This window comes from Puniceicoccus vermicola, from assembly GCF_014230055.1.
GTDB lineage: Bacteria > Verrucomicrobiota > Verrucomicrobiia > Opitutales > Puniceicoccaceae > Puniceicoccus > Puniceicoccus vermicola.
Genome location: NZ_JACHVA010000126.1, coordinates 170,381 through 217,309 on the forward strand (window position 1 = coordinate 170,381; position 46,929 = coordinate 217,309).

At 52.7% G+C, this 46,929-nt stretch carries 38 protein-coding genes and 1 other RNA gene (1 of these 39 running past the window's edge); 15 read left to right on the top strand and 24 right to left on the bottom strand.

Annotation, left to right across the window (positions count from 1 at the left end; genetic code table 11):
* Both H5P30_RS16650 and H5P30_RS16655 read right to left on the bottom strand, forming a co-directional pair.
* Nucleotides 1-138, bottom strand: partial view of a hypothetical protein gene (locus H5P30_RS16650; protein ID WP_185694043.1) — the start only. Its footprint begins 609 nt before the window's first position; only the first 138 of its 747 coding nucleotides appear in the window; its start codon is at nucleotides 136-138; its stop codon lies beyond the left edge, outside the window.
* Between the two features lie 38 nt (nucleotides 139-176).
* Nucleotides 177-911, bottom strand: coding sequence for a type II secretion system protein (locus H5P30_RS16655; RefSeq protein WP_185694044.1), 735 nt, complete (start codon nucleotides 909-911; stop codon nucleotides 177-179).
* A gap of 171 nt (nucleotides 912-1,082) precedes the next feature.
* On the opposite strand from H5P30_RS16655, the gene H5P30_RS16660 reads away from it, so the two are divergent.
* On the top strand, nucleotides 1,083-2,201 hold the full coding sequence (locus tag H5P30_RS16660) for a LacI family DNA-binding transcriptional regulator (protein ID WP_221774393.1): 1,119 nt from the start codon (nucleotides 1,083-1,085) through the stop codon (nucleotides 2,199-2,201).
* A gap of 69 nt (nucleotides 2,202-2,270) precedes the next feature.
* On the opposite strand, the gene H5P30_RS16665 is transcribed toward H5P30_RS16660, so the two are convergent.
* The 7 genes from H5P30_RS16665 to H5P30_RS16695 form a co-directional block, all read right to left on the bottom strand.
* Nucleotides 2,271-3,215, bottom strand: coding sequence for a hypothetical protein (locus H5P30_RS16665; RefSeq protein WP_185694045.1), 945 nt, complete (start codon nucleotides 3,213-3,215; stop codon nucleotides 2,271-2,273).
* A 5-nt stretch (nucleotides 3,216-3,220) separates the two neighbouring features.
* The gene (locus H5P30_RS16670; RefSeq protein ID WP_185694046.1) at nucleotides 3,221-4,912 is read right to left on the bottom strand and encodes a hypothetical protein; all 1,692 of its coding nucleotides are present in this window, start codon (nucleotides 4,910-4,912) and stop codon (nucleotides 3,221-3,223) included.
* A gap of 126 nt (nucleotides 4,913-5,038) precedes the next feature.
* On the bottom strand, nucleotides 5,039-5,512 hold the full coding sequence (locus H5P30_RS16675) for a hypothetical protein (protein WP_185694047.1): 474 nt from the start codon (nucleotides 5,510-5,512) through the stop codon (nucleotides 5,039-5,041).
* Between the two features lie 109 nt (nucleotides 5,513-5,621).
* On the bottom strand, nucleotides 5,622-6,374 hold the full coding sequence (locus tag H5P30_RS16680; RefSeq protein ID WP_185694048.1) for a DNRLRE domain-containing protein: 753 nt from the start codon (nucleotides 6,372-6,374) through the stop codon (nucleotides 5,622-5,624).
* A gap of 338 nt (nucleotides 6,375-6,712) precedes the next feature.
* Nucleotides 6,713-7,735: a LacI family DNA-binding transcriptional regulator gene (locus H5P30_RS16685; protein WP_185694049.1), complete on the bottom strand. Its 1,023-nt coding sequence runs from the start codon at nucleotides 7,733-7,735 to the stop codon at nucleotides 6,713-6,715.
* 105 nt (nucleotides 7,736-7,840) lie between these two features.
* Nucleotides 7,841-9,991, bottom strand: coding sequence for a glycoside hydrolase family 16 protein (locus tag H5P30_RS16690; RefSeq protein ID WP_185694050.1), 2,151 nt, complete (start codon nucleotides 9,989-9,991; stop codon nucleotides 7,841-7,843).
* 94 nt (nucleotides 9,992-10,085) lie between these two features.
* On the bottom strand, nucleotides 10,086-10,754 hold the full coding sequence (locus H5P30_RS16695; protein WP_185694051.1) for a type II secretion system protein: 669 nt from the start codon (nucleotides 10,752-10,754) through the stop codon (nucleotides 10,086-10,088).
* Nucleotides 10,755-11,072: 318 nt separating this feature from the next.
* On the opposite strand from H5P30_RS16695, the gene H5P30_RS16700 reads away from it, so the two are divergent.
* Together H5P30_RS16700 and H5P30_RS16705 are read left to right on the top strand one after the other, a co-directional pair.
* Nucleotides 11,073-12,083, top strand: a complete 1,011-nt coding sequence (locus tag H5P30_RS16700; RefSeq protein WP_185694052.1) for a LacI family DNA-binding transcriptional regulator — start codon at nucleotides 11,073-11,075, stop codon at nucleotides 12,081-12,083.
* 35 nt (nucleotides 12,084-12,118) lie between these two features.
* On the top strand, nucleotides 12,119-13,141 hold the full coding sequence (locus H5P30_RS16705; RefSeq protein ID WP_185694053.1) for a glycoside hydrolase family protein: 1,023 nt from the start codon (nucleotides 12,119-12,121) through the stop codon (nucleotides 13,139-13,141).
* A gap of 39 nt (nucleotides 13,142-13,180) precedes the next feature.
* Here the strand turns inward: H5P30_RS16705 and H5P30_RS16710 are convergent, their stop codons facing one another.
* The 7 genes from H5P30_RS16710 to H5P30_RS16740 form a co-directional block, all read right to left on the bottom strand.
* Complete coding sequence (locus H5P30_RS16710) at nucleotides 13,181-14,698, bottom strand: sialate O-acetylesterase (protein ID WP_185694054.1); 1,518 nt, start codon at nucleotides 14,696-14,698, stop codon at nucleotides 13,181-13,183.
* 63 nt (nucleotides 14,699-14,761) lie between these two features.
* Nucleotides 14,762-16,657, bottom strand: a complete 1,896-nt coding sequence (locus H5P30_RS16715; protein ID WP_185694055.1) for a heparinase II/III domain-containing protein — start codon at nucleotides 16,655-16,657, stop codon at nucleotides 14,762-14,764.
* 33 nt (nucleotides 16,658-16,690) lie between these two features.
* Complete coding sequence (locus H5P30_RS16720; RefSeq protein WP_185694056.1) at nucleotides 16,691-17,500, bottom strand: DUF2334 domain-containing protein; 810 nt, start codon at nucleotides 17,498-17,500, stop codon at nucleotides 16,691-16,693.
* Between the two features lie 8 nt (nucleotides 17,501-17,508).
* Nucleotides 17,509-19,401 carry a GH39 family glycosyl hydrolase gene (locus H5P30_RS16725; protein WP_185694057.1) on the bottom strand — a complete coding sequence of 631 codons (1,893 nt, stop codon included), beginning with the start codon at nucleotides 19,399-19,401 and terminating at the stop codon, nucleotides 17,509-17,511.
* Nucleotides 19,388-19,876: a hypothetical protein gene (locus H5P30_RS16730; RefSeq protein WP_185694058.1), complete on the bottom strand. Its 489-nt coding sequence runs from the start codon at nucleotides 19,874-19,876 to the stop codon at nucleotides 19,388-19,390. Before H5P30_RS16730 ends, H5P30_RS16725 begins: the two co-directional genes overlap by 14 nt.
* A gap of 43 nt (nucleotides 19,877-19,919) precedes the next feature.
* Complete coding sequence (locus H5P30_RS16735) at nucleotides 19,920-20,597, bottom strand: prepilin-type N-terminal cleavage/methylation domain-containing protein (protein ID WP_185694059.1); 678 nt, start codon at nucleotides 20,595-20,597, stop codon at nucleotides 19,920-19,922.
* 28 nt (nucleotides 20,598-20,625) lie between these two features.
* Nucleotides 20,626-21,552, bottom strand: a complete 927-nt coding sequence (locus H5P30_RS16740; protein ID WP_185694060.1) for a PEP-CTERM sorting domain-containing protein — start codon at nucleotides 21,550-21,552, stop codon at nucleotides 20,626-20,628.
* A gap of 156 nt (nucleotides 21,553-21,708) precedes the next feature.
* Between H5P30_RS16740 and H5P30_RS16745 the strand changes: the two genes are divergently transcribed.
* Together H5P30_RS16745 and H5P30_RS16750 are read left to right on the top strand one after the other, a co-directional pair.
* Nucleotides 21,709-22,809 (top strand): LacI family DNA-binding transcriptional regulator, encoded by a 1,101-nt coding sequence (locus H5P30_RS16745; protein WP_185694061.1) that lies wholly within the window; start codon nucleotides 21,709-21,711, stop codon nucleotides 22,807-22,809.
* 148 nt (nucleotides 22,810-22,957) lie between these two features.
* Nucleotides 22,958-24,283 carry an endo-1,4-beta-xylanase gene (locus tag H5P30_RS16750; RefSeq protein WP_185694062.1) on the top strand — a complete coding sequence of 442 codons (1,326 nt, stop codon included), beginning with the start codon at nucleotides 22,958-22,960 and terminating at the stop codon, nucleotides 24,281-24,283.
* Between the two features lie 274 nt (nucleotides 24,284-24,557).
* Here H5P30_RS16750 and H5P30_RS16755 read toward each other — a convergent pair whose 3' ends face one another.
* On the bottom strand, nucleotides 24,558-24,812 hold the full coding sequence (locus H5P30_RS16755; RefSeq protein ID WP_185694063.1) for a GIY-YIG nuclease family protein: 255 nt from the start codon (nucleotides 24,810-24,812) through the stop codon (nucleotides 24,558-24,560).
* Nucleotides 24,813-24,920: 108 nt separating this feature from the next.
* Nucleotides 24,921-25,301, bottom strand: a transfer-messenger RNA (tmRNA) gene (gene ssrA, locus H5P30_RS16760).
* 687 nt (nucleotides 25,302-25,988) lie between these two features.
* Between ssrA and H5P30_RS16765 the strand changes: the two genes are divergently transcribed.
* Both H5P30_RS16765 and H5P30_RS16770 read left to right on the top strand, forming a co-directional pair.
* Complete coding sequence (locus tag H5P30_RS16765) at nucleotides 25,989-27,362, top strand: MATE family efflux transporter (protein ID WP_185694064.1); 1,374 nt, start codon at nucleotides 25,989-25,991, stop codon at nucleotides 27,360-27,362.
* A gap of 165 nt (nucleotides 27,363-27,527) precedes the next feature.
* Entirely contained in the window at nucleotides 27,528-30,434 is a 2,907-nt protein-coding gene (locus H5P30_RS16770; RefSeq protein ID WP_185694065.1) for a DUF748 domain-containing protein, read from the top strand.
* Nucleotides 30,435-30,695: 261 nt separating this feature from the next.
* Here the strand turns inward: H5P30_RS16770 and H5P30_RS16775 are convergent, their stop codons facing one another.
* Complete coding sequence (locus H5P30_RS16775; RefSeq protein WP_185694066.1) at nucleotides 30,696-31,736, bottom strand: LacI family DNA-binding transcriptional regulator; 1,041 nt, start codon at nucleotides 31,734-31,736, stop codon at nucleotides 30,696-30,698.
* 64 nt (nucleotides 31,737-31,800) lie between these two features.
* On the opposite strand from H5P30_RS16775, the gene H5P30_RS16780 reads away from it, so the two are divergent.
* The 6 genes from H5P30_RS16780 (at nucleotide 31,801) to H5P30_RS16805 (ending at nucleotide 41,098) form a co-directional block, all read left to right on the top strand.
* On the top strand, nucleotides 31,801-33,210 hold the full coding sequence (locus tag H5P30_RS16780; protein ID WP_185694067.1) for a sulfatase family protein: 1,410 nt from the start codon (nucleotides 31,801-31,803) through the stop codon (nucleotides 33,208-33,210).
* 20 nt (nucleotides 33,211-33,230) lie between these two features.
* Nucleotides 33,231-34,013 (top strand): hypothetical protein, encoded by a 783-nt coding sequence (locus H5P30_RS16785; RefSeq protein WP_185694068.1) that lies wholly within the window; start codon nucleotides 33,231-33,233, stop codon nucleotides 34,011-34,013.
* A gap of 18 nt (nucleotides 34,014-34,031) precedes the next feature.
* Nucleotides 34,032-34,796 (top strand): prepilin-type N-terminal cleavage/methylation domain-containing protein, encoded by a 765-nt coding sequence (locus H5P30_RS16790; RefSeq protein WP_185694069.1) that lies wholly within the window; start codon nucleotides 34,032-34,034, stop codon nucleotides 34,794-34,796.
* 280 nt (nucleotides 34,797-35,076) lie between these two features.
* The gene (locus H5P30_RS16795; RefSeq protein WP_185694070.1) at nucleotides 35,077-38,406 is read left to right on the top strand and encodes a CIA30 family protein; all 3,330 of its coding nucleotides are present in this window, start codon (nucleotides 35,077-35,079) and stop codon (nucleotides 38,404-38,406) included.
* Between the two features lie 81 nt (nucleotides 38,407-38,487).
* A complete protein-coding gene (locus H5P30_RS16800; RefSeq protein WP_185694071.1) occupies nucleotides 38,488-40,038 on the top strand; it encodes a sulfatase family protein in 1,551 nt (516 codons plus the stop codon).
* A 274-nt stretch (nucleotides 40,039-40,312) separates the two neighbouring features.
* Complete coding sequence (locus H5P30_RS16805) at nucleotides 40,313-41,098, top strand: glycoside hydrolase family protein (protein WP_185694072.1); 786 nt, start codon at nucleotides 40,313-40,315, stop codon at nucleotides 41,096-41,098.
* An 85-nt stretch (nucleotides 41,099-41,183) separates the two neighbouring features.
* Here H5P30_RS16805 and H5P30_RS16810 read toward each other — a convergent pair whose 3' ends face one another.
* The 4 genes from H5P30_RS16810 to H5P30_RS16825 form a co-directional block, all read right to left on the bottom strand.
* The gene (locus tag H5P30_RS16810) at nucleotides 41,184-41,534 is read right to left on the bottom strand and encodes a Spx/MgsR family RNA polymerase-binding regulatory protein (RefSeq protein ID WP_185694073.1); all 351 of its coding nucleotides are present in this window, start codon (nucleotides 41,532-41,534) and stop codon (nucleotides 41,184-41,186) included.
* Between the two features lie 227 nt (nucleotides 41,535-41,761).
* Nucleotides 41,762-42,235, bottom strand: coding sequence for a hypothetical protein (locus tag H5P30_RS16815; protein WP_185694074.1), 474 nt, complete (start codon nucleotides 42,233-42,235; stop codon nucleotides 41,762-41,764).
* 284 nt (nucleotides 42,236-42,519) lie between these two features.
* The gene (locus H5P30_RS16820) at nucleotides 42,520-43,341 is read right to left on the bottom strand and encodes an NAD-dependent epimerase/dehydratase family protein (RefSeq protein ID WP_185694075.1); all 822 of its coding nucleotides are present in this window, start codon (nucleotides 43,339-43,341) and stop codon (nucleotides 42,520-42,522) included.
* Nucleotides 43,342-43,362: 21 nt separating this feature from the next.
* Nucleotides 43,363-44,367, bottom strand: coding sequence for a zinc-dependent alcohol dehydrogenase (locus tag H5P30_RS16825; RefSeq protein WP_185694076.1), 1,005 nt, complete (start codon nucleotides 44,365-44,367; stop codon nucleotides 43,363-43,365).
* A gap of 99 nt (nucleotides 44,368-44,466) precedes the next feature.
* Between H5P30_RS16825 and H5P30_RS16830 the strand changes: the two genes are divergently transcribed.
* Together H5P30_RS16830 and H5P30_RS16835 are read left to right on the top strand one after the other, a co-directional pair.
* Nucleotides 44,467-45,381: an AraC family transcriptional regulator gene (locus H5P30_RS16830; protein WP_185694077.1), complete on the top strand. Its 915-nt coding sequence runs from the start codon at nucleotides 44,467-44,469 to the stop codon at nucleotides 45,379-45,381.
* Nucleotides 45,382-45,427: 46 nt separating this feature from the next.
* Nucleotides 45,428-46,012, top strand: coding sequence for a LacI family DNA-binding transcriptional regulator (locus tag H5P30_RS16835; RefSeq protein WP_185694078.1), 585 nt, complete (start codon nucleotides 45,428-45,430; stop codon nucleotides 46,010-46,012).
* Here H5P30_RS16835 and H5P30_RS16840 read toward each other — a convergent pair.
* Nucleotides 46,005-46,929, bottom strand: a 925-nt coding sequence (locus tag H5P30_RS16840; RefSeq protein WP_185690928.1) for an IS3 family transposase, incomplete at its 5' end; no start/stop codon positions are given. The two genes, H5P30_RS16835 and H5P30_RS16840, sit on opposite strands and share 8 nt — an antisense overlap.

The following is a 46,929-nucleotide window of genomic DNA, read 5'->3' on the forward strand; positions in this document are numbered from 1 at the left end:
GATGCCGGGTGCCTCTTCAGTGGCTTCGAGATTCGAGCTGAAGTCCCATTGGGCCAAAATTTGGGCATGAGCAATGGGCGCTGAAAGAGCCAGCGTGGCGATCAAGGCTGAGGTGTAGATGCAGGATGTCGTTTTCATTCTATCTTATTCTCTTGGTTTGGGTTGTGGTGGATAACTTAATTGGTGATTGGTTTGGGCCAGTAGTAGGCTCCGTCGTTGGTGTAGGGTTCGAGCTGGTCGAAGGGTACCCATCGGACAGAGCCGTCGACGAAGGCTGCATTCATGCCTTCGATCGTTCCAGAGGTTGAGCGACCTTCCATATGGCCAAAGGTTCGGCTTCCGGTCGTGTAGGTCAGGCACCCCCACATGGCGCAATGACCGGGGGCATCCAGAATGTTACTGAACAGGTCGCTGTATTCCTCTTTCACATTGCCGGAGGGAGCCCCTGAGCTGGAGCCCTGGAAGTATTGATAGCTGACAAAATCGTTGGGTTCTGCGGAGGCTCGTTGTGCTTCGGGGTCGTAGGTGCCTTGAGGATCATCGCTGAGAGCGCCCGGACAGTACATGGAGTCAAAGCGATTCCCGAGGTAGGGGGCTAGAGTCTCATTATACGCGGCGACCTGGTAATAATGGGGGGCGTGCGCATAGCTGGGGCTCCCGTCGTTTAGAACTCTCGGGTAAGGGGCTTTCCCTTTGTGATCATTCGCGTAAGTCTGGGTGGCAAATGCGAGCTGCCGGAGATTGCTGGCGCATTTGCTTTTCGTGGCAGACACCCGGTAGGAATGAATCGCTGGAATTGTGATGGCGATGAGAATGGAGATGATTGCCAGGACCGAAAGAAGTTCGATCAGGGTGAAGGCGTGCTGGGGGGATAAACGCTTGGTGGGATCTGGTGCGAGGTGCGGGCGCATAAAAGAGGGGGCTGGGGGATTTATTGATTTAGTAAAAAGTTAATAAGGTTAGTAAACTAAGGGTCAAGCTTTAAGAAGCCATCGGTGATGATAATTATGCAAGTCAAAGGTTCTGAAAAGGGAGTAGATTCCTCTTGAAGTTTACTAAACAAATTGGGTATGCTCGTTTTTATGCCACAATCCTTGGAAAAGAAAAGCACCCGAGTGACGATGAGTCAGATCGCCGACCTCGCGGGGGTGTCGAAGACGTCGGTGTCCTTTGTCTTGAATCGAAAGGGTGCTGTGGGGGAGGAGGCTACGGCTCGGATACTGGCCGCTGCAAAAGAATTGGGATACGCCAAGCCAACGCGAGCGAGTTCTGATCTAGTGAAGCCGGATCCCGGCGGCTCATCGGCGAAGCCTCATTGGAACCAAACCATTGCCTTGATCTGGGTGAATACGACGGAAGCTTGGCGTCATTCTCATCTGTCGCATCTGCTAATCCATTCGATTGGTCGGCGCTTCGAGGAGTTTGAGAGTCGTCTCAAAACGATTTTCTACAACGAGAGCGAGGGAGATGCCTTTCCCGATCTCTCGGAGGTTGGAGCTTTGTTCGTGGCGGGGTCTCCGAATGCAGGATTTTGGGAGAAGTTACCTGCGGACCTTCCCCGATTGAACCTCCTCTGCAAACCTTTTTCGACCAATTGTAGTTTTCTGGACATCGATTCTTTGCATACCGGATACGAATTGACCCAGCACCTCTTGGACAAGGGGCACCGGCGAATTGGATTCGTCAGCAATAGTCGAAGTCACCGGATTTTCAATCTGCGGTACTTGGGGTATTATCGCGCGTTGGATGAATTGGAGATCGCTCCCCTTCCGGATTGGGTCGTGCGCCTCTCGCAGCCATCGGGGCCTGTCCAGGAGACGACCCGTCCTGCGCGCGACATTGAGCCTGGCGTGGAAAGGATGTTGGCGTTGCCGCCGGAAGATAGGCCCACCGCCATTGTCGCGGCCAATGATTGGAACGCCGCGGCGGTCTATCAATTTGCGAATCGGATTGGTTTACGCATTCCCGAGGATCTCAGTGTGGTGGGGTGCGACAATGATCCGGGTATCTGCGACTTCCTTATTCCTCCGTTGACCACTTTCGCGATTCCTTACACGGAAATGGCTCACGATGCTGTCGATTGGATGTGCTCTCTCATGAAGGGGCAGCCCCTTCATTCGCAGCCGGGGCTGATGCAATTCCGCGGCAAGCTCATTGAAAGATCGTCCGTCCGGAGGATGGATGGGGAGGATAAGGATTGAAGTGGGGGGCGGCAATTCGCTTGGCCTCAATGGCTGAGCGGGAGGTTTTCTCCTCAGGCGTGAGCGCAATCAGTTTTCTACGTAAATGGTAATTTCCTCTGTGCCCGAAGGGAGTATCATCTCTTCGAAGCCTTTCTCGGGTTTTCGGGCGATGGCGGAGGCCGAAAAGGCCTTGAGGTATACCGAGTAGCGGATCGATTGATCCTCGGTTTTCGGGTGAGGATAACGGAAATAGAGTTTGTTGTCTCGCTTTCGGTTGAAAATGAAGAGGCGGGCGTCGGGATAGGTTTCTTGGTGGTAAAGATAGATTCCTACCGAATGGGTCGGATCGAACGCGAGGAGTCCGGTAACGTTTTTCTTCAGTGTCATGGATTTGTCCTCTACGAAACCGCCCGACTCTACGAAGGAATCCTCGTAGAATGCATAATACAAATCGGTGGATTTCGGGAGCATGTGCATGAAGGGATAAACGAATACGATCTTTGCCAAGTCTCCGCTTCCACCGACTTCGGTGACTCGTTGTTCAATTCCCCCGGCGGAAATGATTGTGGTGGAGTCTATCGAAAGGAGGTGGCCGCTGTATTCCGACACGAAGTTGCTTTTCTTGTTCACGAGCACGCGATTCCCTTCCTCGAGGGAAAGCCCCGGCTCGAGGGGCGGCTCTTCGAGGAGTTGATCGTCTTGGAACACGCGAACGGTAAACTCCTGAATTTCCTCGGGCCTGTGTCCGGAACCGAGGAACGGATCTCCTTCCTTCCCGTGTCTTTCCTTCAACACGGTTCCGAGATAATAACCGCCGGAGCTATCGTTGATGCATCGGTCTTGATAGTAGACCGACCTCATCGTCCAGGATGCGGTTCGGTCAAATGAGGTCCGATAGTCGCCGACGCTGATTGTCAGCGTCTCTCCATCCTTACTCGAGACTCGTGCCAAGGCGTTCTCACTGGCGCTCAATGATAGGGTTGGAACGACTAAGGCAGCAAAGGGAATCCAGAGAGTTTTCAGGAAAGACATGGAGGTCAGTTGTCGGAGGTTTTCGATTCTGCGGCTTCCGAGGAAGAAATGATCTTGGATTTGAGATTTTTCGCGCAGAAGGGACCGGGATCTTTGAATTCGTTCCGGGACAATTGGGCATTTGGGCAGTTCAGCAAAACGATCGAAGCATCCATATATAGGTCGTCGGAATGGGTATTTTGTCTGTCTTGTCGAACTTGGTTGCTGCCCACGATCGTGTTGTTTCGGATGACGAGATCGGTGACGTTGGTGAGAAGCATTGCGGCCAACGGAGGGTATTCGATGAGATTGTCTTCGATCAGAATCTCTTGGTGGATCGACCGAGGCATTTCACTGAAAGGTTCTGCGGTGACTTTAATGGGAGCCTTGGCACCGCGCCCTTTCTGCCCTCCGAGGAAATGGTTCCCGGCGATGCGAAGGTTTTGAATCGGCACCCCGAGAGTCCAGTCGGATTCAATCGAAAGTTCCAGCCCTCCCGTGTAGTCGAAGGTTTTGTCAAGGATGAGCCCGTCTTGGCCGGAGGCTCGCATTGCGTGCGCCCAGCCGTTCCGGAAGTAGCATCCTTGGATGCGGTATCCCTTGCCCCCGTAGCGGTCCGAAAACACGTTTGATCCTGCCTTTACCGGTCCCAGGTCCTCGTCGAGAAGAATTCGCCATGGAGTGATTCCTTTCTTCTTGCCCATCCAGCTGACGGGATGAAACTCGGGAATCGCATATCCGTTTGGATTTTGAACCGGGGTCACTTCGAGAACTCGGGAGGATCCTAGAAACGCAAAGTCGTCGAGACCATAGACGGAGACGGTCGCTCCCGGTTCGATGCTGAGAGGGATCGTCGCGTTTCTTGTCGTGACGATCAGTTCGTTTCCTCGAGGTTGCTCGAGGGCGATGGCGTTGAAAGCCGTGATCGCGACCGAGTCATCCATTGCCGCTTCGATCTCGCAATCGATCAGCTCCGGACCCACGCGGCAATACCGAAGCATCATCCCATCCATGTTGCTCGAAATCAGTCGCCGAGTGTTCGGACGTCGCATCAATCGGTAGCGGAGGAGAGTCACTTTTTCCGACACTCTGCGGATGTAGAATCCCTGTTTTCCGCTCGCGTATACGGTGACATCTTCGATTCGGGTTCTCCCAGTGTCTCTCAACTCAAGGGGGGCGAGCCCTCCGTAGCGAGGAGTTACGACGATTAAGTCTCCGACCCTGATTCCGTATCCGGGCAGGTGGCGCGCATTCGTCGGTACGATCAGGTTGACGGTGGCGACGCGGCTGGCCGGATCGAATTTCCGAACCTGATTTGCTTTTTTCGGATGGCTCCTGCCATCGTCGGCACCCGCAATCCACAGCGGACTCAAGGGAAGCCCTTTGGAGTCGTCGTTGTTGAAAACATGTATCCGTCCCAGACCCTCGATCGGATTCGAAGAATACCTCTCCCAAGCCTCGTCAAATCCGGGGGAGAGTTCGAAGCTGACCGATGCATTCGAGCCGGTTTGAACTTCGGTCACTTTTCCCTGAACATAGGGAAGAGGATCGTAGTCGACCGTGAAGTTTTTGAGGGTAAGGTCACGGCAATCGGAAACCCGAAAAAGAACGATTTCCGGATCGGTGATCCAAAAGGTGGATCCGTTCCCGTTTATTTCGATTCCTTCCAAGTCGTCGAGCAGGAAAAGAGCGTTCTCATCGGGGGTAGAAGACACCATCGCGGAATCGACTCGATAGTCGCCGTAGGGAATGTGGATTTCAGTCTTCCCGGCCTCCAAGTCCCGCCGAAGCGTCTGAATCAGATCCCAGGTGTTCTGCTTTTGCGCCGCCTTATCCTCTTCGCTCTAAGAGGCTATCTCAGGGGGATAGGCGTGATTGGAATCCTCTGGAGAAATGAACTGAATGGAACGTCCTTTATGCCGCCAGTGAATCGTTCCCAGATCTTTTCGTGCCCGCCCGTCGGAAACGGCTAAGCGGTAGAAACCATAGGAGGTCTCGTGATTTCCGCGCAGATGAAACTGGAGTCCCCCGGGGCGGGGCGGCTCCTCGGGATCGCGGATCACCGAGATGGTTTCGTCGCTGCCGATCTTTCGCGCGGAGACGACGAGGGCGTCGTTTTGTGAGGCTGGTTCGATCTCCCCTTGCAGCCGAAAGGATGCAGTGCCAATTCCTTCCTGCTGGTATTCGCTGACGGTAAGTTCGGAAAGGCGGTCTGGAAGAGCAGGGGGAGATGCCTCTTCTCTTGCCTGGATCACCGATCCGGTCGGCGAGAATGTGAGAAGAACGGCGGCGATGAAAAGAGGTGTCCTCGGGATCATTGAATCAATTCTCCTGGTTTTAGCGAGTTTCGCTGTGCAGACGACACAGTCGGATTGAGGCACCGCAGTTGACCTGCGAGGTTCCTTCTTTGGGGATGGTGCGGTTTTGCTATCGGCGACGACGTAGTACGGAAGAGGCAACGATCACAATCCCCATCAGAAGCCCGGAGGTAGAGGGTTCGGGGATCGGGTTCACGTCGTAGCTGATTCGAGGATACTGAGTGTCCAGTTCTGTGTCGTCGGAGCGCCAGAAACGGATGCCGGGATCTCCGGTTGATCCGTTCGAAGTGATGATCAGCGTTACGATTCCATCCGTGTCATTGGCGTATGAGTCATTGAGGAATGTATCCAAAACTTCGCCGCTGATCGAGAATGGTTGATCGCCAGTGACCGTGCTCGAATCGATCGTGAAGCTGCCCAGGTCAACCGTTCCGGAAGAAATCACGCCAGTGCGGCTGCCGGTGTCGTTTTTTGGGGCGTTGTTCCAAGTGACCGTGCTCTCAGACCAATCATCATCGTTGTCTGTAATTCCGTAAACACTGAAGTCGATGTTCCCCGTTGCACCTCCCAGGAGGACGTCAGAGTTGTTTCCTGCGATTGTCGTGAGTCCGAAGCTCGTATTGGCAAACTCCTCACCGCTTCCCAGGAGTCCGTTGAGGTTGAATTTTAAATAGATTTTTCGGTCGTTATTGGCTCCTCTTGCGGCGATTTGCAACTGGTTGATGGAATCGTAGTTTATATCAGCATTGTCGCCACTTTTGACGAAGCTCCCCTGCGAGCTGGAAATCGTATCGGCGTAAGTCGGAGAGAGGAGTAAGGAGAGACCGAGACAGAAATAGGAGGGGGCAGTGATGTGTTTCATAGACAAGCTTTTGGAGGGTTCTCTTGAGGTTGATGGAAGGAGGGTTCCTTTCATCGATAAACCTATCGGAGATCCGGGATGCTTCAATGAGGCGTCTGTCTTACACGTAAAAAAATGGACGAACCGGACCGGGTCGAGGAGGGGGCGGATCGTCGGATCTCGCAGATCGTTTGGTCGGGAAGGGGAGCCGTTTGCTCGAATGGCTCGTTTGTGGAATCCTCCACCACTTCTCTCCCACAACGTGGGGTTCACTTCGGGGACCCCCGCCTTCGTAGAAGCATCGAGCGCTGCGCCGATGACCTGCGTATCGGTGGGATGGCGAAACGTAGAGGGCCGGATCAGCCGGGACTTTGGATCGTTTGCCCGTCCACCCATTTCCCTTTGGTATGGAGTGCATAGGGCAAGCGTGGCAGTCCGTATTCGTTTAAGCACAACTTATCGAGGAGCAATTGGACTGCGGTTTCGGAACGGGATTCGAAGTCTTGGTCGATGCCGCTGTAGTTCTCTTCGAGAAAGCCGCAATCCAAGTGAATGATGGAGAGATCGCGAGGCACCGAGTAACCCAGCTCGGACAGCAGGGATATCGTCTCTTTGTGGCAGGTGATGAGGCAGTCAAATTCGTTCTTTCGTAGCCACTTCTCGAGTGCCGTTTTCTCGAGATAGGGGTGGTCGAAGATTCGCCGTTTTACGAAGGTGAGATTCTTGCGAAAGCTGTTCCCGAGAAAACTGTCGAGCCAGCGATTTCTCGTGTTGATATGGCCTTTTTGGGAAACGAGCAGGCCCGGCGATCGAAAGCCGTGTTCCCACAGTTTGCTGAAGGCGAGCTCCATTCCGGAGAAATTGTCGTGGACAACCTTCGATACGGGGATCGATGAGAAGGACTCGGAGAGGGAGACCGGAACGAATTTCTCCCAGGACAGATCTAAATGCCCGAAGCGAAAAGGGCCGAGAATGAGGCCACAGACCCCTCGATTCCAGAGTACTTTCGAGATGAACGGCCCTTGATCCGGTTCGATTTCATGCAACTCGACATTGCAACCGACCCGATGGCAATGGTCGGAGATGACTGAGAGCATTTGATCTTTCAACTGCTTCGAGCGCGGTCCGAGAACCTGGTCTTTGCGGGCAATGAAGGCAAAGGTCGGATTATCTTTGATCGTTTTCCGGCTCCGGACGCTTTTCATGAGCGTCGAAACGTAGGGATTGACGCGGTATCCAAGCTCTTCGGCCGCCGCGAAAACCTTCTTTTTGCTCTTTTCCGAAACTCTCTTGTCGTTTCGCAGGGCGAGGGAAACGGTCATGGCTGAGACCCCTGCTTTGGCGGCTACATCACGGGTCGTGATTCCGACTATTTTCCCCATAGCCATTAGATTTGACGCCTTTTCAGGGAGACGCAACCGCTATTGGTAGCTCTGCGGAATCGATTCATTTGAGCCGGTGGGGAGCGCGACAGTCTGGCCTGCGGTTCAATTTTTCGGGAAAAGCTGGTTCGCTTGGTTCAGAAGATGTCTCTCCAGCGGGACGTTGGTGCGGTTCTCGTCTCTCAAGATGAGGATGATGCCGGTTTTCCGGTCGTCGATTACGGAGATTCCGAAAATCCTCCCGGCTTCCGAGGCGGCGAGATAACGGATGTCCTCGATTTGATGAGTGGGAAAGGTGGCGTCGGGCGTGGGGGCTTTGACACCCGAAGAATGATCAGGTGCAAGCGTGCCGTTTGCGAAGTCGGGAAGGGTCCTCAGAGCCCATTCGGCGGGGAGATAGATCTCCCCATCTTCATTGCGTACGGGGGTAATCGCAGGGTCGGACGGATCCATTCGCTGTCCATCCAGGTTGTCGAAAACGAAGTTGTGACCGACCTTGAGAATGAGTCCTTCGTCAAAGGGAGAGGGCGTTGCAGGAATAAAGCGAACGACATCGGCCCGAATGAATCCCTCGTGCGAATATTCGGCCGGGTAGCTCAACTCTACGGAATTCGCGTCTCCCTTCTTCAAAGAATGGATGCCGAGGTCTATCCATTCCGGTTCGTTTCCTTTGTGCCCGATAGACTTCTCGGTTAGGCCGTCGGCACTGAATATCCGCAACGTCGCTTCGGGCACATTGTTGTCGTAACGAACGTTGTAGAATTCGATGCGGTATTGGCCGCTTTGAGGAATTTCCGGTGTCCACCGAACCCAGCTTTCCGGTTCTTTGGAATAACGGTGGGCCCCGACTTTTCCTCGGATGGTGCTCTTTCTCCAGTTGTCCGAGTTGTCGAAGGACGCCTGTTGGTCATCCAGGAGGATTTCTCCGAGAAACTTGGGGGAGGAGGGTGCGACATGTTCGACTTCGGCCTTCTCCCCCTTCCTCGCGAAGACGATGTCGTCCACTTCGAGCCAGTGCGCGGGTTCCGAGGAAGTGGAGATCGTGATCGAGCATTTGTTTTCCGTAACTTCGATGGGGGCGAGCGTGACCTTCTTCCATTGTCGCCCCTGTGTCTTGGGGATGGTTTCCCGTTTCGGTTCTCCGCCAAACCCTTCGGCTCGTATCTCGGCAAGTTCCTGACCGCCGGAGCTTCGTACTCGCGCAGTGAGCTCGTAGGTGCCGTTCGGGATGTGGGTGAGGTCTTGTCGAATTGCGCCGCGATAGGTTTTCTCGTATGCGAAACGCAGGTACGTCATCCCTTCGAACGATTCTCGACTTTCGACCAACGTGCCCGCCCCAATGTCGCCTTCTTGGATCCAGGCGACGGGATGGTGAAGATCGCGAGGGTTCTTGGAGGCAGCGTTGTTTCGATTGTCGTATTCGAAGCTGCCATTTCCGAGTAAATTGACGCCGGGAAGCGGTTTGGCGTAGAAGCGAAAGTAGTCCCAAGAGCTTTCGCCGGGGAGCGTCTCATCCTCGACGGGACTTCCGTCTCCAAAGCCGTTCGGCGTTCCCAACGCTGTCACCCAGACGTTTTGAGGTCCGTAGAACGAAGGGTGCTTCAAGGTCCGGATGAGGGTCCCGTTTAGATACCAGTTGATTCGGTCTGGAAGCCACTCGTATCCGAAAATAAAATCTTCTTCGGAGGTATTGACCGTAGCATCGTCTACGAGTCCTTCGAGCCGACCCGTGGCGACGTGTTCACCGATATAGTAGTGGATATTCGTGTGAATCTCGGCGGGGAATTCCGAATCGACCTCGTAGCCGTCGATTTCGATAATACGGTTGTATCTCGGGAGACTAGGCTGATTCTTCTGGTTCATTCCCAAGCTCCAGAAAGACGAGTGGAGACCGGGGCCGCCTCCCCAGAGCTTGGCCTTGGCTTCGTAGTATCCGTATCCGAAAAGAGCTTTGGAGATAATGCCCCCCGACGTGTAGCGTTGTTCGCCGTCGACCATGTCTTTGGTGAACTCGATGACCAAGCGGCCATCCGAGAGTGAGACGTTGTCCGCCAGATTCACGCTATCGATTTTTTGTCGGGACCCGGTGCGGTAGTTCCAGTTTTCCCGGTTGAGGGTAGGCTCCTCGAAGTCCTCCTCGAATAACAGTTGGTAGGATTTGTCGAGACGGCTCAGGTCCGTATCTCCAGTGGCGAAATTCATGAGTCCAAGCAAAGATAGGAAGAGGAGACCGGTGGTTCGTGGAAAATGGATCATTTCTCAGAGAATGGTTCTTGTGCCAGATGGCCCCATCGTCCCGTTGAGGGTTTGGAAGAAGCGGGAGGGAATCTTTGCGAAAGAACCGGAGTCCTCATTTCGATTGTTCCGATCCGCTCCAGAAAACATCTTCTTCTTCGGTGGCGATTTCGTCCTTGGCCAGTAGGTCGGTGTGTCCATCCAGAAAAACAACGGCCAGCTTTCCATCGTTTCGAAAATTGATCGTACTGAGCTTGGCGGCACTCGTTTCCTTTGTATCCATGATCAGCGCCGTCTTGGGAGTCGGGCAATTGAGAAGATAGCGGCGGTTTGGTTGCTGTTCCTGAAGGAGGCGGTTCATCCCATACGAGCGTGCCAGGGGCGTGTCCTCGATGAGAGGAGATTCGAAGACGGTTCCTTCCTGAACATGACCGTATCCGGGGAATTTCTGCTCAGGATAGATGTAGGGCCAGATCTTTTCGGACCAACCGATGCGGTCTTCGTAGTCCCAGTATTCTGGGAAAAAGCCATCCGAGTCTTGCACGTAGAGTGACATCCCCTGATGGAGTTGGCGGAGGTTGGCGATGGATTTGGAGATCCGGCTTCGCTCGAGAGAGTTGCTGACAATGGGAGTCACGATTGCGATCAGAATCCCGAGGATGGCGATCACGGTGAGGATCTCGATGAGGGTGAAGCCGCTCCGTGAATCCCGCTTGATTGAACCGGGCAAAGAAAATCGCGGGGTGAGGTCGGTCGGCGGAGCCGAGGAGCTGGAGGGTTTCATGTGGGGGAAGGAGGGGGGATCTTAAAGGAACGAAAATTTAACTAAAATTTGTATTTTTAGCATGGGTCCAAAGTGAAATTCCGCGAGGAGTGCCGCGAGACCTTTTATTCTTTACACGTAAAAATTGAATGGATTGGGCTTGGCTCTAGGCGTTTGCGGTCGGTATTCCTCGTTCATTGTTTCTCTACTTGTAGGCTCTCATTCCCCTGGGATCAGGTTCTCTTTTTCTGGTCTTCCTGGTGGTGGATGAGCCCGCGGGTGATGACAGCATGATGACAATAGAATCTGATTTTCTTAGTAAAATTTATTAGAGAAGTGATGTCCGCAGTTCGTCTTAAAGATGTATCCGAGGAGACGGGATTTTCTCTCTCGACGGTGTCCTTGGTGCTCAACAATCGTTCGGAAGCCTCGATCCCGGAAGATACGCGGAAGAAAGTGAAGGATGCCGCCACGAAGCTGGGTTATGTTCGCCGATCCCGATCGAGTTCGAGTCGGACCCTGGTCATTGCGATTTTCGAGGATTTGCGGGATTGTTTCGAGAATCCGTACTTCGGAGAGATTTATCGAGGAGTTCAGGAGGCTTTGAAGGAGAATGGATATCACTCTATTATCCAGCATCTCGGAAGGGGATCTGCCCTCCGCGAGGTTGAGATTGCGAAAAGCATAAAAGCCGAGGGGATCTTGGTTTTGGGAGCCCCGCCTGCTTCCTTTCGCGATTCGCTCCGGAAATTTCAGGTGCCGGTGGTTTTTGTCAATGCGACCGTGGATCATGCTTGGGATTCGGTGATTCCTGATTTCGAGCACGGGTTCCGCATTGCGCTCCAGATCTTGAAGGATCACGGGCACCGCCGGATTCTCTGCGTGAAGTCGGCTTATACCGACGAAAAATTGCCCTATCTGTCCGATCATCTGATCCGGGCGATCCGCACGTCCGGAGTCTCGGAGGGGGACATCATCTATGTCAGAAGCAAGGGAAACTCGTCCGAAGACGGTTATTCCGCGTTGCTCGCTTTTCTCAAGGCAAACCCGTCCGTTGAATTCACCGCAGCGTTTTCCGGATTCTCGAAACCTTTTGGAATGATCCGTGCCTTGGAGGAGCAAAAGAGAGAGGTCCCGGGCGATGTCAGTGTGATTGCCATCGGCGGAGATCCCCATGTGTCGGAATCGCGCTTACCGATTTCAACGGTCTTGTACCCCCTGCGCCAGGTGGGGAAGGAGGGAGTGCATCGTTTGATCGCCCGTGCGCGCGGGACTCTTGATTCTCCCGCCACCGTGGTGCTTCCGGTTCGCTATGAAGATCGGGGGACGGTGGGTAAGGCTCGAATGTGACGGGTTTTAGCGGACCCACCCGATTGATTTGTATCATGAATTCCTCCAATTTGAATGCTTCCCCAAAACCTTCCCAATTTGCGACGCTTTTCAAACGTGGACCCGAAGCGTATGGGGAGGACCAGTGCTTCCGAGAAGAAGGATGGCATGTTTGGTGTGGTTCGATTCTGGAAGACCCGAAGGATGGGAAGTTTCACCTATACTACAGCCGGTGGCCAGTTTCCGAGGGGTATGATGCTTGGGGGACCCATTCGGAGATCGCGCACGCCGTCGGAGACTCCCTTGTCGGGCCATTCACCTACGTCGAGACAATCTTTCAGCGCGAAAAAAATTCCTCCCGGTGGGATGCTCACTGTTTTCACAATGTGACCGTCAAAGCTTTTGGAGGGCGATACTTCCTCTACTACATGGGCAACCGGGGGGATGGAGACTGGTGGAATCATCGCAATAATCAGCGAATCGGCGTCGCCGTAGCCGATTCTCCGAGCGGTCCGTGGCATCGGCAGTCGCAGCCAGTCATCGACGTGTCCCCGGGGGCCTGGGATGGCTTGATGGTCTCCAATCCGACGGTTGCGGATGCCGGAGACGGGCGTTTTCTAATGATCTATAAGGGAGTGGCCGAAGGCACTATGCCGTTCGGGGGAAGGGTGCTCCACGGTCTGGCCTGGAGCGATCGCCCCGATGGTCCTTTTGTCAAAGAACCGTATCCTATTTTCGATTACAAGAATGCGGATTTCGGCTTCGAAGACCCTTTCTTGTGGCGCGAGGGAAGGAGCTTTTACTGCTTGGTGAAGGATATGGGGGGAACTCTCTCTCCGAGTGGCGAAACGGAACTTTTGCTTTTGCAGTCGGAGGATGGAATCCATTGGAGCCCGAGCAAACCGTTGCAGGTGCTGGGACGGAGACTGGAAAATCGAAACGGGAAGACGATCGCATTCGAAAGGGTAGAGCGGCCTCATTTCTTCCAGGATAGCAGGGGAACGTTAACACTTTTGGTTGCCGTAAAGCCCGAAGATCCCGAAGAGCCCTCGTGCAACATTCGATTGGTCTATCGGTAGGGGCTATTCGGCGGGCTCGTCTTCAGGGAGTGACGTCATTTATCGAGCCGGCTGAGAGTCGGTTCGAAAGGGTGTCACGGGAAGGCCGATGCGGTCATAGAGGTTGCAGTCCGGGTTGGCCGCCCAAGCGTAGCGTACGGCAACGGGTTCCGGAACTTCCGAACTCCAGATTTTGACCGTATCTTTTGAGATGATTTCAGCCTCGGCGTTGACGAATTTCATATCGGCACCCGCAATGGTAAACCCATTCACCTCACTCGTATCGAAGGCGTACAATCCCTTGCTGATAAAGTCAAAGCGGACCTCGGCATACCCGTCCTTAAAAACAGCTTCGCTGTAGCGTGGGCTCTGGCTAGCCATTGCAAAACCATAATCATTTGCAAGAGCCAAGCGGGCGAGCCGATTGGCCACCACTTGCTTGTTACGCGGATGGATATCACGCCCCTCTCCCACATCAATCGCCACTGCCTGTCCAACATGGTCCAGATTGTCCAGGGTCCTTGTCTGCGCCTCTCGTAGATACGACCATTCATGGTCCTCCGGAGCGGTCGCCTCTTCTTTGAAATCGGCAAGCTGAACCCAGTAAAAAGGGAATTCTCCCTGTCCCCATGCGAGGCGCCAATTGTGAATGAGCTTTGTCATCAGATCGGTATAGCTCTCGGGACGTGTCGCATTTGTTTCTCCCTGATACCAAATGACTCCGCGGATACCATACCCTAGGGTTGGGTAGAGCATGCCATAGTAGATATTCCCCGGACGATGCTGTGTGTGCCGCTGGTCGCGAGGCGCCGTCTGCTTCGGTTCAGGTTTTCCGGAGTCCACCCAAGCCTGGTAGGCGGCCTTTTTTTCTGCATGGATTTCGTCCGTGTAGCCATGGATGCGTTCGTCCCACTCCGCGAGGTATTCCGAATATTCAGGGTCCTCTTGCAGGACATCTCGGGGGATCCATGCCTCGGCGGCGGAGCCTCCCCAGGAATTGTCGATGAGGCCCACGGGCACCTCGAGTGCGTTATGCAACCGGCGACCGAAGAAGTAACCGACTGCGGAAAACCACTTAACGCTTTCAGGAGAACAGACCTTCCATTCGCCCTCGAAATTCTCCTGAGGCTCTTGTCTTCCCACCATCGGGATCGTAAGCAATCGTATCTCCGGGTAGTTCGCAGTGGCAACCTCCACATCGGCATCGTTGCTGTTTCCCACTGCCCATTGCATGTTGGATTGTCCGGAGCAAAACCAGACTTCTCCCACGAGGACATCGGAAAAGGTCAGTTCATTCTCTTCTCCGGAAACGGTGAGTTGGTAGGGTCCCCCAGCTTCCATGGGATTGAGAAAGATTCGCCATTTGCCATCCTCGCCAGCCACCGTTTCGTGGATCTGCTCTTGGATACGAACTGTTACCGATTCACCAATCCTCGCCTTTCCCCATACCGGGTTTTCCTGCGAACGTTGCAGGACCATATGATCACTGAAAATGTTCGGGAGACTCACCTCCGCCATGGCGGCGGAAAACCAAGTCGATAGAGCACTGGTTATCACTATGACTTTCTTTATATTCATGAGTATATGCTTTTTCTTTGAGAATGGTTCGTGCTCTAGCTCTTATGCCTCTCGTTCGTTTCTTCACCCGACTCGTGCAGAGGCGGTTGGGATGACGCGATAGGCAATCCTGCTGGAGGTATCCAAGCTCACGGGAGAAAATCGGATTCGATGAACATGTGCTTCCGCGCCATGATGATCGGTGAAGGACAGATGCTCGAAGTCTTGGATGCGAGTGCCCTCCAAAGGAACGAGAGCCACCGAGGTGTCCTGATGGGAAAGGACTGCCCGGTCGCTCAAAACCTGGACCGAACAATTCGTGATCACGGCGCTTTCGAGCGAATCCACGGACTCAAGGTCAAATTCATCGGTAACTTCAAGAAAAGGCGCCCCTTGATGAAAACGAAAAGTCCGTCGATATCGACGGCAACGCGCTGCAACCGGATAAGCCTGAGTCAGATCCATCGTCACCTGCAATTCGTCCTCAGCTGCCAGGTGACCGAGAATTTCAGAATGGAACGCTGCGCCAGCGGCTTGTTCCTGGCCGTTAATTACCGCCAGTGAATGGCCCTTGGTCCGCGCGGCGAGATATTCATGGCGCCGTTTAGGATCGAAGTAGTCCTTGTTATATTCGGGGGTGCCGATTTCCTGAATCATGGGAATCTCCCCGATGTTCAAAATGTAGCTGCCACAATCGTTGTGATTGTGCGATTCGTCATTGTGACCACCTTTGGCGGCGAAGTGCCATTGCGGGGCATCGCTATTGTGGCTGTGTGCGATTGTGACGTTTAGGTCTTTTAGGAAAATGTCCTCAGAACGACCAGCCTCTTGACCGGAGTCGATCGCTCCCGGATCGCGCAGTAACAAATCGGAAAACAGGAAGAAATCCGACCTTTCCTTATTCAGCTCGATCTGACGCTCCAGAAGCTTCCGGTAGTTTCGTCTGCCGTGGTCCAGGCATAGAGGATCCTGCAATCGCTCACCGAGGTAAGTCAGCACGCTTGGACGCAAAAGGGCCTTCGAAGGACAGTCTGCAAAATTGACGAGGCAATCCCCGGGCAGGGTCATTAGAGAGCCGAAGCGGGCAATTTTCTGAATTTTGTCACTCCCCTCAAAGAGCGAAAGACGGCCATCGCTCCGCGCTTCCAGTTGAGCATTCAATTTCGAAAACCAACCGAAGCCATAGCTCCAATAAATCGGGCCTTCAGAGCATCCGCCATCATCTGCGAAGCCACCAATGAAGGTGTTAAGATAGTGGCAGGACAGATTCAGAATTTCAGCTAGTTTGGCAGTGTCTTTCAGCAACAGTAGTGCTGCTCCAACCACACCTTGATGGCAGACAGCATTCCAGTTGTTTGAGGTTTTTGTCCACCAAAATTCCTCATGCCGTTCGAGGTAGTTGTCAAAGAATTGAGTCTCGATCCGCTGTCTAAGTTTCTCAGTCAACGAACGGGGTATCAAGGAGTTGAAAAGGACGAGAAGCTCGGCAACCAAACTCGCTGTTTCTCCACCGAACAGGTCAATCTGAAACGGATCCTTTCCACTGGTCGACTCTACATGCGCCGGCACCGCCCATGATTCATCTTCTCCGAGTGCCTCCAGCTTCTCGATTAATGAACGGCCCATGCGCTCGCGAGCCGCGGTATCATGGTCAAGTCGAAGGTAGGCGATGGCGGCCCGGGCGATTCGCCGCCTTCTTTCGAAATACACGGTCTCAAAACGCGAACGATTCCCGGACCGATGAAACTCGGCATACAGGTCATTCGTCAATTCAGGGAGCGCCTGCTCGGCCTCCTGCTCCGCTAAAGCGATTAGCGGCTTGAAATAAGTATCATACCTGGCGTTCCGCCAGATAGCATGATCTGCTGGCGGTAGAAGAGCCTTCCCTTGGGAGTTTTCCAAAATCCGCAGCAACTTCTCTTTGGAGTAGCTGGCTTCCAGGAGATTGATGCAACCTTCTTTGGATTCGGGTTGAGGCATTCGATGGAGTGGACGGAGGGAAGAGAGTAGGGGTTATGGATTACTCGTAGCCTGCGACTCGGTCCAGTCGATATATTCTCTCGGAAGCATAAAAGTCCATCCTTCTTCTTTCAGGAACTCGACGATCTTCTCAAACTCGGCAAATCCCTCTTCGGAAAAGTAGGGAGGATGGAATTGGAGGGCGGTAAAAGTTAATTCTTTCTCGCGGCTGGCATACTTCGCCTTGAACTTTTCAAAATTCGGCTTTCCCGTGCCGTCGTTTTCTCCGGGCAGATACATGTAAAGCATGCATTTATCCAGCGAAGAGGATTTCAGGGGTTCCTTCAGGTGGTAGTAAAAAACCCCACGGAACTCAGGCATCTCCTCGAGCACGGTCAGGGTGTCCTGGTCCATCGCGTTAAAGGGGGAACCAAAAACCTCTGCGGGATGGCCCAGTATGCTCACTAACTTCTTCTGCGATTTCTCCAAGTTTTCTTTCTGGTGCTCATAACCGGATCTGAAAAATTCGGAGACCCTACGTCCATCGGGATCCTTCCAATGGTTATGGTCCCAGCCATGATTCCAGAACTCCACTCGACCACTCTCTTCCAGTCCTCGGGTCCATTCCACCGCTGTTGAATCGTAAAGAGGAAACCCGTAGGCAATGATTCCTATGGATACTTTGATGTCCTGCTCTTCGGCGATCTGGACGAAGCGCTTCCACTTCGCATTGGGCTCCCGCAGGTCATCTGCCTTGACCACGACGATCCGGCCCAAGGGCTCACTGCCCGCTTCCGTTTCAGCAGAAGCGACTGAGCCCCAGATGCCGACCATCGAAGACAGCAAACAGCAGGAGTACTTCATCAGGCTCATCATTGTGCCTCAGTATTTGAATCGTCCGGCAGGAAGAAGAATGCGACTGAGTCCGGAGGAAGATCAATGCCGCGAGCGAGTTCGGAAAGGGAATGAGTCATCTCCTTCAGTCCTGTTTCCGAGAGACAAAAGATGCGCACATTTTGATCGTCGAATTCGCGGCCCTTGAGTTCAATACGGGCGTTATTTGCGTAGGAAGACCGATTGATCAAAACCCAATGGTTTCCGTCCTCGTGTAGCACGGCAAATGGAACAATCACATCGGGATGATCACTGGTGGACTTGACCGCAGGTCCCGTCATTCCGGTGTTGAAAAAGTGGAACACGTGCGCCGGTGGACGAAGGGTGTAGTCCCGTCCCATTTTGCCATAAACGCCATCACATTCGTTCCATGCATTGCCGACGTCTGCCCCGTTCTCGACCAGTTCAACGAATACCAAGGCGTCAAAAACGCCACCTTTATGGGTTGCCATGCGTTCGTCCCGAACACGATGCGTATAACAGATATTATATTCGTTGAGATGAAGTTCGATTCTCCGGTCGGGACTGATGTCATTCAACATTGACCGTATCGTGGACAAATTCTTTCCGAGGCTTCCAGCTCGATTGTAGATATTGATATCCGTTTCGGTTGCATCGCCGGAAGCGTAGGCATGGTAGGAGAGAAAATCCAAATTTTCCATCGTAAGGATGGCGAACTGTTTGAGTGGCTGAACCAAGTCACCTCGACAAGCAGCCGGTCCACCAATTTTTATACTTGGGTCCACCGCCTTCATCGCTTGAACGCAGAGGTTGTAGATCTCGGCCAGCTCGTCGATTTGCAGGGGCTGCCCCTTCTTCATCTGGCGCAGCCAATAAACCATGTCACGCTCGTTACTGATCTCGAAATACTGAATTCCGCGCTGCTGCTCGATGTTCAAAATACGAACCAAATCAGCGCACAATTGAGCGAAGGCCTCATACTGGTCCGCATCGAGCATCCCATCCTTATCGAGGTCCATCCATGAAGGCCATTTTCCGATCGTGATGACCCGTTCCTCGGACAATCCTTCGAGCGGATCGAGGGCCGCGGCGATTCTCTCTGCGCTCCATGTCCTGGATGCGGTATCCATCCAGCTGAAACGATTTTTCGACGGATCCGCGAGCATGCCGCTCATATTATGGTAGCGGAGTACGGGTGCCGCCATGTAGGCGATATTTTCGATATACTGCGGGTTCTGGGCGACCGACGAATCGTAGCCATTGAAAATATTCAAGGAATACTGACGATCGGCAACCTGTCCGGTTGGCTCAGACCAATCAATCGAGACCTCAACATCAATCGAGTCGGATTGCGAGGGTAGGGCTGTTTCGGACTGGAGGACTACATCCGCGTCGGGAACCGTGAGGCTTTCCTTATCTGCTGGCTGAATGGAAGACTCTAGGGAGGAAAGTTTCGTTCCCACATCGGCCACGACTACAAGATCCAAGCCGGAGGGTTTCTCCGACGCGCCACGGTCGGAAAAAGGGGAGAACACCTCCAGAAAGTCTTGATTATCGCCAGATTGATACTCGCCCATTGACGCCCACTGCCATTCTCCTGATTCATTGGCCGCGATGCGGGAGAGTTGCATGCCTGCGCTATCATTTAAAACTAATGGCAATCCCCGGTAGCGGACCCAAACTTCAAACGGCTCGTCGCGGTTGATCGGAATCTGAGTCAGCGTCGTGCCGTCAGCCGTTGCGGCAATATACTGTCCAGAAGAGGCATCCGTATCCAAAAGAACTCGGGTGAATCCGGTCGGAGTGCCTTCCGGTTCTACGCTCGATAGATCCTGGCCCGTAGAAGCACAGCAAGCAGAGAAAGTGAAAAGCAAAAGAACGAAATTTCGGCGAATGCTATTTTGCTTCATAGGACTTCAAGTTTTCAGACTCCCGAGGGTCGATCGTGTTTGTCGTGTCCAGGAAAATGGCATCTACACCACCCGCACCTCCCGGCGCTCGCACGAGGCGTACAGAGCTACCTAATTCGCTCTTTTCGTAGGTGCCGAAATTTACCCAAGTCCATGTCGATGGATTCCTATGCTTCCATTGGAGGTCAACGGCTTTGCCGTTCACAGTTGTCTTGAGAACCTGGGAACCGCCTCGAATCCGGGCCCAGATCGTAATTTTCTCAAAAGACTCCGGCAACGGTACAATGACCAGTGGCATATATTGTTCTTCGCGGACCGCATCGACATACATTCTCCCCGAAGCCTCGATGTCCATTTCGACTGTTGTGTATTTCGCTAAAACGGACTCGGCTTCGAAGTAGGTCGGCTGGGTCGTTGTAGTCTCCTCTTCGGCATTGATTTCCGTTGCAAAGGTTAGGCCTGAGATCGCGAACATACACAAACACAGTGGCCGCAATGAACTGCCATTAATTGTCTTCTTATTTCGTTCCTTCATAAATTTTTCTGTCGGTGAATTTTGCGGCGACGTCTCCCGGGGTCATTGCTTCTACGTGCATATCTGCAAAGAGGAACTGTGCCTCGCCATTGTGACGATAGTCGATGTACTTGTTTCCATCTACGCTGGCGTTCTCGACGTCACTCGAAAATCGTGACCAATTGGTTCCATCGCGGCACAGGCCGTGCCAGGTGACTCTTGCATCAAACAGTAGAACCGCATCATTCAGGTTCTCAATGGTTAGGACTGACCTTGGGATGGAAGTGTTCACGGCCTCATTCCACTTTGTCAGCCCAAACATCCCGCCCCCCGCAGAATAGGCGCGGCGCACTTTCCAGTCGTCAGTGGACTCTGCATTTCCTCCGCCATCCAGGGCTGGTATCGTGTTAGATCCGTAGACGCCTAAATATGCCTGCAAGGCTTGGCGGTCCCATGGAACACTGTCGACCGCGACCGGCGGATAGGTTTGCTTGTTCTCTTGGGAGTAGCACTGCAATGCGACTCCCAGTTGCCGTAATTGGTTGGCGCCCTTCGCTTGTCGTGCATTTACCAGTATGGTGTGTGTGGTCGGGATCAAGATGGCAGCCAGAGCCACGATCACAGCGACTGCGACCAGCATCTCTATCAGAGAGAACCCCGTACGACGATTTTGTGCTTTCATCATAGCCACAGTCGTTAACGGATTGCCTTTATGAGTATCGAATGTTTCGGCGGGCAATGATCGAGAGAAGCATGCAGGCTCCTCCAAATAGAAGGGCACCCGTCGACGGCTCAGGTACCACAGTCAACGATCCGGCTCCGGAGAACGACGAAGTGGAAAGCAGTGTATTCAGATCTGAACTCGAATAGGTTCCCGAACTTACGGAGGAAGCACCAAATTCAAAGGATGCAACGGTTAAGTCGTTATCCAGGATCATGGTGCTGTCGGAGCTGGCCATCGAAAATGCTGAACTGGTGATCGTCAAATTGGCCGCCAGAGTCAGGTTGCCTTTATTTAGATTGAGGCTGCCAGAAAAGCCCGAGGCATCCGTAACGCTCAAACCGTAGTTAATCGAAGAGGGTCCGTCGTATCCGATGGAAAGATGACCGCTGCCCAGTAGATTGGAAATGTTTGTGGTCAAATGATTGCCGGTATACGCTCCCTTGAGGTAGGCGAAATCTCCTGGCGATGACGTGGACTCGGAGAGAACTGTGAAATTTGTTATATTCCAAGTGGACTGAACATTCGAACCATTGTTCGCGTTGGCAGCAGCGACGCCACCGAGGCCCATGAAAATATTCTCCGTCACAAGAGTGCCCGACTTGATCAGCAATGCACCGCCGGTGCGTCCGCCGGCGTCACGAATGGTGAGCGAATCCCCGGGGAAGGTTGAGTTCCACGTCGGCGTATTAGGCGATCTCAATAGATAGCCGTTCGTGTCGTAGTCTTTGCCGGCGGATGCGGGTTGGCCGTCCGACCAGTCTGCGCCCGTATTCCAGCTCTCACTGGTGGTATTGCTGTCGATGAGGTCGACGGCATTGAGGGAATAGGAGCTAAACGCTGCGAGGAGGCAGACAGTGGATGAGAGTAGAGGGGATCTTGGGAGACGGGTGTGGTTAGTTTTTTTGGGGGTCATGCGAAAAAGATGGGTAGTAAATTGGCGGAGGTCAAATAAAAATAAAAAATTTATCACTTGATAATGTGTGATAGATGCCTGAATAATAAGAAATAGAGAATGAATTATACTGAAATTTTGAGAAAATTTGATTTTTGATAATATGTTTATCGTTGAATGAAGACATCGCCAAGAAAACCCAGGGCCATCACGATTTCCCAGATTTCAAAGGCGGCTGACGTCTCCCCGAGTGCGGTATCGGCCCTTTTGAATGATCGTGACTACGGCATTCGCATTAGTGAAAAGACACGCGCACGCATCATGAAAGCCTGCCGCGAGCTGAACTATCGACCGAAGAATCCGGCTGCCCTCGCCCGCATCTATCCCTCGATGGGAGACATTTGCTTTCTGATCAATTCCGGGGTTCCGGGCGGCGTTCATCACCATTATTTCGGACAGATGTTATCTGGTGCCGTCGCCTCTCTCGAGGACCCTACTTCGCATATCGCCTATTCGCTGTTCGATCCCGAGATCGATTACGTGAATCATCCGGAATCTCTTCCGCAGTCACTCCGATCCGGAAGTGCCACACAAATCATCGCCGCGAGTACGCCAAACACTTCGTTCGTTCAGGCAATTCTTAAACGCAACATTCCTTTCGTCTATTTAGGCCATCACATGGACGAAGTAGGCCTTTGTAGCATCGTCCCCGATTACGCGGAAGCGACTCGTCAATCGGTGAGATATTTGGCTCAATTGGGACACCGACGGATCGCCTATCTGACCGGCCCCTTCGGTGACAGTACCTACAACTTGCTCGAGCTGCAGCGTGGTTACGTTGAAGGTTTGAGGGATTGTGGCTTTCCAATCAGTCCACAGTATATCTACCATTGCGACTTCGATCAGGGCAATTTTGGGCAGGATCAGTTGATTGAAGCGACCAAGCACTTGATTTCCCTAAAGGAAAGGCCCTCTGCAATCATGTGTTTCCATGATACTGCTGCAACTGTCGTCGCTTCCTATCTTCAGAGCGTAGGACTTAGAATCCCCGAAGACATCAGTATCATGGGGTGTAACGATGAACCTTCGGCTTCCACCTATCACCCGCCTCTTAGCACGGTGCACTTTCCGCTTTCAGAGATGGGTGCGCGGGCAGTCAAGGAGCTCGAAAATCAAATTCTTTTCGGTCGCCTGGATAAACCCGTTAACATCAGTTTGCCGGTCAGCATCGTAGAACGGCAATCATGTGGTCCTTGCCCGAGTCCGTCTGGGGTGTAATGGGACGCTCGATTCGCCTAGGGGATGAATGAGCCTGAATCGGACATCACCGCCACAGATAGGTTGTGGGAAAACGCTCTTATCCGCCTGAGCCCAGTCAAACTCTCGCAGGTCCTGACACTCGAAGACAAACAATCCCAACATACACATGCACAATAAAGCTTTTACTGAAGAAGCGCAGTCAATGCTCGCGCACCTGATGACCGATGATCCTCAAATGGATCATCGCATCGCAGCTGGAATTGAGGAAAATCGCAAAGGCTGGGGAAGGCTCCAGCTCGTCTCGAGGGACGGGTCGCCCATTGGGCGCGCTGACGTGAAGTTGCGTCAACTCAAGCATGAATTCCACTTTGGTTGTAACGCATTCTTGCTCGATCAGCTCCCGGAAAGTGAAAAAAACGAGCGTTACCGTGAGCTCTTTAGCAAACTGTTCAATCTGGCAGTTGTGCCCTTTTACTGGTCTGACTTGGAACCGGAGGAAGGTAAGCTTCGGTTTGAGAAGGAAAGCCCTTTCATTTACCGCCGCCCTCCTGCTGACTTGGTTCTCGAGTTCTGCAATGAGCAGGGGATTACTCCCAAGGGTCACCCGCTTCTCTGGCATAACTTCCGTCCAAGTTGGCTATCCTGTGATGAGACGGAAATGAGGGAGAAAATCCACCGTCGCTTCCAGCAAATTAGCGATCGCTATGCGGATAAGATTAAGATTTGGGATGTCTGCAACGAGGCGCAGACACTCACGGTTGACGAGCGCATTACGCATGTGCCCGAAAATCATGTGGAGTATGCATTCGAGTTGGCCGAACGCTATTTCCCAACCTGCACGAAGACCTACAACGATGATCGCATTTGGTATCGCTACAGCCGGACCTACTCGCCGGTCTACCTTCTGCTCAAGTCGCTCATGCAGCAGGGGCATAAAGTCGACGCTCTCGGCCTGCAGCTCCACATGTTTCCGAGCACATTTTACAATGCATTCCGCTACTTGAATCCGCGCAATCTCTTCAACTGCTTCGATCTTTACGGAAGCCTGAATATTCCCCTCAACATGTCCGAGATCAGCATTACCAGTCGTCGGGATTTTGGGGACGGAGATGCCTTCCAAGAAATTGTCGCGGAAAAACTTTATCGCATCTGGTTCAGCCATGCCGCCATGAACGGAATTGTCTGGTGGAACATGGTCGATAATACGGCAGCCTATGCCCCGCTCGGTGATGAAACGGCGGGTGAGAATCAGCTACGCGCCGGACTGGTCAACTACGACATGACAACCAAGCCGGCCTATAAAGCACTGCACCGACTGATCCATGAAGAATGGCAAACGCATCCAGAATTCGAATATAATGAAGGGGCGAAGAACCAATTCCGGGCGTTTTATGGCGACTACGAACTGACGGTTACGACCGACCAAGGCACGAGCAAACACACCATCAAGCTCTCTCGGAGCGATCTGAATACGTTCAGGATTGAAGTTTGATCCGGATCAAGGCGCTGGTTTGTGGGCGCAACCTATTTCGCTTTCACAGAGCAGCAAGGGAGGGGGCAATTAGAAATGGCCCGAGCTTCCAACGTCCAGGGGCGGCTACTTCTCGGAAGCAGGGAAGAGTCGCTTTCGTGCGAATGCTTTGCCGGATCCGGTTTTCAGATAACTTTCGAAGCTTCGGGCCGTGGAGGCTTTTTCGAAGGCGGCGTAGAATATGAGGTCGAAGGGGGCGTGGGCTGCGGAGTGCTGAATTCACAGGTAGGCCAAATCAAAAGTGTTTTTTTGCGAAAGCCCTCCCTGATCCAGATTTGAGGTATTTCTCGAACGCGCGGGCTTTGGCCGGATCCCGGAAACGAATGGCAGTTTCGACGATCCACGGACGATATTTAGCGGTGTGGGGAACGCCGCCCTCGTTGTGTTTTTGCAAGCGTGCGTCGAGGTCGTTTGTGCATCCTGTGTAGTGTGCGTCTTTGGCGGACGTACTGCGCAGGATGTAGACGTATGTAAAATCGGATGCTGGCATGCCAAGCCGTAGCTGAAGCGATTGGGGAAAGAAAGTATCGAATGCCCGCCGCCGTCCTTCGGACTATGGCGTGGCAGCCTTCGCTTGCGCTGTCGCTTCAGCGAAGGCTGGTGGAGGTGGCGGGAGTCGAACCCGCGTCCTACGGACGTTCAGACGAGGCGTCTACATGCTTATCTGATTATTTGGTTTCGCACGTCTCCCGCGAATCAGCACGCTGAAGAAGCACTAGCACCGATAGTTGTACAGCGTGACGGGCGGTACCAACGTCACGCTATGCCTGCTAGATGACGTCCCAACTGGTTAACAGGTATCCCCAGCGGAACGAGGCGGCGCTTTAGGCTGCCATAGCTTCCGGAGCTGCGCCCGGGAAGCTGATTACTTTATCCTTGGCATTTAATAGCAAGGTGATCGCCTTTTTAACGGAGTGGAGCAATCGTCTCCGGCATGCAACCAGACCCTACGGCCCGCAGTCGAATCCGGAACACCCCCCGATCCAAGCTGTGGGTTGAGGAGCTGCTGGTGTAGCAGAACCTTTCACAGAACAGAATTGATGAATGTAGAAGGCGGAATGGCGAATGGCGAATGAAAAATGGAGGAGTTGTTGGGGCGAGGGGCGAGGGGCGAGGGGCAAAGGACGTGGGGCTAGGGACGAGGGGCGAGGGGCGAGAATGGGAGAGGCGAGAGTGGGAGAACGGGTTGGTTTGCACTTGGGTAGGACATTGGGCGTGTCTGAAAGGACCTCCCCACCAGCTGGCGCTGGTTCCCCCCTCCTACTCGTAGGAGGGGAGTTTTTATCGGGGTTGTCCGAGAGTTTATCGGTGAGTGTACCGATGCTGCAGATGGAACCAACCAACCTCTGAACGTCAGAAGGTCCGAACCCGCGGGAACGCCTTAACCTCCGAACCCCCTAACCTCTCAACATCAAAACCTCCGAACCTCTAAACTTCCCAACTCCCCCTCCCCAACTTCCCCCTCCCATTTAGATTGACCCGGTCCGGGCTGAGGGCAGGATAATGGGTTCATGCATTTCTTGGCTCACTCCAAAATCCCGGTTTTTCTCTCGGTAGAGAGAGGCGGTTGAGGGTGCTTTGATTGCAGCAAGTTTCCTGACCCGCCTTTAATCCGGCGGGTTTTTTCGTTTCTGGGAAAGAACGCCGGTTGGTTTTCTTTTTTTTGATGAATATTCGTTCCCAGTTTTTCCGTGAAATACGAGCTACCTTGGTATTGGCCTTTCCTTTGATCATCGGGGAGTTGAGCCAGATGGCCTTGGGGGTGGCGGATACCATCATGATCGGACAGGTCGGGGTGGTGGAGTTGGCGGCCTCGGCGTTTGTCAATTCGGTGCTGCACCTGCCGTTGATGCTGGGGTTCGGTCTGCTGATCGGTGTCTCGGTCAGGGTCTCTCAGGCTCGTGGAGAAGGGAATCCGGTGGCGGCGCGCAGTGCTCTGCGGAACGGGCTTTACTTGGGCTTGGGAATTGGGCTGCTGACGATTCTGGGGGCGTTTGTCGTGGTCCCTCGCCTCCATTGGTTTGGGCAGGATCCAGAAGTCGTCGCCGCCTCTCCGCGGTATTTTTACCTGGTCGCGGTTTCGCTGCTTCCCGCGTTGATGGCGATTGCGATTAAGGCGCACGCCGATGCGATGAATCGGCCTTGGATGCCGTTCTGGATCATCGGGGCAGGGGTGGTGCTGAACATATTTCTCAACTGGCTTCTGATTTACGGTTCTTGGGGATTTCCTGAATGGGGTCTGGAAGGGGCGGGGATCGCAACCGCGTTGTCCCGTTTTGCGACGTTGGTGGTCATTTTTCTCTGGTGCTTGCGAGCCGCTCCGGATTACCGGGAATGGTTGCCCGTGCGATGGTTTCGGGGGCCGGAGTGGGGGACCATGCGTTCGCTTTTGCAGATCGGGATTCCATCCAGCATCCATCTTCTGGCCGAGGTCGGGGCCTTCGTCATGGCGGCGTTGTTGGTCGGTCGGCTGGGGGCTACGGCTTTGGCGTCCCACCAGATTGCCCTCACTTGTGCGGCGACCACGTTCATGGTGCCTCTGGGCATTGGGATGGCTCAAACGGTGCGAGTCGGGGAGGCCTATGGAGCGAAACAGCCCGAGCGACTACGCTTGATTGCTTTGGGGGGGACTTTGTTGGTGGTGCTTTTTGCTCTCACTAGTGCGAGTAGTTTCGTCGCTTTCCGGTGGGAGCTGGCAGGCCTCTTCAGCGATGATGCCGGAGTTATCGCTCTGTGTGCGCACTTGCTGGTGATTACGGCCGTCTTCCAGCTTTTCGATGGCCTGCAGATCAGCGCCTCGACTTCTTTGCGGGGGATGAATGACGTACGGTTCCCCGCCGCTCTGGCGTTTGGGGTCTATTGGATGATCGCCCTGCCTCTCGGTGCGGTGCTCGCGTTCTGGCTGCATTGGGGTGCCGCTGGTATCTGGTGGGGGATCACCCTGGGTATGATGATTTCAGCGGTGGTCTTGTCGCGGCGGCTGGTGCAGAAGATGCGCGGGGTGAGTCGCGAATTGCTGACTTCGCATGGCGAAGGGTGAGCTGCGGATAGCGGAATGTGTTAACCATGTCCTGAACCTTTTTGGTTCCCTGGGTCTTGAACCTACACCGGATCACGGCTCGTTTTGAGTTAACCCTTCATTTTTCGAACAGAATCAGGCAGGTTCTCTGCTCGGGAGACGAAGCATCGAAGACAGAATCCTAGTATGAGAACCAAAAAATATCTAAAAATAGCGACGATTTTGCTGCTTCTTTACGCAGTCATTGGTTTTTGGGTCTTCCCGATGGCTTTACGGTATTTTGGCGAGAAAGCGTTAAAGGAGCATGTGTCGCCGGATGCGGTCATCACGAAGGTCAAAGCGAATCCGTTTACCTGGCAATTGCAGGTGGAGGGCTTGAGTTTGAGCGATCCAGGGGGGCACTGGTCATTCGGGGCGGAAAGGGCAACGGTCAACTTGAGCGCGAAAACCCTATATAAATTCTATCCCGTTCTGGATTTGGTCAGCCTTGAAGCTCCCCGGATCCGTTATCTGCGGAGCCCGCAGGAGGAGAGTGAGAGTGAAGAGGTGATCGCTGAGCCAACCGAAGAGGGGCCAGAGAGTTTGGAAGACGTGGCCGATTTGTTGAATGCCTATGAAATTCCGGAAGTGTCGGTGGCTCTCCTTGAAATCAAGGACGGGGCGATGAACTTCAGTGACGTTACCAATGAAAGCGGTTTCGAGAAGAGTATCGAACCGATCAATTTCCGATTGGAGAATTTCACCACGGAGGTGGGCGCAGGAGAGGGCAATGCCATGCGTTTTCTGGCAAAAACGGATAAGGGTGCGGAGTTGGAGTGGACTGGGGAGCTCACCAGCCAGCCTTTTGCGAGTCGCGGAACGATTCGGGTGTCTGGGGTCGAGATTGATCCTTTCTCCCCGTATTTCGAAAAATTTATCCGTTTCGATCTGGAGCGTGCGACCTACTCCATGCAATTGAGCTATGCGATTAACTTTGGGGATCTGGAGAACGTTTTCACGATCAGTGAGGGCTCGGTTGAATTGGCCAATGTGCATTGTGTCGGCAGGGAAGATGCCGGTGAATTTTTTGTTCTCGATTCTGCCGGAGTGAGCGGGGTCAGCTTTGATTATAACTCAATGCAAGTCGATCTGGAGCAGGTCTATATTCGCAGTGGTTTGCTCGGCATCCGCAGGAATGATGCGGGTGCGATTAATTTGCTCAATCTGCTCGTTTTACCTGAAGTCGAAGCTTTGCCCGAAGTCGAAGCCGCGGACCCGCCCGAGAGTGTCGCAAAAGGTGACGACTCCTTTGAGCTGCCAGAATTGCCAGTCGGATTTTTCCTGAAGGAATACTTGATCCAGGACTTTCACATTCAATGGGTGGATTCGATGATTCCTGGGGGCGCGGATTTGGAAATGGTGATTTCCGAATATTCCCTCAAGGGTCTGTCCTCCGAATTTTCCGAGCCAGTGGGGCTTGATTTACTGGTGCTGATTGGGGAAAGCGGTCGCTTCAAAGCGAGCGGAGAATTAACCCCTGCGGTTGCCGGGGTTGATCTCGTGCTGGGAGTGGAGGCGCTGGACCTCTCCCTGGCCAATGCTTATGGACTTTCCATGGCTGAGACCCAAGTCGGGTCGGGCACATTCGAGTACTCCGGTGGGCTCAGTGGAGACTTTGAGTCTGGATATCGCTTGAGCGGGGATGGTTCTGTGCAGGACTTTTCCGTGGCGCTGGCGGGCGATAATGCGGTCGATCTGGAGTGGAAGTCTTTCAGCTTTGCCGACCTGTCGGCAGAGACGAAGCCGTTGTCCGTGAGTCTGGGGAATCTGGTTCTGACTGAACCGAATGCGGTGTTGACCCGATCCGCTCCGGAGGAAACGGCCGAAGCGGTTGAGGTAGAGGTCGCGGCTGATGCGAACGAGGCGGGCGCCGGCGAAGTTGCTGCCGAGGCCGAGGCCGAGGCCGGGGCCGAGCCGAGCGAGTCTACAGAAACACCCTTGGATCTCGAGATCGCTTCATTTGTCGTTGAAGGGGGCTCTATTCTTCTGATTGATCAATCGATTCAGCCGACCTTTCGTCTCGAGGTTGCAGACGCTGAGGTGGATGTCGAAAACATCACCTTGGGGGAGGAGAAGAGTACGGAGTTTTCGATCAGCGCCTTGGTGAATCGCAGCCAGTTTACGATGGCAGGGTCTGCTTATCCAATTGATCCACGTCGTGAAACGAGAATGACGATGTCGCTGAATGAGCTTTCGCTCCCAGTGTTTTCTCCCTATTCGGGAAAAGCCGTTGGACGCAAAGTCGGGAGTGGCTGGTTTAGCCTCGATACGGAGTTACAAGTGGATTCCGGGAATTTGCAGGCGAGCAACGATATCAAAATCGACCAGTTGGAACTCGGTGATTCGGTCGATAGTCCGGATGCGGTGAAATTGCCATTGTCTTTGGCGATATCGCTTTTGAAAGGGTCCGATGGGGTGATGAACTTGGAGTTGCCGCTTTCGGGGGATCTCTATCAGCCGAATGTGGGATTAGGACAGATTATCCGGACGGCAGTATTTGGTTTGATTCGAAGTGTTGCCCTCTCGCCGTTTTCGATGCTTTCCAGTTTGGTGGGATCGGAAGAGGATCTTTCCCAAGTCGAGTTTGCGCCTGGTGATTCTCAGCTTTCTCCAAAGATGAGGGGTCAACTGGAAGCACTGGGAACCGCACTTCAGGAGCGACCCCAGCTGATTCTCAGTATGACGCCGAGCCTATCCCAGAGCGATCTCACCACGTTGGCTCGCGACTTAATTCAGCCAGATTCTGAAATGGAAAAGGTAAGTGTCGGGAGTGTTGGAGAAGACAATTCGAAGAACAGTCATCAATTTTCGGTCGGGAGAAAAGCAAGGTACAAACCGCCGACAACAGAGAGCGAAGAGGTCAATGTGGATGAGACCAGTCAATTGCCTGAAGTGGATCCCACGGATCCAGTGGCTACGGATCTGATGGCGGCGAGGGTGCAAGTCGTCCGGGAGATGTTGCTCGGGATCGACGGTATTTCGGAGGAAAGACTTTTTGTGCGCGATCCGGATCTCACGGTGGACCGCTCAATTGTCGGTTTCAGTTTAGAATAAGGGTGCAGCGACGGCAGTTGATAGGTTCCGGAGGGCCGTATCGATCCCCTCGACCCTGGGCTTGAGTGGGGCGGATAGCGAATGGCCGAGGACGAATGGCGAATTTTGTGGATGGTCAATCTTGAATCGCGAATCGCTTCGATTCTGCGCTGCACCATAACGGTCAAACCTTACTAAAATCGGTATTATAACTCTTATCTTCTAGGATTCGGCGATGCTATTCAGGAGCCAAAAGTTGACTGACGGCAAAGGGCTATCGATCTAGGCCGTCTTGCGCAAAGTCCGGCCTTCATACCAAATTCCGTCAGCATGAGTCCCCAAAGCAACTTTGTCGGCACCTCGATGATCCCTGTGCAACAGAGTGTTTAAAATGTCTACAGCCGCCGCGCCCATTGCATCTCTGGGTTGAAGGATGCCACTTGCTTCATCGTAGTCATCCAAAACATTGAAACTCGCATATCCAACATCATCCGGAACACGGATACCAACTGACTTCAGTGAGCGCATTACCAGATTGTCATTGCTTCTTCCAACTATGACGTCCGGCTGGTATTTTCGAAACCATTCTAAGAATTCGACTTCGAGAGGCTTTGACTCGAGCTTCAGGGTCGGAATGATGTCCCTCTGGTTGCGACTCTGCCCAAATATATGGGCAGCTTCCCATTGATTTTCGACTCTCTCGGACAACTTTTTATCCAAGACCAGCCCCGGATTTTGGTAACCCCTTTCTCGCAAGATTCTGTGAAGCAAAAGGCTATCCGCATAATAGTTCGGAACGACATGGTGAAAATGACTGTACCTCAAAGGTCTCTCTATGGTTACAATCGAAAAGCGGTTCCAGTCGAATTCGAATACAGCTGAGGGATCAGCAAACGGTGTAACGATTATACCGCGAATACCCCGTGAGTAGAGAATGTTGCTCAATCGAACCGGAGTCATTCCGCCTTCGTATGCATTGAAAAACTGGAGAGAATACCCAAGCATCCGAGCTCTTTCTTTGGCTCCGTTAAATAGTTTTTGCGCACTCAGGTTTTTTTGAAGCCACCGAGTCGAAGACGACCAATTTGAAACCATTGCGATGACATTGAACTCACGTTGTACGCGCAATCGGCTTCTGTATGCCGCCAAAGCACTCATCGCTGGGTCGGGTTCATAGCCCAACCTTTCTGCCGTCGCTTTTACCCGAGCAATCGTTCCAGCTGGAATCGTGGGATTGTCGCGTAATGCCATCGAAACAGCTGCGATACTTAAATTTGCCTCTGCAGCAATGTCTTTTAATCGAACTCTAGGGCCTTTGCTCAAAGTACTTAACTGTTTCAGTGATCAAAGATTTGAAGTACTTTCTCGTCAATGCAATAAGGTTTGTATGCCCCTCGAGAAACGCCCCAACATCCTGTTGGTTGTCGCCGACGACCATCGCGCTGATGCAATCGGCACTCTAGGCCACCCAGTCGTTCATACGCCAACTTTGGACGGACTGATCGAAAGGGGCACGATTTTTACAAATACGCGTATTATGGGTAGTCTGATCCCAGCGGTTTGTGCGCCTTCCCGAGCTTGCCTCCTGACCGGTCGGAATCTCTTTCAGGCAGATGGATATACTTATTGCGAGCCGCGCCCGAGTAACGACGTACCGATTCACCCAGAATACGTCACCTTGCCTCAATATTTTCGAGAGCATAACTACGAGACCTTTATTACAGGCAAGTGGCACAATGATGGACCCAGCGCAGTTCGTTCCTTCGAGTCTGGTCGCAACATTTTTCACGGCGGAATGAGTCCCCATGACGAGGTTCCCGTCCGGAGCCTGAGTGGTATTAAGGAGGGTCGCCCGGCGAAGGTTGCCGAAGGATTTTCCAGTGAAGTGTTCTGCAATACCGCCATCGATTTCCTCCAAAACCACGATAAAAGTCGACCCTTTTTCATGTGGCTGGCACTGACCTCTCCTCACGATCCGCGTACACCACCACCTCCTTATGATACGCTCTATGATCAGGACTCGATTCCACTTCCCTTGAATTTCCTGCCCGAGCATCCGTTCGACAATGGTGAACTCAGTATCCGTGACGAGCTTCTTGCTCCTCATCCACGAACCGGAAAAACGATACAGAAGGAGCTGGCTGATTACTACGGACTTATCAGTCATCACGACGCTTGCTTGGGACGAGTCTTAGATTGCCTCAGCAGAACCGGCCTTGAGGAGGGTACGATTGTTGTTTATGTTTCAGACCACGGTCTCGCAATCGGGAGTCACGGACTCTTAGGAAAACAAAATCTCTACGAGCACAGTGTTCGAGTGCCTTTCATCCTTAGTGGACCAGGGGTGCCAAAGGGGTTACGAAGTTCGCATTGTGCTTATTCCCTCGATCTGTTCTCGACTCTCTGTGAACTTTCAAAAGTTCCTGTTCTTCCAAATTTGGAAAGCCGTAGCCTAGTCCCTATTCTCGCCGATAAATCAGATAACTTTCGAGACGTCTTTTTCTCCGTTTATTCTGGGTTTCAGCGTTCCGTGTACGACGGACGTTGGAAACTTATCTGCTACGCGATGGGTGGGGAGGAACGCCTGCAGCTCTTTGACCTGCTGGAGGACCCCCTTGAGCTGTATGACCGTATTGAAGATGGTTCCTGTTCGGCGATTGTTCAGCGCTTACTCGATAGCCTGCAGGAATGGCAGAATGTCAACGGTGATCCGACGATCAATAAGAACGAAAATGTAGCTCCGCACCGACTTGTTCAGTCGGCTTCCCTGTCGCAAACACAACTCTACAACCAATAATGCTAACCCAAAACACTCCTATGAAAACGAACCTCAATCTCCGACTATTTTCTCCACATCTGCTGTCGATTCTAACCATCTTGACAACCGGACATCTTCTCTCCGGTTCGGTGTTGATCGACGATGACTTTGAGGAGTATGCAGCAGGAGGTCCCCCGACCTCTCCTTGGACAAGCAGCTCCAATATCACTGTCAGCAGCAACGTAAATGCTCAATCCACTTTTGGCCCTTCAGGCGACACCCAAGGCATGCGGAGTCGCAATTTAAATGGGTCTTTTACACCGGAGGCATCCGTTGAAATCGATAGCAGCGGCGAGAGCTACTCTATATTGAAGATTCAATTCGATTACATGTTTGTCACCCAACAAGGGAATCCCCAGTTCATTCTTGAGGGAGATAATGGAACCAATGGAATCCGAATGATGCTCACAACAACAAACGGATATGTTTCAGTTCGTGAAGGTAACAGCTTCAATGAACTCACTGGGGGAATGTCTCTCTCGGCGAATAACTGGTACCGATTTACTCAATCTATTGATATCGGTTCCTCGACTTTTTCTCTAACTGTGGAGGAATTCGGGGGCACCACTGTAACCACACCCGACTTGTCATTTGAAAACAGCATTAGCAATCCAACTGAAGCAGTCTTCAATTACAACGCTCCGATTTCCTCTACTGGAGGTGAGTACTTTATCGACAATGTCTTCATCGAGACGATACCGGAACCCGGAAGTGCGTCACTTTATCTTGGGGTAATGTCGGTCATTGTCGTTACCTTCCTTCGGCGACGCAATCATCGCTGACCGCATAGCGATGAACCATTGGCTTTCCGCCGCTTGTCTTTTGATACAGTGGTAATGAGTCGTCTGCGGCTTCAGGTGCATATGAGACCTTCGTTCAGGAAACACGGCTTCACCTTGATCGAACTATTGGTCGTGATGGCTGTCTTGGGTATTTTGACTGCGATCTTGCTGCCAGTTTACAGCTCGATCCGAAACAAGACCCAATCAACTGTCTGTATTAGTAATTTGCGACAGATTGGGGCCGCTTTCTCGACCTACAAAATCGACAACAAGGGAAATCTACCTGCGGTCGGATTCCCGGGTTCATCATCGGTCGGGGAGTGGTTTAAGTCGGATTTTTTCACCTATCTCAGCGATGGAATTGCTTTTAACGACTATCCTTTCGAAAAGAAGGAAACCTCTAGCGGCGTAGCCCCGTTCAACAATAGTCCGCTCTTTTGCCCGGCCTGCGATCCCGAGGATTCAATTAAACCCTACGGTGTGAACCTGTGGCTGTGGCAATCTCAACGTTCCTATCCTATCAATCCTATGCCACTTCCCGATCCTGCAAAGACTATGCTCGTCGCAGACAAAGAGGGTCATCTCTCGTACATCAACAGTCCCTCTAATATGAGCTCAAATTCCGAATCGAAACTGTCGGACCGACATAATGGTTTCACCAATGTCCTATTTTGCGACGGTCATGTCTCCTCGATTCCTTATCGTGAGATAATCGAAAAACACCATGACATTACTGACCCATTCTGGGGCTGGGGAGCTTTAGTCCGACCTTCTGGAGACTGATTTTATGCGTGCTCCTTTTCAAAATATTTCCCGCTCTACTCTAGGATGCTTGATCGTAATTATTGGAGTAGTGATCCTTCCTCATCTTTATGCTGAATCTAACTCGATATTGGTTGAAGAGAACTGGGAAGATTTCGATTTCGATGCTACCTTGAGCTTTCCATGGTCAACGAAATCCGATGACAAGAGCCGTATTGGTATTGTTCGAGGTCGTAGTTATTTCGGAGATGGGGAGGCTCTCGTACGAGTCGAAGACAGCTCTTCTGCCATAAATCCCTCTTTGACCGCTTCGATCCATCATAGCAAAAAACAGCCCTTGCTCATTGAATTCGACTGGATGGTTCCTGAAATCAACGATTCCAGCCCTTCCGTGCTACTGGAGAGCAACCGCCCGCAGGCTAGAGGAGCGATCAAGGCTCAACTCCTGATCGCTCGAAACAAAGATGACAATTTTCGTCGTTGGATCACTGTTCATACTGACACTGGATTGCTTCCCTTGGTTCCTTTCACGGAGGGAGATTGGTACCGCATTCAAATGGAGATTCCAACTGTCGAAGGGAGGGCGATGAATTTAATGATTAAACAGCAGGAGCGGTCTCCGCAAGTGTTTCAGCAAATCCCAATGCGGAATCCGAATGAACTTATCGATCAGATTCGATTTCTCGATAACACCCCTGCAGATCAAACATGCAGTTTCTACATCGACAACTTTCGAGTTTCTATTCTGGAGACTGGGCAGTGCGGCCATAGTTTTGATCGATATCGTTTGTATATCCCAAATCAATCTTTCGAAGTCGGACAGGGATCTTGGTATGCAGCAAGCTACTATGGAGCGGGCCTGGAAATTACCCGTTCGGAAGACGCAGTAGATGGTCAATACAGTCTCCAGATTGCAAGCCGTGAACCCGAATCGACTAGCAATTTCGACTCGCCAATTTTAGACTGGCCCCACAATCGTCCCGTTCAATTGCGATTTTGGATAAAAGGTTCGTTCGATTTGGATGGGAGTCAGGCTCGCGTGGAATTAACGAGCAAGAACTGGGGTAGGCCTGAATCGAATTTCTGGGATTTTGAACTGACCCATAATTGGCAACAGCATACGATCAAGATCCCTGCGATTGAGAATAACGACGAAGACTGGAGAATACGGTTTCGCATCCCGTCGCAGGGCTGGATTCGTCTCGATGGTATCGAGATGATTGAAGAGCCTTTCGCTACAGCGCCTGCACTTATTGACCCTGAGATTGAGCTGACTTGGGAGAGTGGGATATCCTTTGTCTATCCAGAAGAAATCGCTCGCCTTCACGTTCGAGTCGGTCCGCTGGAAGACCAAGAACCTCCCCGCCTTTCCGGATCAATTCTGAATGACAAAGGTCTTATCACGCAATTGCCACCGTCCCGCTGGGTGATGGATGGACGCATCGCGGAAACCATTATTGATTTCGGAACTCGGCCAATCGGCCTCTACAATCTCGACATTCGAATCAATGATGCCGACGGAAACCTTCTCGCAGATGCTCAACCATCTTTTGCTTGTATACATCGACATGGAGAAGGCGAGCCATGGGTTGGTATCTTCGTGTCAAACAGCCGACTGAATTCAGACGTAGGCCCCTCGCTCGCGAAGATAGGAATTCCCTTCGTTCGTCGTGGTGCCTCTCTATCCTGGCACATTCGGAAGGGAAAAAGACCTGGCGAATGGAAAAGTTTTGATGTTGTTCGGGAAGAATTACGTGAGAATGGGCTGAAGGAGCTAGCAATCCTCGAAGGTGCTCCCCGTTCGATTCGAAAACTCTACGGAAATGCTGCCGGACGCTGGCATCGCATTTTAGGCCTGCATTGGACTCAGGGTCTTAGAAAAGAGTGGGAAAACTATGTTGAAGCATTGGCGGTCAATGATGCAGATTTCTGCGGGTACGAATCGTGGAACGAAACCAATGCAAACTCCTACTTTCTCGGATCCACGAGTACGGTCGCTGACATGCTTGAGGCCAATCGCGAGGCGCTCAATCGGGCGGGCATTTCCCCAGATCATCCTGTTTTGGGTCCAACAACTTCCCACATCCCTCAAGTCTATATTCGCAACGTCTTGGGCCAAGTTGCGCCGGGAACCGTTGATGGTGTGAGTATCCATCCCTACCGAAACGGTCGAGGGATTCCCGAGAGTACGGGCTATGCGTATGAACTTGATGAGCTTCGTAAAACGATGTTCGAGGTCGGACTTGGGGATGGACATATCTGGGCTACGGAACTTGGGATTTCAAGCTCTGATCTCCCACGGCTCGAACAGGCTGGATTAAAGCCATTCACGGGTCTGGGTTCTGCGAGTAGCCATCGAGCTTTCCCTCCAGATGATGAAGTCGCAAATTATGTGCTACGTGCTTTTATCATGGGTCTGACCCGGGGTGTTGACCGGCAGTTCTATTTTTTGTGGGCCGACCTTCCGAGAACTCATCTGAAAATGGGGCTCGTCCGCGGCGACAGACCTTCCAGTCCCAAGATGCAAGCGCTATCCGTCAGCGTTCTACAATACCTTTTCAACGGCGCAACTTTTTCACGTACTCTACAAGAAACACCTCCGCTTTACGTCTATACCTTTCTAAAAGGGAAACGCCAAATTGTTGCAGCTTGGTCCCAAGAAGGGCGTATCAGTGCACAACTGGGTCCTCTCGGGAATGCGCGGTTTATGGATCGATTCGGTCGCCCTTTGACTCACTCTAAGATCGTCACTCTCAGCGAAGCCCCAATATTCATCGAAACGGATGCCGGTGACCCCGTAGATCTCAAGCCGATAACCGCACCGGTCGACGAACCTTTTATCTTGATTCAGAACCAGCCGATTTCGATATCTTTGGATCTGACAGCACAGGATAGCTTATCCCAGTTGGTGGATGTCAGCTGCCCATCCACAGAAGGTGAGAGTTGGGATCCCTGGCCGCTGGAAGTTATTGACTGGCGTATTGAAGGCGATCAACTGCTCGTTACTGTAATTCCTTCGAGCAATGAATTCAGTGGATTCGGATTCAGCGAGCTTTCCCTCCAGACCCCGACCGATGAATTCTTTGTTTCCGTTCCTGTAAAAATCACAACTGGCGGTAGTGCCAGAGCGCCCCTCGATCTATTGCCCAATCCCGGTTTGTTTTTACAAAGCACCGATCAAGCCGCCACAGTTGAGACCGAGGGGAATAGCTTTGTCATGACTGTCCTGCCAGTTCCTGACTACTGGGGTCCCCGCTTCGAGGGCGCCTTTTTGTTACCGCCGACTCCCGATATCACGGGCTATGAACAAATTTCATTTGAGGTGATGACTCTGGAACCGACCCTAAATATGCAAATGCGTATCCTGATGAAATCAATAGACGGGACAGTTTATAAGAGCTGGGTTCAGCCTGATGTCCTTACGTCGAAAGATAAGTGGCAGAAAATCACGATTCCCCTCAATACGTTTTATTTGACCAAGCTTTCGCGAGAATTCCAAGAGCCGCAACAACCGCGCTTGGAAAGCATTCAATCCATTGCCATTTCCGTGAACGGCAACGATCCCAAATCGGGAACCAAATTTCGAGTTCGATCCGTTCGGCTTGAGCCCCGCAAATTGAGCAACGAGTAGTGCAATGGTTCCTGTATGGAGGTATACTTACAAAGAACGAGCGGAGGATTAGCCTCAGAGCAAGAGTAGACGACTGAATCCATGGATAAAAGAACTCCTTTCAATGTCCTGATGATCTTGGCGGATCAGATGAATGCCAATTGGCTTGGCTGTGCTGGGCATCCTCAAGCTCAGACTCCAAATTTGGACGCGTTTGCGGCTTCGGGCATTCGATTTACCGAAGCTCATTGTCAGAACCCAATCTGTACGCCGAGCCGAGTTAGCATCCTTTCGGGACAATACTGTCAAAATCACGGCTACTACGGGCTTTCCGGTCCTGCGCCGAAGGGCTTAAACAATCTATTTCGGCATTTTGGTCGCCAGGGATATCGGACCGCCGCCTATGGTAAACTACACCTTCCAGAGGCTCCGCGAAACTGGATTGCTGACGACGTCGATGTCTTTGGGGATTCCTATGAAAATGCGGACGGTGTTTTCGGGGCATCTTCTTTTCTGGAAGATCTAGAACGAAAAGGTCTACGCCACTTGGAGGACAGCTGGCATAACTTGCAAAACTACGGGAAGCCGAGCATCCCTATCGACGCGATGCCCTCGGAGTTACCGCTTGAAGAAACTCAGGAAATGTGGTGCGCACGCGAAACGATGGATTTTATTCTAGATTACATCGATCACCCTTTTTGTGTCCAAGTTGCCTTTCAGAAGCCGCATCATCCATTGCTCCCAAATATTCGCTTTTGGAATCAGTATCCGTCCGATCTGGAGCTTCCTGCTGATTGGGATGTATGCCAGTCACATCGTGCTCCCCATTTCCAAAAACGTTGGCGAGAATGGCGCGATTACCCACCCGAATTTGGGCACAGCGACGATACATTCGAGGACTTCGTGCGTCGATGCTGGAGGGGGACTCTCGCCTGTGTCAGCCAAATCGATTACGTCTTTGGACAGTTGATGGAGTTTTTACGCGTCAACGACTTAGAGAAAAACACCATCGTCATTTTCGGCAGTGACCATGGAGCGTATCACGGCCATATGGGAATATTGGAAAAAGCTCCGGGAATCTGTTCGGACCAAGTTTGCAAAGTTCCCTCGCTCTGGCGTGTGCCTGGATTGACCCGAGGTGGGAGCTGCTGTAGCCAACTAGTCGAAAATATCGACATGACTTCAACGTTATCCTCCTTGTGTAATCTTCGGGAGTTTGACTCTGGGGATGGCAAAGACCTAACGGGGCTGTTGGGCGGTGAAGACTATCCAGTTCGCGATGTATCCGTGACAGAAAATGTTTGGAGTAAAGCTCTGCGCTGGAAGCATTGGCGATTCGTTCACTATCAAGAAGAGTGTTTTCCTGGGGAAGACGTCGGAGAGCTCTATAACCTGCTCAACGATCCTCAGGAGACCCGCAATCTCTACAAGGACCCATCCTATCGCAACGTGGTCGAAGACTGTCGCCGCCAGTTGCTAGAGTGGTTGATACGTACTCGGCGTACCGTCACGACGCAGTGTTCCCTTAGCGATGAAGTCCACCTTGCAACTCCTGGTCACCGTAGCTGCATCTATCCGCTGGGTGGGGATGGAACCGCTCCTAATGCGGCTCAGGCTTACAATCGATCCGACATTCACGAAATGTATCGCTAACGGAATGGCCAACAGTTCGATAAATAGGGAGAATGGTTTTCAAGCACGGGACCTTCCGCCCAAGGTTGAATCTGATTTTTGCCGTCGTTTGAGATACATTGGGAGAATTCTTGAAGATTCGAACTATTTCGTGTGGTGCTGTTCACCGATTTATGGCCCGGGAGGCTCCGTCCATGTCTACTATTCCCGCTGGCCCCGAGCTACGGGGTTCGGGGGATGGTTAACTCACTCTGAAATTGCACACGCTGTAGCGGAAGACATTGCAGGTCCTTATGTGTTCACCGATATTGCTCTTGCCGGGCGCGGTCTCGAATTTTGGGATGCCTGTACGGTTCATAATCCGACCATTCATCGTGTTGCCGATCAATATGCCCTTTTCTACATGGCCAATAGATTTGAGCCCTGTGCCGACCGCGAGCAAGCAATTCGGTCCAAGCGGATAGGCGTCGCATTGAGCAATTCCTTGTATGGACCGTGGAAGCGTATGGATTTTCCGTTGATTGATGCTGGCTCGCCTGACTCTTGGGACGAAATTCTCGTTAGTAACCCCTCATTCGTCGAAGACCGAAACGGATCATTCAAACTCTACTACAAAGGCGTTGACCGGATTTCATGGGAAAAATCTCACGGCAACCGGAAATATGGCGTAGCCACCGCTGGCAAATTAGAGGGTCCTTACACAAAATACGCAGCGAATCCGATCATCGACCTATCCGTCTATGGGGAGTCCTACGAATGTGAAGATGCTTTTATTTGGCAAGATGTTGAGGGCTATCATGCCATCATGCGCGACATGGGCCTATTTGGTGACCGGTATGGTATTTATATGAGATCCCATGACGGGATAGCTTGGGGGGATCCTCAGGTAGGATACCGTCCTTCCACATCCTACACACGAGAACCTCCCAACGGATTGTCGAGAGAAGGACGATTCGAACGTCCTCAGATTCTCTTTAGAGACAGCAAACCAACCCATCTTTTCGTCGCTTTTCGCGGGGGCGAAAGCCTCGGTTCGACTGCAGCGGTGCTGGAGATTCGAAACTCTGATTCTGACGAATAATGTATCTTTATGATATCTCTGAGAAAATTGATAAAAAGTGGCAATCTCTTCCTCTATAGCCCCTTTATCGAAAGATCTGGATTTATCAAAGCTTCTCGTCCCACTCGGCTTCTTTGAAGCCGACGAGGGCGACGCCGTCGCCGAGGAGGAAGGGGCGTTTGACGAGGTTGCCGTTTTCCTGGAGGAGGGCGAAGGCTTCGTCTTCGCTGAGAGAGGAAAGCTTATCTTTGAGGCCGGCGTCGCGGTAATCCTGACTCGAAGTGTTGAAAAGACGGGTCATCTTGCCGTCGTAGGCCTTGAGCATGGTCGCCAGTTCCGACGGGCTGGGCGGGGTTTCGCGGATCGCGAGTTCTTCGAACTCGACTCCCTTGGATTCAAGGAATTTCCGGGCGTTGCGGCAGGTGCTGCAATTTTTGTAGGCGTAGAATTTGAGCATGGAGGGGGGGGAGGTTTGGACGTTGGGAGGTTTAGAGGTTGGGAGGTTGGGAAGAGGTTGGCAGGTTCAGAGGTTTAGAGGTTGGGAAGTTTTTTGTTTGGACACTAGTAGACTGGTAGGTTGCTGTGTTCCTGCAACCCTTTCGTGAGAGTGGGGGATTGGTTTCTTCTGGATCCGGCCGTCATCGGCGAAGCGCCGATGCTACCGATCTGCCCGTTGATCGAGCCTTACTTGGCCGTGAGAACTACGTCGTCGAAGAGGATTGCGCCTTCTCCGTCGTCGTCGTCAATCACGGTGATGCGGAGTTTCAGGTCGTCGCTGTCTTTCACCGCTTTGTAAGTGATCTTCTCCTTTTTCCAGTCTGCTCCTGCCTTCACGCTGCGGTCGTAGAAGGTCGAGGAACCGGAATCGCGAACGAACCGAATTTGGTACCCCAGGCCTTGGTAGTCGTCCGTGGCCCTTACTCGGTAGGTGACGGTGAAGACTCGGTAGTCTTCAGCATCGAACTCTTGCTCGATCTCTTGAGGTTTGTCGTCCACCTCGAAGTAGAGCACCTTGTTGGTTTCTGCGTCGGTTTCGTATTCGATGTCCCGGTCGCCTTTCCAATCTTTGCGTCCTGATTCGAAGTCCCCATTGTCGATGAGGTTTTCGGCCTGAAGGGCTGAGCTGAAAAGGAAAAGGAATAGGAGGTATCGAGTCATCTTATGCAAATACAGGGAGAGAATTCAGGGCCGCCGAACTCGGTTTCGACGGACATCCCAAGGAGTAATCGCTCGCTCCCGAAGAGGTCAATGCGAGAGGGGGGAAACGGCTCGGAATCGCCCTTCTAAATCGCGATCATGGGTGGATCACCCATGGAATTCGTAAGTCGATCCTTATCGCTTCTCACTGAGTTTCAAATAGTGCTGCGTGTTATGATCCGACTTCTTTGCTTCAATTGTCCCTTTTGTGGGAGGAGGCGATGAACCGTTCTAGATTGAGCTCTCTATAGGGACAATTGAAGTTCTCTTTCCAATGAGGAGTTGTCGAAGAGGGCTGGATGACTGTTTTCTGAACTTTCCAAGGGCTCAAGGAGAGAGGTTTCTCCCCACCATTGGCGTAAGAGTTCTAGAGTGGGGCCTTCCGTCCAAGATTGTCGGCTGGTCGTATTGATGATTCTCACGCCCGGACGGTGAGGGGATTCGACTGCTCGGACAAAGGCCGAGACGGCTTGTGAGCGACTCATTTGGGTTAGAGTTGCGATCGACCAAGGCGTTGGTTTTGAGGAATTGACTTTCGGTGGCGGTTGCTCGTCGGGGTAGATGGCCGCCAGACGCAGGTTGATGACGTCGAGAGCGGGAATTTGTCGTGAATAATAGCGGGTCAATTCCTCCATGAGGTATTTGGAGAATCCGTACCCGTGCTGATCGAGGCAGGGATGCTCGTCAGGAACGGGAAGGGAAAGGGGACAGAAATCGGGTGATTCGAGACCGACGACGGCGATGGAGCTGGCGTTCACGAATTTGCGGCAACCTTGATCGATCAAAGAACGCATCAAAATGCGGGTTCCTTCGACATTCACCCTCATCCCGTCGCTTTCGGAACAGCCGCCAGTGACGGCTGCGAGGTGGACAACTGCGTCGATGGAATGAGCGTCCAGCTGGGCCAGATCGTCGGGCGAGGAGAACAGGCCTCGGTAGTGTGACCGGTTGGGACCTGCAGGCAGTTCCTGTCGACAAAGGGTAACGACGTGGTGGTTTGCGGTCAGGTCCTCAAGGAGGGCTTGTCCGAGGAATCCGTTCGCGCCGGTAAGGAGAATGGTGGACATGTTGGGTGGTGCGGTGGAGTTTTAGTTCCAGTTTAGAATGGTTCCTTTGTAGCTCGTGTCTCCGTCCAGTATACTTCGGTAGACTTCCGGAGCTTCCTCGGGGGAGATGCGATGGGTGACCGTATCCTGCCAGGGAAGAATTCCGCTCGCCATGTGCTTCAAGACCGTCAGTCGGCTGGGGAGATAGCCTTCATCGCAGGGGAAAAACATCTGCAGGCGGCGAGTATGGGCGGGAATGAAGGAAAAGTCGAAAGGGGCATCCCCATAGTTGCCTTGCCAGATGAATTTACCGTCTACGCGGCAGAGCTCTATCGCTGGCTGGATCAGAGCGGGGATCCCGGTCGATTCGTAGACGAGATCGGCACCGTCCGGGCAGTAACTCTTGATGACCTCCGATATGCTTTGTTGCTTCGAGTCGATAGTGATGTCGGCACCGAAGCGCTTGGCGAGGGAGAGTTGGGCGGGATCAACATCGATCGCGATGACCCGGCAACCTCGCATGGAGGCCGCAGCAATGACTCCGAGGCCGATCAGTCCGCAGCCGAGGACGGCAACGGTCTCGCCCATTTGCGGGGCGGAGGTGTCGACTGACTTGTAGCCGACTGCGGGCATGACGAACATGCTGCTGGTTTCCAGGTCGCAGTTCTCGGGCAGCTTCCAGAGTCCATGGGTGCCCCCGACTTCGCTGATGGCGTGTGAGCAGTGGAGACCCGCGACGGGACTGCACTCTGAGCCATCGCTTCGCTTCGCCCGAGCTTTACTCATGCGGAGGAACACCTTGTCGCCCGGTTTTACCTCGGTTACGGTCGAGCCGACGGATTCCACTTCGCCGGTCGACATGTAGCCGGTGATGAGGGGATAGGGGCCCCAATTGATTTTGTTCCGGATGAGGGCGAACTCGGTTCCCACGCTGACTCCGGAATAGGCGGTTTTGACTAAGACTTCATTGTCCTGAGGATCGGGAAGTTCAACGGATTCCAGTGAGAATTTTTGATGGGCAGAAGTAATGAGGGCTTTGGCTTTCATAGATTGATTTGTTTTAAGTAGGTATGATTATGATCGATCCTTGAATGAAAAGGCTTCATAGATGGCTCAATATGATGAAAAGTAGGTCAAAAATGATATATGGATCGAAGCTGGCTGAATAAAATCTGTCCGGTGCCGAGTCCCGCCCCTCCGGATTTCACGAGGAAGAGTCTTTGTGGATGTGAGGAGCATTCCCGCGGTTGGGTGGAGGCCCGTCGGGTCATTTACGACCATGAGTTGATCCTGATTGAGAGCGGGGAGTTCGACCTCGAGTGCGAGGATCGACTGGTCAAACTTGAGGCGCTTCAGTTCTTCATCGTCCCGCCGGGCGTATGGCATTCCACCTCCTGTCGCTTGCCGGGAAGGAGGCATTTTCTCCATTTTGATTGGGAGTGGGTGCGGGTGCGGGAAGGGTCTCCGGTGATGACCTTTTTTCCGGCGCATCCGCAGACGGATTTCTTGCGGCGGGCTCCGGAGAGGATTCCCTCTGGATGGATCGAGGGAAAGATCGAGGAGCCGGAGAGGGTGTTTGCTTTGTTGGATCGACTGCGAGGGATGCTCGATTCGAGGCAATCTCATGAAATGATCGCGGCTCGGGGCGTATTGTTGGAATTGCTCCTACGTTTGCTCGATGAGAATCCGCGGGTTCAGCAGCGGGTCCGTCACTCCGAGGAGTTGGCATATCGGATGCGAGCGTGTCTCGATAGGATGGTATCCACTCCGTCGGGGGAGCAGGCTGTTTGTGCGGCTCTGGAGGCGCTCGGGTTTTCCTACGCGCACCTGTCGCGGGTATTTCGCCAGCAGTATGGAGTGACGCCGGTGGGTTATTTGCACAGTATGCGGATTGAGCGGGCCAAACAGTTGCTGAAGCAAACGGATCTAAAAGTTTTCGCAGTGGCCTCCAGCGTTGGATATGCGGATTCGGTCTACTTTTCGCGATTGTTCAAGCGTCATACCGGGATCAGTCCGGCCCGCTTTCGGTCGACCCGGGCCTCCATCCTTCCGGAGGTCTAAAAGCGTGACAGAAAAGGAAATCGGCTCTAGTTCGTAGAGGCTGAGCATGGCGGAAAAACCCCCACAGAAAATTGAATCAACGGCGGATTTGGCCCGCTATCTCAACATGTCCCAATGGTCGGTCTCCCGGGCGATCAACGGACATAAAGGGGTCAGCGAGGAGACGCGTAAACGGGTGCTGGACGCGATGGTGGAGTGTGACTTCCAGCCCAATATGCATGCCAGGAGTCTACGGGGCCAGACCTCGAAGCTGATCGGCGTATGCTTCTGGAATTTCAGTATGCCGATTGTGAATGCGAAGTTGACGGAACTGCAACGCGTGCTCAGGGGATATGGTTTCCGCTACCTCTTCGAAACCACGATGGGCGAAGAGGAGAGGGAGATCAGCGTCATTCGGGATTTTCAACGTTTCGGAGTGGATGGCATCGTGAACATTAATTCGATTCTGAAAGCCCCGGATTTGGACGAACTCCTTTCGACGGTACCCAGTGTGTTGGTCGAACCCGTGCACCGGGAAACCGGAAAGACTCCCAAAGTCTCGGTCGACCGGAGTCGGGCGATGAGGGAGATTATTCATCATCTTTACGAACTGCTCTTCCCCCGAAAAAGTGGACAGTTTTCGGCTAGTTAAGTTGTGGTTGTAGATTGTAATATTGTTCAAGGTATCGTTGAGGCGAGATCATTCCTAAAGAGCTGTGTCTTCGCCGGCGATTGTAGAAGCATTCGATGTAGTCGAAGATGGCGCAGTGGGCTTGTTTTTTGTTATGGAAGCAACCGGAGTCGGGAAGCATCTCGGTTTTAAAGGAGGCGAAACAGCTCTCGGCGAAGGCGTTGTCGTAGCAGTATCCCTTGGCGCTCATGCTTTGTTTCCATTTTCCCAGAGCGGTTCGAAGGGGCCCGCTGGTATACTGGCAACCTCTATCGGAGTGGAAGATCGCAGTGGGATGGATCGGTAGTCTCAGACGGGCTTGGTCGATTGCCCGGACAGTTTGTTCGGCCGAGAGAGAGCAGGAGAGATTCCATCCAAGGATGAGACGGGAGAACAGGTCCATGACAACCGACAGATACATCCAACCCTCTTCGGTGGGGATATAGGTAATGTCGGCAACGAGTTGCTCACCGGGCTTGGTGGGCGCAGGCTCCTTTTTCAAAAGGTTAGGAGAAGGAGAAGCCTTCGAATCGGTTTTCGTTGTCTTTGGTCGCCAAGGCCTACGGAGCTTCCCTCGTAAGCCCTCTTTTCGCATCAGGCGCGCTACCCGGTTCTCGCCACAGGGCAAGCCGCGCTCGGCAAGTTCCGGGGTGATTCTCGGACTGCCGTAGCAGCGCATGTGACGGTCGGCATGAATCGTTTTTATTTCGGCGACTATGCGCTGGTTCTCGACAGCCCGAGGCCCAGGAGCAACTTTCCGGGTATCCCAGGCGTAAAATCCGCTCCGGGACAGTCCCAGAGCCCCACAAAGCTCGCATACTGAGTAGTCTTTCCGCATTGCCTCGATCATCGCATACCCAGATGCGGGTCCTCTGCCAGTATGCTCGCGGCTTTTTTTA

Coding starts and splice junctions, on each gene's coding strand:
- H5P30_RS16715 (WP_185694055.1), bottom strand. CDS start 16,657: ATGCCTCAACCCGAATCCAAAGAAGGTTGCATCAATCTCCTGGAAGCC.
- H5P30_RS16740 (WP_185694060.1), bottom strand. CDS start 21,552: ATGACCCCCAAAAAAACTAACCACACCCGTCTCCCAAGATCCCCTCTA.
- H5P30_RS16780 (WP_185694067.1), top strand. CDS start 31,801: ATGCCCCTCGAGAAACGCCCCAACATCCTGTTGGTTGTCGCCGACGAC.
- H5P30_RS16725 (WP_185694057.1), bottom strand. CDS start 19,401: ATGAAGCAAAATAGCATTCGCCGAAATTTCGTTCTTTTGCTTTTCACT.
- H5P30_RS16785 (WP_185694068.1), top strand. CDS start 33,231: ATGAAAACGAACCTCAATCTCCGACTATTTTCTCCACATCTGCTGTCG.
- H5P30_RS16830 (WP_185694077.1), top strand. CDS start 44,467: ATGGATCGAAGCTGGCTGAATAAAATCTGTCCGGTGCCGAGTCCCGCC.
- H5P30_RS16735 (WP_185694059.1), bottom strand. CDS start 20,597: ATGAAAGCACAAAATCGTCGTACGGGGTTCTCTCTGATAGAGATGCTG.
- H5P30_RS16710 (WP_185694054.1), bottom strand. CDS start 14,698: ATGAATATAAAGAAAGTCATAGTGATAACCAGTGCTCTATCGACTTGG.
- H5P30_RS16675 (WP_185694047.1), bottom strand. CDS start 5,512: ATGATCCCGAGGACACCTCTTTTCATCGCCGCCGTTCTTCTCACATTC.
- H5P30_RS16770 (WP_185694065.1), top strand. CDS start 27,528: ATGAGAACCAAAAAATATCTAAAAATAGCGACGATTTTGCTGCTTCTT.
- H5P30_RS16815 (WP_185694074.1), bottom strand. CDS start 42,235: ATGACTCGATACCTCCTATTCCTTTTCCTTTTCAGCTCAGCCCTTCAG.
- H5P30_RS16750 (WP_185694062.1), top strand. CDS start 22,958: ATGCACAATAAAGCTTTTACTGAAGAAGCGCAGTCAATGCTCGCGCAC.
- H5P30_RS16745 (WP_185694061.1), top strand. CDS start 21,709: ATGAAGACATCGCCAAGAAAACCCAGGGCCATCACGATTTCCCAGATT.
- H5P30_RS16680 (WP_185694048.1), bottom strand. CDS start 6,374: ATGAAACACATCACTGCCCCCTCCTATTTCTGTCTCGGTCTCTCCTTA.
- H5P30_RS16655 (WP_185694044.1), bottom strand. CDS start 911: ATGCGCCCGCACCTCGCACCAGATCCCACCAAGCGTTTATCCCCCCAG.
- H5P30_RS16665 (WP_185694045.1), bottom strand. CDS start 3,215: ATGTCTTTCCTGAAAACTCTCTGGATTCCCTTTGCTGCCTTAGTCGTT.
- H5P30_RS16670 (WP_185694046.1), bottom strand. CDS start 4,912: ATGGTGTCTTCTACCCCCGATGAGAACGCTCTTTTCCTGCTCGACGAC.
- H5P30_RS16730 (WP_185694058.1), bottom strand. CDS start 19,876: ATGTTCGCGATCTCAGGCCTAACCTTTGCAACGGAAATCAATGCCGAA.
- H5P30_RS16755 (WP_185694063.1), bottom strand. CDS start 24,812: ATGCCAGCATCCGATTTTACATACGTCTACATCCTGCGCAGTACGTCC.
- H5P30_RS16685 (WP_185694049.1), bottom strand. CDS start 7,735: ATGGGGAAAATAGTCGGAATCACGACCCGTGATGTAGCCGCCAAAGCA.
- H5P30_RS16705 (WP_185694053.1), top strand. CDS start 12,119: ATGAATTCCTCCAATTTGAATGCTTCCCCAAAACCTTCCCAATTTGCG.
- H5P30_RS16690 (WP_185694050.1), bottom strand. CDS start 9,991: ATGATCCATTTTCCACGAACCACCGGTCTCCTCTTCCTATCTTTGCTT.
- H5P30_RS16820 (WP_185694075.1), bottom strand. CDS start 43,341: ATGTCCACCATTCTCCTTACCGGCGCGAACGGATTCCTCGGACAAGCC.
- H5P30_RS16835 (WP_185694078.1), top strand. CDS start 45,428: ATGGCGGAAAAACCCCCACAGAAAATTGAATCAACGGCGGATTTGGCC.
- H5P30_RS16765 (WP_185694064.1), top strand. CDS start 25,989: ATGAATATTCGTTCCCAGTTTTTCCGTGAAATACGAGCTACCTTGGTA.
- H5P30_RS16800 (WP_185694071.1), top strand. CDS start 38,488: ATGGATAAAAGAACTCCTTTCAATGTCCTGATGATCTTGGCGGATCAG.
- H5P30_RS16810 (WP_185694073.1), bottom strand. CDS start 41,534: ATGCTCAAATTCTACGCCTACAAAAATTGCAGCACCTGCCGCAACGCC.
- H5P30_RS16700 (WP_185694052.1), top strand. CDS start 11,073: ATGTCCGCAGTTCGTCTTAAAGATGTATCCGAGGAGACGGGATTTTCT.
- H5P30_RS16720 (WP_185694056.1), bottom strand. CDS start 17,500: ATGAAGTACTCCTGCTGTTTGCTGTCTTCGATGGTCGGCATCTGGGGC.
- H5P30_RS16660 (WP_221774393.1), top strand. CDS start 1,083: ATGCCACAATCCTTGGAAAAGAAAAGCACCCGAGTGACGATGAGTCAG.
- H5P30_RS16825 (WP_185694076.1), bottom strand. CDS start 44,367: ATGAAAGCCAAAGCCCTCATTACTTCTGCCCATCAAAAATTCTCACTG.
- H5P30_RS16695 (WP_185694051.1), bottom strand. CDS start 10,754: ATGAAACCCTCCAGCTCCTCGGCTCCGCCGACCGACCTCACCCCGCGA.